Source organism: Nocardia callitridis, from assembly GCF_039543305.1.
GTDB classification, from domain to species: Bacteria; Actinomycetota; Actinomycetes; order Mycobacteriales; family Mycobacteriaceae; genus Nocardia; species Nocardia callitridis.
Map to the genome: position 1 here is coordinate 897,779 of NZ_BAABJM010000001.1, position 56,586 is coordinate 954,364.

A 56,586-nucleotide genomic window follows, 5' to 3' on the forward strand; every position below is an offset into this window, starting at 1 on the left:
CCGACGCGGGTGGCGACGCCGCACCCCGCGCCTGGGACGCCTCCGCGTGCAAGGTCTACGGCACCGAACTGGCCACCGAGGCCTACCGACTGCTGATGGAAGTACTCGGACCGCAGGCCTACCTGCGGCAGGACTCCCCCGGCGCGCAACTGCGCGGACGACTCGAACGCATGCACCGCGCCGCGCTGATTCTCACCTTCGGCGGCGGCACCAATGAGGTGCAGCGCGACATCATCGCCATGACCGCGCTCAAACAACCCGCCTCGGCGCGCTGAGCAGCGCCAGCTATCGGGCACCGAAATCTTCGAAAGCAGGTAGACCACCATGGATTTCACTCCCACCGAGGCACAGCAGGACCTGGCCCGGCTGACCGGCGAGGTGTGCGGCAAGCTCGTCACCGCCGAGCGACTGCGCGAACTCGACGCGGGCGACGAACGATTCGACGAACCGCTGTGGCGGTCGCTCGCCGAGACCGGTGTGCTTTCCGCGGCGCTGCCGGAATCGGTGGGTGGCAACGACTTCGGCGTGCAGGAGCAGACCGCGATCCTGCGTGAGCTCGGCAAATCGCTGGCGGCGGTGCCCTATCTGTCCTCGATCGCGCTCGGCGCTGGCGCGCTGGCGCGCTTCGGCGATGCGAACCAGCAGAAGCTGGCCGAGCGCGCGGGTGCGGGTGAGCTGATACTCACCGCCGCGCTGTCGGAGCCGCAGAACTGGGAGCCGACCGCGCCGAGCAGCACCGCGGTCGCCGCCGACGGGGCCTGGCGGATCACCGGCGCCAAGATCACCGTGCCGTTCGCCGACCGCGCCGAACGCATTCTGATCCCGGCGACCGTGTCCGGGGTGGCCGCGGTGTTCCTGCTCGACCCGGCGAACGCCACCGTTACCGGTCAACAGGTGGTGGACCGCAGCGCCGAGTACAGCGTCGAATTCACCGACGCGCCCGCCGAATTGGTCGGAACCTTGGAGACCGGGGCGCAGATCCTCGACTTCCTGCTCACCCGAGGCTGGCTCGGCCTCGCCGCCACGCAACTCGGCACGCTCGAGCGCGCGCTCGAACTGACCGCCGACTACGCGCGCGAGCGCGAACAGTTCGGCAAGGCCATCGGCAGCTTCCAAGCCGTCGCCCAGCGCTTGTCCGACGCCTACATCGACGTCCAAGGCCTGCGCCTTGCCGTCACCCAGGCGGCATGGACCCTCTCGGAAGAGCTCCCCGCCGAGGCGGAAGTACACACCGCCAAGTTCTGGGCCGCCGACGCGGGCCACCGCGTCGCCCACACCCTCGTCCACGTGCACGGCGGCGTCGGCATCGACCGAGACCACGTGGTGCACAACTACTTCACCGCCGCCAAGCACCACGAGTTCGCCCTCGGCACCGCCACCGACCACCTCACGGCATTGGGCAGCCTCTTGGCACAATCCCCCGCTTGAGCCATCGGACTCACGCTTCGGCCTGTCGCTCCCCTCATGGATCGACAGGCCGAACTCATTTGAAACAGCCGCTATGTCATACGATTTCGCTGTGCGGCAACCGCCGTCCGGCAACGAGCACCGACACCTTCAGGACACGGCGCGAGAAGGGCCCCGAGGACGCAACTGTCGAGGGAACAGGCGAATCGTGTGACATTCGCGTACGGACACTCACCGTCCGGTTTGTTCAGCCGCACAGTGATCTACTCGACCGTTTGGCCAGATGACCTCCACCTCGGCAACTCCACTGGCGGTCATGCCCCGCTCGGATCTCTACAAATCCGGTAGTATTACGTGCTACGTGTGGTAGGTAATACCTTGGCAGCGATAAGGAGGTAATCATGCTGCTCAACAGCAAGGGGCAAGTCACGATCCCGTCGGAGTTGCGAGCCAAACACAACCTGCGGGAGGGCGATCAGGTCGAAGTTGTCGAAGATCATGGCACGCTTCGGATCGTCCGTGCGGAGGGCGCCACGACCAGGGGGGAACGTCTCGTCCGACGACTGCGCGGGACCGCCGACAGCCCGGACGTCGAGGGCATGAGCACCGACGAGATTATGGACCTGCTCCGTGGCGAGTAGCCCGACGCCCATCAATGGGCTCGCAACGCTGCTCGACGCCTGCGTGCTACTGGACGTGATGACGCAGGACAAGAAATGGGCCAAGTCGTCCGGCGAGAAAATTTCCGAGGCGCTCGACCGCGGCCGGGTGGTCATCAACCCGATCGTCTATGCGGAAGTCTCCGTCGGTTACAGCTCTATCGAACAACTGAACGATCTCTTGCCCGCCGACGCCTACGAACGCGAACCGTTGCCGTTCCACGCTGGTTTCCTGGCAGGCAAGGCGTTTCAACGCTACCGCCGCAACAGCGGAGAGAAGCGTTCACCGATGCCTGATTTCTACATCGGCGCCCACGCCGCAGTAACCGGGTACCGATTGCTCACCCGAGACGTGGCACGTTATCGCGGCTACTTCCCTACCGTCGAGCTGGTCATTCCCGGCCAGTAGCCCTTCGATCACACGTCACGGCGAGTAAGCGTTGTTCGCCTGTCGTCAAGCGAGTCGTTTGCCGCAGCTCGGCACTGACACGCATGACGGGATAGGTTGCCTCACCGGAGAGCTTTACGCGCTCATCTGTGCTCGCCGCTATTCGGCATGGCTGCGAACTTCACCAACTGCTCAGCGATCGTCGGCACGTCGAGCCTTCCTTGGCTTGCGTCCAAGACGAACCGTTCGGCAGCGTCGATATCGAACCGCACCTCGAGCGGGTGCCCATTCAAATGAAGGAACACCCAGCTCGCATACCAAGCCAGTCGCTTGTTGCCGTAGCACCAGGAGGTACCGGCCACGTTCTTCGTCCTATCCGGTCAGCGGTACGGAGGTGAGGTATCGCTGCAGGGTGGGAGCGAGGTCGGCGACGATCTGGTCGGGGGTCAGGTCGACTACCGGGGGCAGCCGCAGGACGTAGCGGCACAGGGCCAGGCCCAAGAGCTGGGTGACGATCAGGCCACCGCGACGGGGGGCGTCGGCGGGGTCGCCGACGCGCAGGACGGCCGGAAGGACTTGACCGGTGAAGATCTCACGGATGCGGACGGAAACGGTCTCGTCGGAGATCGCCGAGCGCAGCAGGGTGAGCAGGACTTCGCTGTCGCTACCGCCCTCCCAGATCTCCAGGAATCGGCGGATCACCGTGGCACCCAATTCATCCGGTTCGACGGCGGCGAGGTCAGGTAGCGCCAGGTCGATCTCGATCGCGGCGGCGAAGAGACCGTCTTTGCTGCCGAAATAGCGCATCACCATGGCGGGATCGATCGCGGCGTCGGCGGCGATCGCGCGGATGGTGGCCTTGTACCTGCCCTCGGCGGCGAAGCGGGTGCGGGCCGCCTCGAGGATCGCGGCACGGGTCGCGTCGGAGCGGCGAGCGGGCGGGGGATCGAGCTCGTCAGTCATGTCAACAAGCGTAGGCCAACAACTGTTGACTTGCCAGCGCGCGGCAGCCTACCGTTAATGCCAACAAGCGTTGACCAAACGTCTCGGTACCGAGGAGCCACCCATGAACGCCACCGCGCGAGCGCTGCCAGCCACCACTTCAGTCGTGATCGTCGGCGCGGGACCGGTCGGCCTCACCGCCGCCGTCCGACTGGCCGACGCCGGTGTGGACTTCGTCCTGATCGATCGCATCGCCGAGGGCGCCAACACCTCGCGCGCCGCCGTCGTGCACGCGAAGACACTGGAGGTGCTCAGCGAGCTCGGCATCGCCGACGAACTGATCGAGACGGGCCTGCGGGTACCGACCTTCACCCTGCACGACGGCCGAAAAAAGCTGGCCGCCATCAAGTTCGACAGGCTCCCGACACGATTTCCCTACGCGCTGCTCACACCACAGGACGTCACCGAATCGGTGCTGTTGCAGCGGTTACGCAAGGCAGGGGGCGAACCGTATCGCCCCTACACCGTCACCGGAGTAGTGAATGAGAACGACGGCGTCACAGTCGAATACACCGACACCGATGGTGCCGAGGGCACGCTGCGTGCCGACTACGTGATCGCCGCCGACGGCAGCCACAGCCCGATCCGGGAACAGCTCGCCGTCGGCTTCGACGGCGGTACCTACCCCGCCTCGTTCGTCCTCGCCGATGTGCGAATGGACTGGCCGATCGGCCGCGACGAGGTCGCGCTGCACCTGTCCCCCGCCGGATTCCTGCTCGTCGCACCACTTCCCGACGAGCGAGCCGACCGCTACCGCGTGGTCGCCACGATGGACAACGCCCCCGAACATCCCACCGTCGCGCATGTCCAGTCCCTCGTCGACGAGCGCGGACCCGGCGCGGGCACCGTCACCGAGGTCCTGTGGGGTTCGCGCTTCCGCGTCCACCACCGCCTCGCCGCGCACTACCGCGCGGGCAGGGTCTTCCTCGCGGGCGACGCCGCACACGTCCACAGCCCCGCGGGCGGCCAAGGGATGAACACCGGCGTTCAGGATGCCGCCACCCTCGGCGCCCTCCTCGCGAGGGTCATCGCCAACGGCGAATCCCCCACGATCCTGGACGAATACGAACGCACCCGCCGCCCGGTCGCCCGAGGCGTGGTCCGCTTCACCGACTTCATGACCAAGGCGGCGACAACCCGCTCACCCTTGTTCCGCCACCTGCGCAACAGAGCCCTCCCCCTACTCGCCTCGATCCCAGCCTTCCGCAACCGACTAGCCCACCGCCTCGCCGAACTCGACTAACCCCCACACCCCAAGCTCTCCAGCCAATCCCCTGCCAACCGAGCAACCCACCCCTAGGCGCCCAGTGAAACCGTCACCGCCCGAACCTAACTCAGCCCTCCCACGAGCCGCCCAAACACGTGTTCCGAGCGTCAGCGAGACCGGTACGGCAAGTTCGCGGCCGTCTCGCTGCCCGAGTGCCCGTTTCGTAGGCGACGAAGGAGCAAGAAACGGGTACTCAACAGCGAGACTCAGGGCCGCGAACCACGCGGCGCCAGCCGCCAAAAACACAGCGAGGAAGCACTCGCCCCCGCGTATCACCCCGCCGCCTACCCCCCTGGGCCGACCAAGAAATGCCACCGCCTTACTTCACCGCAGCAGCAGCCTCCACGTCAGCCGCACGCCCCTCCGTCTGCTCCTTGGCCCACCGATAATCCGGCTTACCCGCGGGCGAGCGCTTGATCTCCTCCACGAACCACACACTGCGCGGCTGCTTGTACGAGGCGATCTCCTTGCTCAGTATCGGCCGCAGTTCCTCGAATGTCGGCCGGTTCGCGCCACGACACTGCACCACGGCGGCCACGCGCTGACCCCAGCGTTCGTCGTCGACGCCGACGACGATGGCGTCGAAGATCTCCGGGTGGATCTTGAGTGCGGCCTCGACCTCTTCGGGGTAGATCTTCTCGCCGCCGCTGTTGATGCTCACCGAACCGCGCCCGAGCATGGTGACGGTGCCGTCGGCCTCGACCCTGGCGTAGTCGCCGGGGATGGCGTAGCGAATTCCGTTGTACTCCCGGAAGGTCGCCGCGGTTTTCGCCTCGTCGTTGTAATAGCCGATCGGGATGTTGCCGCGCCTGGCCAGGATGCCGACCACGCCTGAGCCCGGCTCGACCGGGTTGCCGTCGTCGTCGAGCACCTCGGTGGATGCGTCGATCTTCACGCGGGGCCCGCCCGTATGCGTCTGCCCCTTGGTGACCAGCGACAATCCGCCGAAGCCGGTTTCCGAGGAGCCGATGGAGTCGGAGATCATCCGGTTCGGGAGCAGTTCGAGGAACTGATCCTTGAGTGCGGGCGAGAAGAGCGCGGCGCTGCTGGCGACCACGTACAGACTCGAGAGGTCATAGGGCGCACCGGTTTCCGGGTTTCCCTCGACCAGCGCGTCCATCATCGGGCGCGCCATCGCGTCGCCGGTGATGAAGATCAGGTTGATCTTGTGCCTGTCGATGGACTGCCAGACGCCGTGCCCACTGAAGTCCGGGATCATCACGGCTTTGCCGCCGCCGAACAGACATTGGAAGGTGGCCCACTGCGCACCGCCGTGGATCATCGGCGGGATCGGCAGGCGCACCATCGCCGGGTTGTCGGCGCCCATCTTCGCGAGATCCCATTCATCGGCGACGTGTTCGCCGGTGACGAAGTTGATTCCGCCGCCGAGCACCCGCCACACATCCTCGTGGCGCCACATCACGCCCTTGGGCTTTCCGGTGGTTCCGCCGGTGTAGAGCAGGTACAGGTCGTCGGGTGAGCGCTCGCCGAAGTCTCGTTCACCGGACGAGCTGGCAAGCACCGCTTCGTATTCCACCGAATCCGCGGCGGTGGGCACGGTGGCGGTCGTATCGTCGTCGACGACGATCACCGTGTGCAGCGCCGGGGTCTTCGGGCGCACCGCGGCCACCTTGTCGCTGTAGCGGCGCTCGTGAATCAGCGCGACCATGTCCGAGTTTTCGAAGATGTACTGCAACTCGTTCTCGACGTAGCGGTAGTTCACGTTGATCATCACGGCGCGCGCCTTGAAGATCGCGACCATCGCCTCGACGGCCTCGACCGTGTTGCGCGAGTAGATGCCGACCTTGTCTCCGGGTCGAACACCTTGTTCTTGCAGGTAATGCGCGAGTTTATTGGCCCTGTCCTCCAACTGGGCGAAGGTGACCTCGCGGCCGTCGTCCGCGAGTGCGACGCGGTCGGGCATCAGGTCGATGGCGTGTTCGACAAGGTCGGCTATGTTGTAACTCACAAGCCTAAAAATAGAACGTGTTACTGTTCCTGGCAAGGCCTTGCGACGCCTTCGGAAAGTCAGGAGAACCCCCCAATGGCAGATTGTCTGGTCGAGAAGCGCGGCCACATCCTGATCGTCACGATGAATCGTCCCGAGGCGCGCAACGCGTTGTCGGGCGAGATGATGGCGATCATGCGCGAGGCCTGGGATCAGGTGGACAACGATCCCGAGATCCGCGTGGCGATCCTGACCGGCGCGGGCGGAGCGTTCTGCGCGGGCGCCGACCTCAAGGCGATGACCACCCAGCATCCCGGCGACTCCTTCTCCGGCGGCGGCTGGGACCTCTCGCGCATCGACGCACTGCTCAAGGGCCGCAGGTTGAGCAAGCCGCTGATCGCCGCGGTCGAGGGCCCCGCCATCGCGGGCGGCACCGAAATCCTGCAGGCCACCGACATCCGGGTCGCCGGGGAGAGCGCGAAATTCGGTGTGTCCGAGGCACGCTGGGCGCTGTACCCACTCGGCGGCTCGGCGGTGCGCCTGGTCCGCCAGATCCCCTACACCCTCGCCGCCGATATCTTGCTCACCGGCCGCCATCTGCGTGCGGCCGAAGCGAAGGACATCGGCCTGATCGGCCACGTCGTGCCCGACGGTGGCGCACTGGACAAGGCGATCGAGTTGGCCGAGCAGATCGCGGCGAACGGGCCGTTGGCCGTGCAGGCGATCTTGCGCGCGATCCGCGACACCGAGGGGATGCCCGAGGACGAGGCCTTCCAGATCGACGCGAAATTGGGCACCGCCGTATTCCAGTCGGCGGATGCCAAGGAGGGCCCGAAGGCCTTCGCCGAGAAGCGCAAACCCACCTTCACCGGTCACTGATTCGCACGCGAGATCGGCCGCGCCCCCGGTACTTTCACATACCGGGGGCGACCCCGCGCCCCGGGCAGCTCACCGCCAGGGGTTGCCCATGCAGAACGGTTCCCACTGGTGACCGTCCGGGTCGAGGAAGGTTCGGCTGTGCATGCCGACGCGACGCTCCTGCGCGCGCTTGGCCTCGTCCACCTCTTCGGTAGCGCCCGCGGCGAGGGCTGCGGTGGTGAGCGCGTCGACCTCCCGCGCGCTCGCGAGTGCCAGTCCGTAGACGGCGTTGACCGTGTCGCGGGTATCGGTCACCGGTCGCGCGCCGTAGGTCGCGAAGTACTCCCTGGTGAGCAGCATCGCGCAGATGTTCTCGTCGATGACGATGCAGGCGGCTTCGTCATCGCTGAATTCCTGGCTCACCTGCCAGCCGAGCGCTTCGTAGAAGATCCTCGATCGACTCACGTCGCGCACGGGAAGGTTCAGGAAGATCATTCGGCTACTCATCCGGTGGCGTCCTTCTCCTCGACCGTGGCGGCAGGTGCACAGGTTCAGACGGGACAGGACGCCGAAATTCATCGGATGACACCGCGTTGGTCCGAGAACATCGCCCGATGATCTTGATAACCGCAGGTACAAAGCTTTTGGGGGTATTTTCTGTCGGCGCCTTGTGCAATGGTGGTGCCATGACCGACTCCCCCGGCTCGACCCGTCCGGCTCGCTCGGAACGCCAGGCCGGCACCACGACCACCCTCGACCCTGATGTGCTCGCGTCCTTCGAGCGACACCGCAGGGAGCTGTGCGCCTACGCCTACCGCATGCTCGGCTCCTCCTTCGAGGCCGAGGACGCGGTGCAGGAGACCTTCACTCGCGCATGGAAGTCCTACGCCGCGTTCGAGGGCAGGGCGAGCCTGCGGTCCTGGTTGTACAAGATCACCACGAATGTCTGCCTGGACATGATCGACGGTCCGCAACGGCGAGCACGCCCGATGGACCTGTCCGGCCCGTCACGGCCCGACGCGCCCATCCCCGCCGCGCAACCGGACTACGTGTGGATCGAGCCGATCCCCGACGGCCTCGCCTTCGGCGCCGATCCTGCCGACCATGCCAGCGCGAAAGATACACTGCGCCTTGCCTTCGTCGCGGCGTGCCAGCATCTGCCCGCCAGCCAGCGCGCGATCCTGATCATGCGCGAAGTGCTGCGCTTCTCGGCCAACGAGACCGCCGAGGCGCTCACCATGTCGCCCGCGTCGGTGAACAGCGCACTGCAACGCGCACGCGCCACCATGTCGAAGGTCCGCCCGGCCAGCACCGATCGCTACGACGAATCCGATGAGCACCAGCGCAGGCTGATCGACGAGTTCGTCGCCGCGTTCGAGTCCTACGACATGGATTCGCTCACCGCGTTGTTGAAAGCCGATGTGGCACTGTCGATGCCGCCACTGGAGCTATGGGTCAGCGGACCGGAGAACGTGGCGGCGTTCATGCTCGGCCACGGCCACGAGTGCCGCGATTCCAGGTTGATCCCACTGGTCGGCGCAAACGGACTGCCCGCCTTCGGCCATTACAAGCCCAGCGGCGAACCCGGTCGATGGGTGCCGTGGTCGATCACGGTGTTGGAACTGGAAGACAACGTCATCGCCGGGCTGAACTTCTTCCTCGACACCGACCGACTGTTCCCGCTGTTCGGCCTTGCCCCCGAGCTACGCGAACCCGCCCCCGCCTGAGCTCCGGCCGTCAGGGCACCGGTTCCGCCGCGGCGTCGTACACCGCGCGGGCATTCGCGATGTCGGTTCTGTGGCGTTCGGCCCAGCCCACGAGCCCGGCCAGCGTCGCGTGGAGCTCTTCGGCCATGGGGGTGAGACGGTATTCGACCTTTGGCGGAACCGTGGGGTAGACGGTCCGGATGAGTAGGCCGTCACGTTCAAGCTTGCGCAGGTTCAGCGTGAGCATGCGACGACTGATACCGGTGATGGCGCGTTCCAACTCGGTGAAGCGCACCGGTCCGTGCGCGGCGGCAACCAGGATTCCGATGCTCCACTTGCCCGCAACGTGATCGAGCACCTCCGTCAGCGGACACGCCTCGTTGACGACCTGGTCTGACACATCCGTGTTACTGCGTGACAAGAAAGTGCCTCCTTCCGCTCCTCGCGATGGTTACAGAAGATTACTGCTGTAACAAGTCGTGCCCTATGGGAGGAAACGTGCGCACAAGCACCTCGTCAAGACAGCGATCGCGTTGGTCGGCGCTGGCCGTGCTCTGCTCGGGACAGCTGATGGTGATCCTGGACGGAACCATCGTCAACGTGGCACTGCCCGCGATCCAGACCGACCTGGGCTTCTCCGCGTCGACACTGGCTTGGGTCGTCAACGCCTACCTGGTCCCCTTCGGCGGGCTGCTGTTGTTGGCGGGACGTTTCGGCGACCTGATCGGCCGCAAGCGCGTCTTCGTCACGGGCCTGATCGTCTTCACCGCCGCCTCACTGCTGTGCGGCGTGGCCACCACCCCGGCGATGCTGCTCGTCGCGCGGTTCGTTCAGGGCGCGGGTGGCGCGGTGACCTCCGCGGTCACCCTCGGTATGGTGGCGACCTTGTTTCCGCAGCCGAGGGAACGCGCGAAGGCCATCGGCGTCTACAGCTTCGTCCAATCCGCCGGCGGTTCGCTCGGCCTGCTCGCGGGTGGCGTTCTGACGCAGACCATCAGCTGGCATTGGGTCTTCTTCGTCAACGTGCCGATCGGCATCGCCGCCGCGGCGCTGGCCGGACGCATCCTCCGCGAAGACAACGGCGCGGGCCTCGGCAAAGAGGGCAAAGGGATGGATGTCGTTGGCGCGCTTCTGGTGACGTCCGCACTGATGCTCGGCGTCTACACCATCGTCGAGACCACAGGATACGACTGGATTTCCGCGCACACCCTCGGACTCGGCGCCACGGCACTGGTCTTGCTCTTCGCCTTCTGCCTGCGTCAGGCGAAGGCGGCGAACCCGTTGCTGCGGCTGGGAATTTTCCGTTCGCGCAATGTCTCCGGCGCCCTTGGTGTCCAGGCTCTCCTGGTGGCCGGAATGTTCAGCTTTCAATTTCTGTGCGTGTTGTACCTACAGAAGGTGCTCGGTTTCGACGAGATACGCACCGGGCTGGGCATTTTCCCTGTCTCGGTGGCGATCGGCGCACTGTCGCTCGGTCTTTCGCCCAGGCTCATCGCTCGCTTCGGGCCGCGCGCTGTCCTGCTTCCGGGACTCGTGCTGATCGCGGCGGGTCTCGCCGCGCTCGGACGCATTCCGGTGGGCGGGAGCTATGTGGTGGACGTCCTGCCCGTGCTGATGCCGCTCGGCATCGGCTTCGGCCTGGCCATGCCGTCGCTGGCCACACTCGCCATGTCCTCGGCTACGTCCGAGGACTCCGGGACCGCCTCCGGCATGTTCAACACCATGCAGCAGGTCGGTAGCGCGTTCGGCCTTGCGGTGCTCAGCACACTCGCCGCCGCGCACACCGAAACGTTGCTGCGGAACGGCGCGGATGCGACCTCGGCGCTCACCGACGGCTACCAACTCGCTTTCCGGTGGGGCTCGGGACTGGTGGTCGCCGCCGCGATCCTCGCCGCTGTCGTGCTCAAACGTCCGACCACGACGCAGGATCTACCGTCCACGCCCGAGTTGGTCGACGAAGGCACCGACCGCTGACCTCGCCACGTTCGGCGCGAGGCACGCCGCCCGGGAGCGCTGCGCGCGAATACCGAGCACGGGCGCGCTTCGAGCCCGTGCTCGGTCCATCGATCCAACCCTGCCCATCGCCGCGATATCAACCAGCACAACGGGTTACGCGGCAAGCACCGACCGGAGAGCGGATCGGTCGACGCCGACTGATTCGAATCGGCTCAGGTGTATTGCTCGCGCAGCTTGCGCTTGTAGAGCTTGCCGTTGGGGTCGCGGGGCAGCTCGGGGAGGTAGTCGATCGACTTCGGGATCTTGTATTTCGCCAGTTGGGTGGCCGCGAAGGCCAGTAGCTCGGCGGTGAGTTCGTCGTCGCCCGCGAGTGCGTTGCCCTCGGCGTCGGCGGCCGGTTGCACGACCGCCTTCACCTCCTGGCCCCAATCCGGGTGCGGGATACCGAAAACCGCGACGTCGGTGACCTTCGGATGGGTGATGAGCACCGTCTCGACTTCGGCGGGATAGATGTTCACGCCGCCGGAGAGGATGAGGTCCGAGCGCCGATCGTGCAGGTAGAGGTAGCCGTCCTCGTCGAGGTGGCCGATGTCGCCGACGGTGAACAGATCACCGACTCGTGAATCCTCGGTCTTGGTCTTGTCGTGGTGGTATTCGAAGCTGGAGGTGCCCATCTTCATGTAGACCAGGCCGGGCTCACCGGTGGCGACCTCGGTGCCGTCTTCCTCACTGAGCACCTTGATCGTCGACCACGGCCACGCCGTACCCACCGAACCGGGCTTGCGCAGCCAGTCGGTCCCGTTGATCACCGTGCCGCCGCCCTCGGTGGCCGCGTAGTACTCGGTGACCGTCGGCCCCCACCATTCGAGCATCTTGCGCTTGGTCTCCTGTGGGCACGGCGCGGCGCCGTGCACCATGCTGCGCAACGAGGACACGTCGTACTTCGCGCGCACGTCGTCGGGCAACGCCAGCAGCCGGTGGAACTGGGTCGGCACCATATGGCTGTGGGTAACCCGATGTTGCTGGATCAACCGCAGCATGTCCTCGGCGTCCCAGCGGTCCATCAGAACCAGCTTGTGCCCCAACTGAATCGAGATGGTCGCGAAGTTCAGTACGGCCGTGTGATAGAGCGGCGAACCGCAGATGTGCACGTGGTCGTCGTAGGGCGCGAGTTCGAACAGGCCGAAGAAGGCGCTGCTGTAGGGCGGGACCACGTCGGGGTCGTTGCCGGTGAGCGGGCGTCGAACTCCCTTGGGCCGACCCGTCGTTCCCGAGGTGTAGAGCATCGGCGCACCGGTGCTTCGGTCGCTCGGTCGCCCGGTTTCGGCGGCACCCAACCAGGCCAGCGACTTGAAGCCCTCGATCTCGCCGACCGAGAAGCGTGCCGTGGCAGGCAATCCGGCTTCGTCGGCCGCGGCGCGCGCGGCAGCCGCGAAGCGGTCGCTGGCGATGAACGCCTTGGCCTCGCTGTCGGCGAGGATGTAGGCGACCTCCGGTCCGGTGAGATGCCAGTTCACCGCGACGATGTACAGCCCGGCCTGGTACGCGGCGAAGTAGGCGGCGATCGCCTCCACGCTGTTGTGCACCATGCTCACCAACACGTCACCGGTGTGCAGGCCGAGCCCGCGCAACCCGGTGGCGTATCTGTTGGCCAAGCTGGCCAACTCGCGATAGGTCACCTCCTTGCCGTTCGGATCGACCATGGCGATCCGGTCGGGTTCGGCCTCGGCGATGTTCCACAGCCCGAGAATTTTTACTGACTCCTGCGTCGTCACCCTTTGAATCTAGAACGTGTTCTACATATCGACAAGGGGTGCGAGCCGATGCAATTGCTCGACATCTGGAGCCGACACCAACATCATCGTGACACCGGCCGCCTCCCACACCTTCAATCGATCGCGAACGTGCGCCTCATCGCCGATGATCGCGGTATCGAGGATCATCTCGTCCGGCACCAACGCCGCCGCCCGCTCCTTCTCGCCCGCCTGGAACAGCCTGCCGATCTCGTCGACCTCACGCTCGTAGCCCATCCGCCGGTACACCTGGGCATGGAAGTTCAGCTCGGGCGCGCCCATGCCGCCCAGGTAGAGCGCCATTATCCAGCGCATGCGTTCCAGTTCACCGGACGCGTCGTCGGTGATCACCACCTGACAACTCGCGGCGATCTCGAAGTCCTCCCTGCGGCGCCGCGCACCCGACCTGGCGAAACCCTCGTCCAGCCAGTCGTTGTACATTCCGGCCAGCCGAGGCGCGTAATAGATGGCCAGCCAGCCGTCGGCGATCTCGGCGGTGAGCGCGACGTTTTTCGGGCCCTCGGCGCCGAGCCAAATCGGCAGGTCAGCGCGCAGCGGATGCACGATCGGCTTGAGCGGCTTGCCGAGTCCGAGCGCGCCGGGTCCGGTGTAGGGCAGACGATAGTGCGGCCCCTCGTTGGTCACCGGCGCCTGTCGGGCCAGCACCTTGCGCACGATGTCGACGTACTCCCTGGTGCGCGCCAACGGCTTGGCGAACGGCTGCCCGTACCAGCCCTCGACCACCTGCGGGCCGGAGACGCCGAGTCCGAGAATCATGCGTCCACCACTGAGGTGGTCGAGGGTGAGCGCGTGCATCGCGGTCGCGGCGGGTGTGCGCGCCGACATCTGCACCACCGAGGTCCCCAGGCGCACGCGGTGCGTCGACGAGCCCCACCAGGCCAGTGGATCGAAGGCATCCGAACCCCAGGATTCGGCGGCGAATACCGCGTCGAATCCGGCATTCTCCGCCGCGACGACCAATTCACCCGCATGCGGAGGCGGCTGGGCCATCCAGTACCCGAGTTGCAGTCCGAACTTCATGCTCGACCCCTTTCGCTGCCAACTGCTTGCCAGCAGAATAAGAACCTGTTCTACTCGATATCGTGACCCAAGGGAATACCGCATCCACGGCAATAGCGAGTGGACAGGCTACGGGACAGGACGCGCCCGACGTGCTCAGCGCGCCCCTCCGGGTGCAATTCGACTACACCCGCTCGACCGGACCGACCATCGGCCGATTTCTGACGAATCTGCGCGATCGACACATTGTCGGCGTTCGCGGTTCCGACGGTCGCGTGATCGTGCCTCCGCAAGAATTCGACGCGACTACCACCGAGCCATTGACCGAATTCGTCGATGTCGGCGATACCGGCACCGTCCAATCGTGGTCCTGGGTCGCCGATCCATTGCCCGGCCAGCCGTTCGACCGCCCCTTCGCCTGGGCGCTGATCCGGCTCGACGGCGCCGATACCGCGCTACTGCACGCCGTCGACGTCACCGCGCCCGACCAGATCCACACCGGCCAGCGGGTAGCGGCACGGTGGGCCGCGCAGACCACCGGCACCATCCACGACATCGAGTGCTTCGAGCCGGGCGAAAAGTCCAACGCACCAAGCGAATCCAACCCCGAGGCCGCCGAGCCGGTCACGATGGTCACCACGCCGGTCGATCTGTCGTATCAGCACAGCGCCTCACCCCAGGAGACCGTGTACCTGCGCGGACTGGCCGAAGGCAAGCTGTTCGGCGGCCGCACCGACGCCGCGGGCAAGGTCTACTTCCCGCCGCGCGGAGCGAACCCGACCGACGGCAGGCCGACCGACGAGATGGTGGAGCTGTCCGATCGCGGCATCGTCACCACCTTCTGCATCGTGAACGTGCCGTTCCTCGGCCAGCGGATCAAGCCGCCGTACGTCGGTGCCTACATCCTGCTCGACGGCGCCGACATTCCGGTGCTGCACCTGGTGCTGGGGTGCGATGCGAGCGAGGTGCGCATGGGCATGCGGGTCGAGGCGGTGTGGAAACCGCGCGAGGAGTGGGGCTTCGGCCTCGCGAACGTCGACCATTTCCGACCGACCGGTGAGCCGGACGCCGAGTACGACTCCTTCAAGCATCACCTGTGAGAGGCACGCACGTTGACTGACAACGCCACCGACATCGCGATCGTGGGTTTCGCCCACGCACCGCACGTGCCGGAAACCTACGGCACCACCAACGGTGTCGAAATGCTGGTGCCGTGTTTCCAGCAGCTCTACGCCCAACTGGACATCACCAAGTCCGATATCGACTTCTGGTGCTCGGGCTCCTCGGATTACCTTGCCGGGCGGGCCTTCTCGTTCATCTCCGCGATCGATGCGATCGGCGCGGTACCGCCGATCAACGAGTCGCACGTGGAGATGGACGCCGCATGGGCACTGTATGAGGCGTGGGTGAAGCTGCGCTCCGGCCAGGCCGACACCGCACTGGTCTACGGCTTCGGTAAGTCGTCGGCCGGCACGCTACGCAAGGTGTTGGCGATGCAGCTCGACCCCTACCTGGTGACCCCGCTGTGGCCGGACTCGGTGTCGATCGCGGGCCTGCAGGCTCGTGCGGGGCTGGACGCGGGACGCTGGAGCGAACGCGACATGGCCTCGGTCGCCGCTGGCGCCCATGGCGACGTCGAAAGCTTGCTCGGCACACCGTATGTCGCCGATCCGTTCCGCGCCCACGACGTCGCGCCGGTCACCGATGGCGCGGCCGCGGTCGTGCTCGCCGTCGGCGACCGCGCCAGGCAGTTGTGCGAACGACCCGCCTGGATCACCGGCATCGAGCATCGCATCGACAGTCCCGCGCTGGGAGCTCGCGACCTGACCGTGTCCCCGTCGACCGCTGCCGCCGCGCGCGCCGCGACCGGCGGCGACGCCGGCGGCTTCGATATCGCCGAACTGCATGCGCCGTTCAGCCACCAGCAGCTCATTCTCGCCGAGGCCATCGGCCTGGCTTCCAGCACCACGATCAATCCGTCGGGCGGTGCGCTGGCAGGAAATCCGATGTTCGCCGCCGGCCTGGAACGCATCGGTTACGCAGCGCAGGCGATCATGACGGGTTCGGCGGGCAAGGCGCTCGCCCACGCGACGAGCGGGCCCGCACTGCAACAGAATTTGGTAGCCGCCTTGGCCGACTCGGCCACCGGTACGACAGGGGAGGCGACTCGATGAGCGTGCCCGCCGCGGTGCTCGGCACCGGACAAACACATCACGTGACGAAACGACACGACGTGTCGATGGCCGGAATGTGCCGCGAGGCAATCGACCGCGCGCTCACCGATTCCGGCCTCACCATGGCCGATATCGATGCGGTGGTCATCGGCAAGGCGCCCGACCTCTTCGAGGGCGTGATGATGCCCGAGCTGTATCTTGCCGACGCGTTGGGCGCCACCGGGAAGCCGCTGCTGCGCGTACACACCGCGGGTTCGGTCGGCGGTTCGACGGCCATCGTCGCCTCCAACCTCGTCCAGGCGGGTGTGCACAAGCGCGTGCTCGCGATCGCCTGGGAGAAGCAATCGGAATCGAACGCCATGTGGGCGTTGTCGATCGGCGTTCCGTTCACCATGCCGGTCGGCGCGGGCGCGGGCGGCTACTTCGCGCCGCATGTGCGCTCCTACATTCGCAGGGCGCACGCACCCGACCACATCGGCGCCGCCGTCGCGGTGAAGGACCGGCGCAACGGCGCGAAGAATCCATACGCGCACCTGAAGCAGCCCGATATCACCATGGAGTCGGTGCTCAGCTCCCAAATGCTCTGGGACCCCATTCGTTTCGACGAAACCTGCCCCTCCTCGGACGGCGCGTGCGCGGTGGTGATCGGCGACGAGCAGGCCGCGACGACGGTCGAAGCCACCGGAAAGCAGGTGGCCTGGATTCACGCGACAGCGATGCGCACCGAACCCACGACCTTCGCCGGGCGCGACCAGGTGAGCCCACAGGCCGGTAAGGACGCGGCCGCCGCACTGTGGAAGACCGCGGGGATCACCAGCCCGATCGATGAGATCGACGTCGCCGAGATCTACGTGCCGTTCTCCTGGTTCGAACCGATGTGGCTGGAGAATCTCGGTTTCGCTCCCGAGGGTGGCGGCTGGAAACTCACCGACGCGGGCGAAACCGCGATCGGCGGGAAACTGCCGGTCAACCCGTCCGGCGGGGTGCTCTCGTCCAATCCGATCGGCGCCTCCGGCATGATCCGGTTCGCCGAGGCCGCCAAACAGGTGATGCAGCGCGCCGGTGACTACCAGGTCGAGGGCGCGCGCACAGCGCTCGGCCACGCCTACGGCGGCGGATCACAGTATTTCTCCATGTGGGTTGTCGGCTCGGAACGCCGATGAACACCCACCACTATTCGACAGCGTCCTTCGCCGCTATCCGCGCCGAAGGTCTCGTGCGGGAGGCAGCACAGTGAGTGCACTGAAATTCACCCTCGGTATCGCGCTCAGCCCGTTGGACCAGCTACCGGAACTGGCGAAAACCGCAGAGGAATGCGGGTTTTCGTCGATCGCGTTGCCGGACTCGCTGTTCTATATGCAGAGTGCGGCCGCCGACTACCCCTACACCCCCGACGGCGCCCGATTCTGGGGACCCGACACCCCGTGGGTCGACCCACTGATCGCCACGGCGACGATGGCCGCGGTGACCAGTCGCCTGCGCTTCTACACCAATGTGCTCAAACTCGGCTCGCGCAACCCGTTACTGCTGGCCCGCCAGGTCGGCTCGGTCGCCAACCTTTCCGGTAATCGCTTCGGCTTCGGCGTCGGAATCGGCTGGGCCCCCGAGGAATTCGAATGGTGCGGAGTACCGTTCGCGCGCAGGGGCGCGCGGGTTGATGAGATGATCGAGGTCATCAAGTTGACCCTCGCCGGCGGCATGGTCGAATTCCACGGCGAGTTCTTCGATTTCGATCCCTTGCAGATCAGCCCGGCCCCCACCGAGCCGGTGCCGTTCTACATCGGCGGGCACACCAACGTCGCGCTGCGCCGCGCCGCACGCGTCGGTGACGGCTGGACTTCAGCCATGATGACCTACGACCAACTGTGCACCACCATCGGCAAGCTCGACGCACTGCGCGCCGAATTCGGCCGCGCCGAAGAACCTTTCGAAATCCAGGCCGTCTGCATCGACCGTTTCGGCCGGTCCGGCTACCAGGATTTGGTCGACGCGGGCATCACCGACGCGATCGTGATTCCGTGGATGGCCGACGGCATCGGCTTCGACGGTGACCTCGCGGCCAAGCAGGATTCGATGCGCCGCTTCGCCGCCGAACACATCGCGCAACCGGTTCTCGCGCGATGAACTCCCCCGGACCGCAGGAGCAGTGATATGACTACCGGCAACGACAGTCCCGCCCGCACCGCGGGTCTCGCCTCACAGGCCGCGGTGATCGCCAGGGACAAGCAGGCGTGGGTGGCGCTGTTCGCCGAGGACGGCATCGTCGAAGATCCCATCGGCCCTTCGGGTTTCGATCCCGAGGGCGCGGGCCACCGTGGTCGCGACGCTATCGCGTCGTTCTGGGACAAGTCGATCGGCCAGACCGAGAAGATCGAATTCCTGTTCGGCGACTCGTTCGCCTGCGGCGACGAGATCGCCTTCACCGGCACCATCCGCAGCACCATGGGTGGACATCTGATCGACGCGGACGGCGTGTTCACCTACCGCGTGGACGACACCGGCAAGATCGCCGCGCTGCGTGCCTTCTGGGAGGTCGACCGCGCCATGGCGACGGCACGCAAGGCCGAGTAGTCGACCACGAACCGAAAGCATAAGCCCTCGACCGGAATTCCGGTCGAGGGCTTATTCGTAGGCGCGCCAGGCGCCGGTCAGTGCTTGACCGGGCAGGTCTTGTAATCCACCGAGAATTCCTTGATGCCGTTGAGCCAGCCCGAGCGCAGCCGCTTCGGGTCGCCGACCTTGGTGATGTCGGGCAGATGGTCGGCGATCGCGTTGAAGATCAGGTCGATCTCCAGTCGCGCCAGGTTCGCGCCGACGCAGTAGTGCTCGCCGGTGCCACCGAAGGCCAGGTGGTCGTTGTTCTTTCGGGTGATGTCGAACCTGTCCGGTTCGTCGAAGACACTCTCGTCGCGGTTGGCCGAGCCGTACACCATGACCACCCGCTGGCCCTTCTTGATCTGTTCACCGCCCAGTTCGGTGTCCACCAGCGCGGTGCGCTGGAACGAATTGACCGGGGTGGCCCAGCGGATGATCTCGTCCACCGCGGTGGCCGGGCGTTCCTTCTTGAACAGCTCCCACTGGTCGGGGTTGTCCAGGAAGGCGACCATGCCGTGGCTGATCGCGTTGCGTGTGGTTTCGTTGCCCGCGACCGCCAGCAGGATCACGAAGAACCCGAACTCTGCCTCGGTGAGCTTGTCACCGTCGATATCGGCCTCGAGCAGGGTGGTGACAATGTCGTCGGCCGGGCATTTCTTGCGCTGTTCGGCCATCTGGTACGCGTAGCCGAGCACCTCGGCCGAGGAGGTGACGGGGTCGACGTCGATATCGGGGTCGTCGTAGCCGGTCATCTCGTTCGACCAGGCGAACACCTTCATCCGGTCTTCCTGCGGAATACCGATCAGCTCGGCGATCGCCTGCAACGGCAGCTCGCACGCGATCTGGGTGACGAAGTCGCCGTCGCCGGAGGCCGCGGCACGGTCGACGATCTCCTTGGCGCGCGCCGAAAGCTCCGCGCGCAGGCCGTTGATCGCGCGCGGGGTGAAGCCGCGGGAGATGATCTTGCGCAGCTTGGTGTGCTCGGGTGCGTCCATATTGAGCAGCACCACGCGCTGCATCTCGATGTTCTCGCGCTGGATGTCGTCGTTGAAGCGCGGGATGGCGGTGTTCTCGAACGCGGAGAACACGTCGTTGCGCCGGGATACCTCCTTGACCAGCGCATGGGTACTGACCACCCAGAAGCCGTCGTCGTGGAATCCGCTCACCTCGGGTGACTGCGGATTCCACCAGATCGGCGCGCTCCTGCGCAGCTCGGCGAATTCCTCGCCGGGAACCCGCTGCGCGAAGATCTCCGGGTCGGTGACGTCGAACCCGTCCGGCAGGTTCGGTCGGGCGCTGCGAGGGTCAACCACCAGATGTCTCCTTCGACAAACTGAAACACGTTCTATAATCATTGAAGCACAGGCGGAAGTTTGTGGAAAGCAACCGGACAGAATCACCAGTGTTCACCCCGGTGAACTCGTTACAGTTTTCTGTCCTGAACGAAAGGTTGGACATGGGAAATCCCGTTATCGTCGAGGCTGCGCGCACTCCGATCGGCAAGCGCGGCGGATGGTTGTCCGGCCTACACGCGGCCGAGCTCCTCGGACTAGCGCAACGCGGACTCCTCGAACGTGCCCACCTCGACCCGGCTCAGGTCGAGCAGGTGATCGGCGGCTGTGTCACCCAGGCGGGCGAACAGTCCAACAACATCACCCGTGTCGCCTGGCTACACGCGGGACTGCCGTGGCAGGTCGGCGCGAGCACCGTCGACGCACAGTGCGGCTCGGCACAACAGGCCAACCATCTGATCGCCGGACTCATCGCGAGCGACGCGATCGACGTCGGCGTCGCCTGCGGCATCGAGGCGATGAGCAGGGTGCCCCTCGGCGCCAACGTCGGCACCAACGCTGGGCCGCGTCGACCGGAGTCCTGGGACATCGACCTGCCCGACCAGTTCACCGCCGCGGAGCGAATCGCCAAGCGGCGCGGTATCTCTCGCACCGATGTGGATGAATTCGGCGCTCGCTCACAGCGTTTGGCCGCACAAGCCTGGGCAGAGGGACGCTTCGATCGCGAGGTACTGAGCGTCACCGCGCCCGCGGTCGACAAGGAGGGCAACCGCACCGGCGAGAAGCTCACCGTCAGCAAGGACCAGGGCTTGCGCGAGACCACGGCGGAGGGTCTGGCCAAGCTGAAGCCGGTGATCGAGGGTGGCGTACACACCGCCGGTACCTCGTCACAGATCTCCGACGGCGCCGCAGCCGTTCTCTTGATGGACGAGAAGGCCGCACGGGCAGCGGGTTTGCGACCGAGGGCGCGGATCGTCACCCAGGCACTGGTGGGCGCGGAAACGGAATTCCACCTCGACGGGCCGGTACAGGCGTGCAGCCGACTACTGGAGCGCTCCGGGATGAGCATCAACGATATCGACCTGTTCGAGATCAATGAGGCCTTCGCCTCGGTGCCGCTGTCCTGGATATCGGTGCACAAGCCCGACCTCGACAGGGTGAATGTGAATGGCGGTGCCATCGCGATCGGGCACCCGGTAGGCTCGACCGGATCCCGGTTGATCACAACGGCTTTGCACGAACTGGAGCGGACCGACCGCAGCACAGCGATGGTGTTGATGTGTGCCGGTGGCGCACTGGCGACAGGAACGATCATCGAGCGGTTGTAGGACGACAAACTAATCTAGACCGATTGGTTGAACGTTCATGTTAAATGCCGCAAAACGTGTCGTACACCACAGAAGCCGAAACCCATCCAACTGAATGAGACGTCAGCTAACTTGTGGTTACCGTTAGCTCTGCGAAGAAGACCTTCGCGACGGGCCAGAACCTCGCCGTATCAGCGCTTCTCGAAGGCCGTTGGCGTGACCCGCAAACGCCACGGTCGAGCGGTGTCCAGAGCAGTTCTACCTACAAGGTTCAAGGAAATCCTGAATCAGGCGTAGGTTTTCAGTTACTGAGCCGCTAATATCAATGATACGTATCCGAGATAACGACTGTTAGTACAGCGAAGGGAATTGGGCGGCTCACAATGGCTGATTTCGCGGCGCGGCTGAACAAGCTGTTCGAAACCGTGCATCCCCCGGGGCGCAAGCCGCATACAAACGCGGAGGTTGCGGCTGCGCTGACAGCCTCCGGGCATCCGATCTCGAAACCGTACCTCTCGCAGTTACGGTCGGGACAGCGGACGAATCCGTCCGACGAGACGGTCGCCGCCCTGGCGAAGTTCTTCAAGGTCAAGCCGGACTACTTCTTCAACGACATCTACGCCGCCAAGATCGATCATGATCTCGAGCTGTTGTCCCAGCTGCAAGGCTACGGACTGCGCAGATTGTCGAGTAGGGCGTTCGACCTGTCCGAGGAATCTCAGAACCTGCTCACCTCCATGGCGGAGAAGCTGCGGGCGAGCGAAGGCTTACCCGAGGTACCGCCGGACGGCACCGAATAGGTTCTCCCGCACGAGAAAAGCGCAGTGCGACCCCACGGGTCGCACTGCGCTTCGTCGATGAGCGCCGCGTGGGTCGCGAGCGCCATCCGAGCCTGCCCGAGTGGAATCGCTCGGATACGTAGCGGCTCCTACCGGTAAGCCAGCACAGCGTGTCGCGCGGTAGCCGATTTCATGACACGCCACCTAATTTTGTTCGCACATTCGTGTTACATCACATACCGCCGGAATCGAAAACAACATTCGGCACGGTATCCCGCAACTTCGAGGCACCATCACAGCAGCCGGGATTGCGATCGAAACCGTACAGTCCTGCGGCGAATTAGAACTTTCCCGCAGCAAGATCTCAATTACGCACGGGAACCGACGCGTTCGCCGCCAACACCTGAGCGATCGCCTGTACCCAGCCGCGCGTGCTGATCCCCTGGGGCGCGGCCACCCATCGCGCGTCGAGCACCAGCTCACCCAGCGGGTGCCGCACCCACTGCGCCACCAGCTCCGCGCGTTCGGTCACCGACGACGGCGGTTCCGGGATGGCGGCAACCACCACACTTCCGGACTGCAGATACAGCGCGTCCATGATCTGGGCAACCTGATCCGATGCCTTCAGCTGGGTGGAGGAACTGGTTTGGTCGTGCGCGACCACCTCCGGGAACCGAGCGACCAACAGCCGGTGCAGCGGTCGAATCCTGCGCAGTGCCACCCGCGCCCGCCACCACAACTCCACCACGATCCACACCGCACCGAGTGCGACCAGCAGTGCGGCCACCTCCCACACCGGCCACGCCCAGGTCGGATTGCCCGGCGCCACCCGCACCGCGTGACTGAACGCGCGCTCGATCTTCAGCACCGCCAATACGCCGATCACCGTCGTGCCCAGGGTATAGAGGGCGATGCCGCGACCGAGCGTTGTCCAATCGAGGCTGCGCAGGCCCGTAGTCACGATGAAGACGCAACCCGCGACTACGATCACCCACCCGAAGGTGAACGACCACACCAGGCTGACCACCACCGCCAAAAACCCTGCGGTGTAAATCATTACGGCGATTTGACGCAAATTACGCCGCGATACGACCGGCCACGCGGCAGCGGCGACCACCGAGGTCGCGCTCGCGAACACGATCCACGCGGACACCACCACACCATCGGACAACCAACCCGCGTGCACCCCACCCGGCAGCAGATTATCCAGCGCCACCGCGATCTCGGGCACCGCGACCGTGGCGGCCAACGCCACGGCGGCCACCGCGAGCACGATCGCCGCGCGCGCCGTCGTCGCGGGCTTGACCAGCACACGCCCGACGCGAGCGCCCGCGGCCATCCACACCAGCAGAGCCGTCAACCACAGGGTCATCCGAGCGCCTCATCGAATCGAAGGACCGAGACACCGGTGCCTCGGTTGTTGAACACGCGCAACCGGATCATCAACATCGCGGCGAAAGTCTCTGCCTCCCATTCGGCCAACTCGTCCTCGCCGTCGTCGACGATCTGTTGATGCGCCCGCTGACTGAGCATGTACGCGATCAGGTCATCGCTGGCCGCGAGCGCCACCTCGGGTGCGGGCGCCCCCTCGTGGTCGAACACGATGTGGCCCAGTTCGTGTGCCAAGGTGTGGTCGCGGCTCGGCAGCGACTCCGCGAGCACGATCACGTCGCGTTCGGGGTAATAGCGGCGCTGTCCACACACACCGGGACCCAATTGCGCACTGGCGATTTCGATTTCGCGGCCGCGTTCGCTGGCGATCGCGTCGACCACCTGATCGAGGGTGGTCGCGTCGGAATCGGCGGCCACCGCGCACACCGCGTCGACCGCGGCGGCGACCCTGCGATAGGACATGGCGCGGCTCAGCGCGTTCTCGCTGGACTTGTTCTCGCTCAACTGCCTGCCCCTCACGGCCTCGGGAAGAACTGGGCACGGGCGGCGTCGACTCTGGCCTGCGCGGCCGAAGCACCTTGGAAACTCACCGCACCCGAACCCGCACCGACCAGACCGAGCGCGAGTAGACCGCCGATGACCGACAGCAACTTCGGTGCTGGCAAGGGACTCTGCGCACTGGTGGGGCGCACCTCGGGACTCGGTTTCGCCGGCGCGGCCACGGGCGGTGAGGCCACCGGTGGCGCGGGCGGGGCCGGGGCCGCAGGTGCTGGCGCGACCGCGGGGACCGGTGCCAGCGCGGGAATGGCGGGCGCCGCAGGCACCGGGGCCGGGGGAAATGCCAAGGGCGGCAACGCGGGTACCGGTGGCGGCGGCGGGATCAGCAACAACAACAGCAGCGGCGATGCCGAACCGACAGCGGCCGAACCCACCGCGGCCGAGCCTGTCGCGGCCGAACCCGTCGCGGCGGAACCGACACCAGCAGAACCCACCCCTGCCGAACCGACAGCAGCCGAACCCGTTCCCGCCGCTCCGAGACCGGCCGAACCGACCGCCGCCGAACCGGTGGCCAGCGCGGCCGAGCCCGTACCGAGCGCCGCCGAACCTGTGCCCGCCGCAGCCGAACCCGTCCCCGCCGCAGCGGAACCCACGGCGGCGGAGCCGGCACCAAGTGTGGCGCCGAGACCCGCCGAACCGGAGCCGAGCAAGACTCCCAAACCCGCAGAGCCGGAACCCAATACCGCGCCGAGACCAGCGGAACCAGTACCGAGTGCCGCGCCGAGACCGGCTGACCCAGCGGCAGCGGAACCGGCTGCGGCAGACCCGCCAGCAGCAGACCCGGCTGCGGCAGACCCGGCTGCGGCAGACCCGGCTGCGGCAGACCCGGCTGCGGCAGACCCGGCTGCGGCAGACCCGGCACCGGTGGCCGCCGAGCCGGAAGCATCGATGGACTCCGCGGGCGCCTGACTCACCTCGGCGCGACCGGGCACGCTCAAGGGCGACCAGGATTCGTCGGTGTCATAGGAAGGCGCGGACGGGTCGGGCACGCAACTCGGGCACTGCCCCGGCTGTGCCTGCGCCGCCATCGGGGCGCCGAATAGCACGAAGCCGGAAACGATTCCGGCCACTACCAACCCACCGAATGTGCGACCTGCGGCCATGCGCCGAGCCTTCCCCTTCATCACCTCACGCTGTACTGCGCAAACATTGCCCGGTCACGGCGCTCACACGGGACTTTCCTCAGGAACAGGTGCCCATGATAAACCCCGGCGGGATCGGCGCGGACGTTCGGGGCAAAACGGGTCAGGCTCCGTATACCGGTTCCTGCGCGACGGATCCGGCGATCAGGTCCGCGACCACCGGTCCGAGTTCGGCGGGGTCCCATCGCGCACCGCGATCGACCGGGGTGCCGTGGCGCCACCCGTCACCCAGTGCGACCTTGCCCGCCTCGACCTCGAACATCCGTCCGGTGACCCGTGCCGATTGCGTGCTGCCCAACCAGACGACCAGGGGCGAGACGTTCTCCGGAGCCATCGCGTCGAAACCGTCTTCCGGTGCGGCCATGGTCTCAGCGAAGACGGTCTCGGTCATCCTGGTGCGCGCCGAGGGCGCGATCGCGTTCACCGTGACGCCGTAGCGGCCGAATTCGGCGGACGCGGTGAGGGTGAGTCCGGCGATGCCCGCCTTGGCCGCACCGTAATTGCCCTGTCCGACACTGCCTTGCAGCCCGGCGCCGGAACTGGTGTTGATGATTCGCGCGTCCACGTGCCGTCCCGCCTTGGACTCGCCGCGCCAGTACTCGGCCGCGTGCCGCATGGTGCAGAAATGCCCCTTGAGGTGCACGCGGATCACCGCGTCCCATTCGTCCTCGCCGAGATTCACCAGCATCCGATCGCGGACGAACCCGGCGTTGTTGACCAGCACGTCGAGGCCACCGAAGGTGTCGATCGCCTGCCTGATCAGCCGCCGAGATCCTGCCCAGTCCGCGACATCGTCACCATTGGCCACCGCCTCACCGCCGAGCGCCTTGATCTCCGCGACCACCTGCTCACCCGGTGTCTCGCCAGTCGAAGCGCCGTCGAGCGCGGTGCCGATGTCGTTGACCACCACGCGCGCACCCTCGGCCGCGAAGGCCAGCGCGTGCGCACGGCCGATGCCTCGGCCGGCGCCGGTGACGATCACGGTGCGCCCGGCGCAGATCTGCTCGGTTCCCATACCTGTGTCCTGTTCGTCTTCTCGGGTGTGCGGCGGGGTGCCGCTGGCGGATCGCTACTGGCTCACGTCGGCGGTCGAGGCCGCGAGAAACGCCGGACGTTCACCGCCGCCGTGCACCAAGAGTGTTGCGCCGCTGACATATTCGGCCAACGGGGAGGCGAGGAACGCGGCGCAGTTGCCGATGTCGTCGGGAGTGGCCAGGCGGCCGAGCGGAATGGTCTTGCCCACCGCGTCGACCCCCGATTGGTCACCGAAGTGCAGTCGGCTCAGCTCGGTGTCGACGGAGCCGCCGACCAGCGAATTGACCCGCACCTTCGGCGCCCACTCCACGGCCAGCGTGGAGGTGAGGCTGTCCAGCCCGGCCTTGGCAGCACCGTAGGCGGCGGTCCCCGGCGAGGGACGCTGCCCGCTGACGCTGGAGATATTGACGATCGACCCGCCCTCCGCCTGCCGCTGCATCACGGCATTGACCGCCTGCGCGACCAGCAGTGGCGCGAGCAAGTTCAGCTCGACGATCTTGGCGTGGAAGTTCTTGCTCGCCTCGGCGGCGAGCGCGAAGGGCGCACCACCGGCGTTGTTGACCAGGTGATCGATGCGACCGTGCCGCGCGAGCACCTTCTCGACGAGCACGCCGACCGCGTCCGCGTCACGCACATCGCAGGATTCGAATTCGATGGCGCGGCCCGCCTTCTCGACGGCGACCTCGGCCGGCCGGCGCGCACAGGCGATGACCGTCGCGCCCGCCGCGAGAAAAGCCCTACTGATTCCGGCGCCCACCCCGCGCACACCGCCGGTCACCAGGACGACGCGATCGGTGAAGTCGATTTCGAGTGCCACCGTGCTAACCTACCAAGCAACTGCTTGCTTCGCCAACAAGCTCCGAGAACACGAGCTCCGAGAACAGACGCGATGGGACATGCGATGGGCATCAACCGGCACTCCGAGACGGCAGGCATCACCGTGGTCACGGTCGACTACCCGCCCGTGAACGCCATTCCGACCGACGGCTGGTTCGCCATCGCCGACGCGGTCACCGAGGCAGGTCGCGACCCGGAAACCAAGGTCGTGGTGCTGCGTGCCGAAAACCGCGGCTTCAACGCGGGCGTCGACATCAAAGAGATCCAGAGCAAACCGGGTCATCAGGCACTCATCGACGCCAATCACGGTTGCTTCGCCGCCTTCGGAGCCGTCTACGACTGCCAGGTCCCGGTGATCGCCACCGTCCAGGGCTACTGCCTCGGCGGCGGCATCGGCCTGGTCGGCAACGCCGACATCGTGATCGCCTCCGACGACGCGACCTTCGGCCTGCCCGAGGTCGACCGTGGCGCGCTCGGTGCCGCAACCCACCTGGCTCGCCTGGTCCCGCAACACCTGATGCGCGCGCTTTTCTACACCGCGAGCACCATCACCGCACAGCAACTGCACCACCACGGCTCGGTGTATCAGGTGGTGGCGCGCGCCGAACTCGACGCGGCCGCACTGAAAGTCGCGGAGAACATCGCCGCCAAGGACGGCCGTGTGATCCGGGCGGCCAAGCGCGCACTCAACGGCATCGACCCGCAGGACGTGCACCGCAGCTACCGCTACGAGCAGGGCTTCACCTTCGAACTCAACCTCGCCGGGGTCGCCGACGAGATCCGCGCGCGCTTCGACGATGACCTCGCGGCACGCAAGACCGAGCATTAGACAGCAACAGCAGTTGGACGGGAGCGGAAAAACTCATGCGAGACAAGCGAATGTCGCTGGACGAGGTCGTCGGCGAGCTGCGCAGCGGAATGACCATCGGCATCGGTGGATGGGGTTCGCGGCGTAAGCCGATGGCACTGGTGCGCGCCATCCTGCGCTCGGACATCACCGATCTGACGGTAGTCAGCTACGGCGGTCCCGATCTCGGACTGCTGTGCTCGGCGGGCAAGGTACGCAAGGCCTACTACGGTTTCGTCTCGCTGGACTCCGCGCCGTTCTACGACCCGTGGTTCGCCAAGGCACGCACCTCGGGCGCCCTGACAGCGCGCGAGATGGACGAGGGCATGCTCAAATGCGGACTGGAGGCCGCCGCCGCGCGCCTGCCGTTCCTACCGATCCGCGCCGGTCTCGGCTCCGATGTGCCGAACTTCTGGGAAGGCGAGCTGCGCACAGTCGCCTCGCCGTACCAGGACGCCGACGGCCGCACCGAAACGCTCACCGCGATGCCCGCGCTGAACCTCGATGCGGCACTCGTCCATCTGAACATCGGTGATCAACACGGCAATGCCGCCTACACCGGCGTCGACCCCTACTTCGACGACCTCTACTGCCTGGCCGCCGAGCGCCGCTACCTCTCGGTGGAACGGGTGGTGCCCACCGAGGAATTGGTGAAATCCGTTCCGCTGCAATCGTTGCTGCTCAACCGCATGTTGGTCGACGGCGTCGTGGAAGCGCCCGGCGGCGCCCACTTCACCCCCGCCGGTACGGATTACGGCCGCGATGAGAAATTCCAGAAGCACTACGCGCAGGCGGCCAAGGACCCCGAAACCTGGCAGGCATTCGTCGACACCTACCTGTCGGTCTCCGAGGAGCAGTACCAGGCCGCGGTGCGCGAGTTCGCGGCAGAACAGGCGTGAGCACGATGACACGCACCCCGCAGCGCGGCACAGCACCGCACAACCCCACGGCGAGCACGTCCCAGGAGGCATGGCGATGACCAGCACCGAAACCATTACCCGCGCCGAGGTGTGCGCGGTCGCCTGTGCCGAAATCTTCAGCGGCGCAGGCGAGATCATGGCGAGCCCGATGTCGCCGATGTCGATCATCGGCGCACGGCTGGCCAAGCTCACCACCGAACCGGACCTGCTGCTGTCCGACGGTGAGGCGCTGCTGTTCGCCGACACACCCCCGCTCGGCGCGAAAGCGCCCACCGAGGGCTGGATTCCGTTCCGCCGCGTCTTCGACGTCGTCGCCTCCGGTCGCCGCCACGTGGTGATGGGCGCCAACCAGATCGACCGGTTCGGCAACCAGAACCTGTCCGCGTTCGGGCCGCTGCAACAGCCGACCCGGCAGATGTTCGGCGTGCGCGGTGCGCCTGGCAACACCATCAACCACCCCACCAGCTACTGGGTCGCGCGCCACACCACGCGGGTGTTCACCGAACGCGTCGACGTGGTCTCCGGCATCGGCTACGACAAGCTCGATCCCGCCGACCCCGCCTACCGGTTCCACCACCTGCACCGCGTGGTGACCAACCTCGGCGTCTTCGATTTCGAGACCCCCGACCACGGCATGCGCGCGCGCAGCCTGCACCCCGGCGTCACCGCCGACGAGGTCGCGCGGAACACCTCCTTCACCATCGCGGGACTGGCCGAGGCCGACGTGACTCGGCTGCCGACCGACGAGGAACTGCGCCTGATCCGAGAGGTGCTCGACCCCAAGAAGGTTCGCGAATCGGAGGTCCCGGCATGACGCGGCTGCGTACGCCGCTCACCGAACTGGTTGGCATCGAGCATCCCGTCGTCCAGACCGGAATGGGGTGGGTCGCCGGGCCCGGCCTCGTGTCGGCCACGGCGGAGGCAGGTGGACTAGGCATCCTCGCCTCGGCGACCATGACCTTCGCCGAACTGGAAGCCGCGGTCGCGAAAACCAAGGCGAACACCGCGAAACCGTTCGGGGTGAACATCAGGGCCGACGCCTCGGACGCGAACGAGCGCATCGATCTGCTGATCCGGGAGAAAGTGGCCGTCGCCTCGTTCGCGCTCGCGCCGAAGCAGGAGCTGATCGCCAAGCTGAAAGATGCCGGGGTGGTGGTCATCCCGTCGATCGGCGCGGCCAAGCACGCGGTGAAGGTCGCCTCATGGGGTGCCGACGCCGTGATCGTGCAGGGTGGCGAAGGCGGCGGACACACCGGCCCGGTCGCCACCACCCTGTTGCTGCCCTCCGTACTGGACGCCGTGGACATCCCGGTGGTGGCAGCCGGTGGATTCTTCGACGGCCGTGGCCTCGCCGCGGCCCTGTCCTACGGTGCGGCGGGTGTCGCCATGGGCACCCGGTTCCTGCTCACCGCCGACAGCAGCGTCCCCGACGCGGTGAAGCGGGAATACCTGAGCCGCCGGTTACAAGACACCGTGGTTTCGCTCAAGGTCGACGGCATGCCGCACCGGGTGCTGAACACCGAACTCGTGCAGCGCCTGGAACATTCGGGACGCTGGCGCGGCCTGGCCGCCGCGGTGTCGAACGCCGCCAAGTTCAAGAGCATGACCGGAATGAAGTGGTCGACGCTCGTGCGCGACGGTCTCGCCATGCGAAAGACCAAGGATCTCAGCTGGTCTCAGGTGGTCATGGCGGCCAACACCCCGATGCTGTTGCGCGCGGGACTGGTCGAGGGCGACACCGGTGCCGGCGTGCTCGCGGCCGGACAGGTCACCGGGATCATCGATGATTTGCCGACCTGCGCCCAACTGATCGACGACATCGTCACCGACGCCGCCGCGCGGATCGACGCGCTCACCGCGCTCGAGGGGGAGTGATCGCCTTGGACGCCGAGTAGACCCGCGGCCGCACGCCGCAGGGTCCACCGTTTCGGCCTATGGCGTGCTCGCGCGCGACAACGAAAACGCGCACCGGACGCCGGTCCACCAACACTGAGCCGCACCAGCTGTACGCGCGCAAGCACACCCGCTGACAGCCGCTGCGACTTTCGCCGATACGCCTACAGTCGGTCGGCCTCGACATGTCCACCGTTGCCAAAGACGGCAACTCGCGCACGCGACAACGCAAACACGCACCGGACGCCTGGCCACGAACACTGAGCCCCACCAGCACGACGCGCGCGGGTGCACCGGCCGACAAGCCGCTGCGACTTTCGCCGATAGGCCCACAGCCGTTCGGCCTCGACATGTCCACCGTTGCCAAAGACGGCAACTCGCGCACGCGACAACGCAAACACGCACCGGACGCCTGGCCACGAACACTGAGCCCCACCAGCACGACGCGCGCGGGTACACCGGCCGACAAGCCGCTGCGACTTTCGCCGATAGGCCCACAGCCGTTCGGCCTCGACATGTCCACCGTTGCCAAAGACGGCAACTCGCGCACGCGACAACGCAAACACGCACCGGACGCCTGTCCACGAACGCTGAGCCGCACCAGCAAGACGCGTGCGGGTGCAGCGGCTGACAAGCCGTTGCGGTTCTCGCCGATACGACCAGCAGTCGGTCGGTGCCGACGGGTCGTCGTTGCCGTAGGGGGCAATTCGCGCGCGACAACGCAAGCGACCGCCGGAGCGTGGGCACAAATGCCGAGGTACACCGAATTCGAACACGGTCAGGGTGCGCCGCACCCCGCGGCGGTCCGCACTACGGGTGCAAGTCGGGTCGGTCGGTGTTCGCGCCGATTCACCAGCTGTCCGCACCGGCATGAGAACCGTTGCGGGGGTGGCATTCCGCGTGCCGCGTGCCAAGCACTCCCCTTTCGACATTACCGACCGGTAGAGTTCGACCGGTGCCGCGGCAGGTACCGCGGTACGAGTGATCCGAGCGGAAGGGGGGACCCGGATGTCGGTACCGGACACCGGGCAGGGGGCGGCGCGGCGACTGTACGCGGCGGCGATGAGTACCGGCCCCACACCGTTTCGACTGGACGGCGAGGTCGCCGAAAACCTCGCTGCCGCATGCGACAAGCTGGTCGACGACCTCGGCGCCGTAATCGCGCGCGGGCATCTCGTCACCGACGTCACCGGGTTTCCCGACCTGCCGACCGGCCACGCGCTCACCGCCGGATTCGGCGGCAAGGGCATGGAATACCTGGATCTCCTGCGCAGCTTCCAGGAGACCGCACTGCTGTTCAAGGCCGCGTACCTGGCGGCGGGCAAACGCTTCGCCGACGCCGACGCCGCGAACCAGGCCGCACTGAATCTGATCGCGCAACACCTGGAGACGCCATGAGTCACGCGGTGCCACCCGATCCCCTCACCCGAGCCAAGGCCGCCGCCGACGGCATACGGCAGGAACTCGCCGGATTCACCGACCACACCGTCGATCCCGCGTACGCACCGGACCGTGAACTCTTCGGCGGCTACGGCCATCAGGAGATCTGGGACCGCGTGCACGACGCACTCGACCCCACCGCGCTCGGCCAGACCGCCGACGCGTGGCAGGCCAACGCCGACACGGTCGCCGAAGCGTTCCAACAGTTCTCCGACGCCGCCAACCGGGAATTCGCCCGCTGGTCAGGACACACCGCCGACGCGGCCGTGCTGGCCACTCGTGAATTCGTGCGCGCCGGCGCCGCGACGCACGACGTGTGTCGTGCGGTGGGGCGACTGATGGAGTTGAATGGCGATGCCGCACAAACTGTTCGGGATGCTATCGCGCCACCCGAGCAGTATCGGCCCCTGGCCGACCCCGCGGCCGAGGCGGTATACGGCGGCCAGCGCAGGATGGCGCACGACAGCGCGGCGGCCGATCGGGAAGCGGATGTCAGGGACACGATGACCTACGTCTACTCCCCGACCATGCCCGCCTCCGGCGACCGAGTCCCCAGGTTCCCCACCCCACCAGCCGCGACGGGGGCCACCGAGCCGACACCGATTCGACCCAGCCCCGACGGCAGGGGCGCCGCGCAGTGAAATGGGTGCTGACCCCCGACGAGTTCACACATGTCTGGGAAAACGAAACGTGCCTCGACCGCAGGCCCTATCCACTCAACCTGGCGCCCTCTGCCACCGTCCGCACCGAATCCGAGTACCGCGCACTGCGTTTGCCGCAACGCTTCGCCCGGCAAGCCGACCCCGACCTCGCCGCCGCGTTGATGCTGTGCGCGCGCACCGACGCCACCACCTTCACCGTCTCCGGTGAACGCAGCGCGAACGCACCGACGAAGTGCGGCGGTTCCGGATGCGTACCGGCCGGCGATCCGAACGAGCGCATCCTGGCCTACGCCGCGGTCGTGCACAATCACGCGGGGATCCTGGTCGCCACCCCCGAGAAGATCACCGTGCTGATGTGCCATGCCAAACAGGTCGGCGAACGGCTGGTCCAGGTCATCGGATTGGCCAGGCCGGGAAAACTCGCGCCGATGCGCGAGCCACAGGACGCGGTCCTCGGCACCGAACCGGAGGCCGCGCCCGCGAGCAACGGGCAACGCGGCGCAGCACGGTTTCGCAAGACGCTCAGAAAACCCGTCGACAGTCGCGGATTCATCACGGTCACGGTCGCGCCGGACAACCCGATGTCGCCGCCCACCCGGCACCGCACCTGGCTCGATTTCACCGGCGACGGCCGATATCTCTTGGCCACCTCGCACGATCTCGTGCTCACCCCGGTGTCCGACGAAGAGTTCGCCACACATCTGCTACGCCTGGCACAGATCAGCTGAGTCCGCCCAACGCCGCCCACCGACCGGTTCGCTCGTGGTTAGCTGTATCGCATGGCAAAGCACTGGTCAGTCGATCCCACCGAGGCACTGCGCGCCGACGGTATCCAGATCGCCGAGCTGGATACCTCCGCCACCCCCGGGTTCAAGGGCAAGAAGAAGGCGGGCCAGAGCCTGCTGGCCGAACGCACCCAGGTGCTGTCGGATCTCCAGGAGAAGCTCTACGCCAGCGGACGTTCCGGCGACTCGCGCAGCGTGCTTCTCGTGCTGCAGGGCATGGACACCGCGGGCAAGGGCGGCATCGTCCGCCACGTCATCGGGTCGGTCGACCCGCAGGGCGTCGACCACGCCGCCTTCGGCGTGCCCACCCGCGCCGAAAAGCGCCACGACTTCCTCTGGCGCATCCGCAAACGCCTGCCCGAAGGCGGCCAGATCGGCGTATTCGACCGCTCGCACTACGAGGACGTGCTGGTGGCACGGGTGCACGAACTGGTGCCCGAGTCGGTGTGGCGCCCGCGCTACACCGAGATCAACGCCTTCGAACGCGAACTCGTCGACAGTGGGATCACGCTGGTGAAGGTAGCGCTGTTCGTCTCGTTGGACGAACAGCGCAGACGACTACTCGAACGGCTGAACCGACCGGACAAATACTGGAAGTTCAAGCCTGCTGATATCGATGAGCGCGCCTACTGGCCCGACTACACCGAGGCCTACCAGGCGGTGGTCGACCGCACCTCCACCAAGGGCGCACCGTGGTACGTGGTCCCCGCCGATCACAAATGGTATGCCAGGCTCGCGGTCACCGAACTGCTCATCGACGCCTTGGAGCAGCTCCAACTCGATTGGCCCCCTGCCGATTTCGACATCAAGGAGCAGAAGCGGCGACTGCGCGACGAGTAGCTTTCCCGCTCACCCGACCAGCGGTCGAACCTCGTCGGCGACGAACCGGATGAACTGCTCCGGGTCCGCGTCGGCCGTGGGTGCGAGCACCACCGAGTCCGCACCGGCCTCGGCCAATGCCAGTACCGCGTCCGCCACCGCGTGCGCGTCACCGGCGACCCCCGCGCCCGCCGCGTGCTCGGGTGTGCGCTCGGCCGCCACCCGCGCGGCCGCGTCCGGTCCCGTCGCCGCGAGCAAGGCCGCGACGACGTGGTGCTCATCGCTACGGCCCGCCGCCGCGCGCCCTGCCTCGATGAGCGCACGCGCCGCGCGCACACCGGCCGGATCGACGATCGAGTCCAGAAGCGTGCCGTCGGCGTGCGCGCCACACAGTTCGATCGAACGCGGCCCGCGCGCACCGGCGAAAATCTTGGGCGCCTCGGCCGGAGGTTGGTCGAGCGCCACGTCGTCGAGCTGCACATAGCGGCCCCGCGCGCTTACCCGCTCCCCGGCCAGCAGCGCGCGCAACGCGTCCAAGTATTCGCCGAGCAGCCCTACCGGCGACGCCACCCGCGCGCCGACCTGCCCCATCCAGCTCTGCACACCGTGCCCGACCCCGATCACCGGTCGATCGGGGAAAAGCCGGTGCAGCGTCGCCACTTCCATCGCGGTCAGCGCCACATTGCGCAACGGCACCGGCAGCAGGCCGATACCGACCCGCACCCGCTCGGTGCACGCCAATGCCGTGGCCGCGGTGGACAACCCTCCGGTCAGGAAGCAGTCCTCCACAGCCACAGCTGCTCCAGTTCCGTCGCCTCGGCCAGTAACGCCGACGCACGGAGTCGTTCCGGCGGATTATGCGGACGAAAAACGGCCCCGATAGCAGTCATGTCACCAGTACTACCCTGGGCATCTCGTCCATCGCGACCGATATTTCGCAATCTCTCAGGTTCACCCGCGATGATGTCGGCGGTGGCACGACGGGGTATGCGATCTACCATCGTGACGCACGAACCTGCAGGCAAGCGAAAGGCGTGGTGAACGCACGGTGAGCACAAACCGGGGTGCGAAGAACAATCCGCTGCTGGCGGCCAGTCGCGCCGACCGCAACCGCACGATCCTCATTCAGGTGGCGGTAGCCGTCGTCCTGATCGCACTGATCGCCGCCATCGGTATCGGTATCGCGGTGAAGAAATCGGAGAAGGACGCTCCCGGCGCGACGCCACAGATCCCCGCGGGCACGGCCGATGTCCCGGCGAGCCTCACCGACAACGGCTCGATCCGGCTCGGCAAGCCCGACGCCAAGGCCACCGTCCGCGTTGTCGCCGACCTGCAATGCCCGGCCTGCCAGGGCTTCGAGGGCGCCAACGCCAAGGTCATCGAGGACGCCGTGCACAACGGCACCGCGGCGGTCGAATACAACCTGATCGCGTTCCTGGACAAGAGCTCCTCCACGCAGTACTCCTCGCGCGCGGCGAACGCCTCCTACTGCGTCGCCGAGTCCGACCCCGCCAAGTACCTGACCTGGCTGACCTCGATGTACACCCAGCAGCCCCCCGAGGGCGGCGCCGGTCTCACCGACGAGCAGCTGATCCAGATCGCCGAGCAGAACGGCTACACCGATCCCGGTGTCGCGCAATGCATCACCGACCGCAAGTTCGACAAGTACGTGCAGGCGCGCACCCAGGAGGCGCTCGGAAGCGGCATCAAGTCGACACCGTCGGTGTTCATCAACGGTAAGCAGCTGGAAAACAGCCAGGACCTCTTCACCCCCGGCGGCATCGCGCCGGCGATTGCCGCCGCCGCGAAATGAGTACGGTTTCCCCCAGGGCCGCGTGGGTCCTCCTGATCGGCGGACTCGCGGGCTGGATCGCGGCGATGGCGTTGACCATCGAACGGTTCAAGCTGTTCATGGATCCCAACTACACGCCCTCGTGCAGTATCAACCCGATCCTGTCCTGCGGCTCGGTGATGGTGACCGATCAGGCCGCCGTCTTCGGGTTTCCGAATCCACTGATCGGCATCGTCGGCTTCTCGGTGGTGGTCACCCTCGCGGTGCTCGCGCTGGCCGGTGTGGTGTTCCCGCGCTGGATCTGGGGTGGGCTCTGGCTGGGCAATCTGCTCGGTGTCGTGTTCATCGGCTGGCTGATCTTCCAGAGCCTGTACCGGATCAACGCGCTGTGCCCCTACTGCATGGTGGTGTGGGCGATCATCACGCCGCTGCTCGCGGTGACAACCCAGCAGCTGTGGGGCCGCTCGACGGGACCGCTCGGCATCCTCGCACAGTGGCGTTGGACGATCGTCGCGGTGTTCTACGCGGTCGTGCTGCTGCTGATCTTCCTGCGGTTCCAGGACTACTGGCTGTCATTGGTCTAGTCGGTCGGCTCAGTTCGGGCTGCCGAGCACGAGGACGACCGGCACGGTGCGCACGCCCCCCTCGGCCTCGGTGATCTCCAACGTCACGACGTCGTCGGGCTTGCGCACATTGATCGCCTCCCGCAACGCACGCGCCGAGGCGATCGCCCGACCGTCCAACGCGGTGATCACCTCACCCTCGGCCAGTCCGGCGCGCTGGGCGGGTTGGCCGTAGATCGTCAGATCGATCCGCGCACCTCCGGATTCCGCATCGGAGATCAGCACGCCGAGCGTCGCGGTGGGGCCGACGTGCACCCGTTCGGTGGGTGTGCCGGAGCGGATCTGCTCGACGATGTTCATGGCCGCGTCGATCGGCACGGCGTAACCGCTCGGTGCGCGATCGGCACCGCCCTCGTGCTCACCGGAGGCCGCCGCGATCACACCGATCACCGAGCCGGCACGGTCCACCACCGCACCGCCGGACTGCCCAGGGCTCACCGCGGCGGAAACCTCCAGTACGCCGGTCAGCGCCTTGCGGGAAAGATCTGCGGCGTTCAACGCCACGATGGTGCTGTCGAGATCGGTGATCAGACCGGCGACCGCGGTGGGTGTGCCGCCGACGCCACCGGCATTGCCGAGGGCGAGCACCTGCTGACGCAGCCGCAGCTGCGCCGAGGAGCCGAGTTTCGCTGCCGGTAGTCCCGACGCGCCGGCCAGCGCGAGCAACGCGATGTCTGCGGTCGAGTCGTAACCGAGCACCGAGGCCGTATAGAGCTTGCCGTTGCCGACATCGGTGACGGTCACCCTGTCCGCGCCCTTGACGACATGGTGGCTGGTCAACACCTGTCCGTCGGCGGTGAGCACGATGCCCGACCCGGCCGAAGACAGGCCGAACGTGCCGGTGGAGGCTTTGATATCGACCAGGACCGGATCCACCGCCGCCGCGACGGCTGCCTGGTCGAGTGGGGGCTCCGGCGCGGTCAGTGTCGCCACGTCGGTGGTGTCCGCGGTGCCGCTGGCCCGGAAGCCGGGCAGTTCACCGCGATATGCGAGAAAGGCCGCGATCGCCAACATGGCGACGATGACCGTCGTGAGTGCGCGTCCCCCGTGCGGTTGGTGTCTCATGTCGCCTCCGCCCGGTCGGCTTCCCGCATTCCATTGTCACCGGAATTCCGCGGACCACCATGTTTTTTGTCATGTTGGCAACGGCACCCATGCGACGGTAGGCATGTACATATGAGTACAGCTGCTGCTTACGGTGTGTCCGCCGCCGATGGTTCCTTCGAGAAGGTGACGATCGAACGCCGAGACCTCGGTCCGCATGATGTGTTGATCGATATCAAGTACGCGGGCATCTGCCACTCCGATATCCATACCGCCCGCAACGAATGGGGCGGCGGCACGAAGTACCCGTGCGTTCCCGGCCACGAGATCGCGGGCATCGTCGCCGCGGTCGGATCCGAGGTCAGCGGCCACCGCGTCGGCGACCGAGTCGGCGTCGGCTGCATGGTGGACTCGTGCGGTGAGTGTGAGCCGTGCCGGGCCGGGGAGCAGCAATACTGCCAGCGCGGCGCGACGATGACCTACAACACCCCCGTTGGCGAAGCCGTGCAACCCGGCGGCCACACCCTGGGTGGTTACTCGACACAGGTGGTGGTGACCGACAACTTCGTCGTCACGATCCCCGAGGGCATCGGCCTGGACGCGGCCGCACCGCTGCTGTGCGCGGGCGTGACGCTGTTCTCGCCGCTGCGGCACTGGGGTGCCGGGCCGGGCAAGCGGGTCGCGATCATCGGCATGGGCGGTCTCGGCCACGTCGGTGTGAAGATCGCCGCGGCGCTCGGTGCCGAGGTCACGGTGCTGAGTCAGTCCCTGAGCAAGCAGGACGACGGCAAGCTGTTCGGCGCGCAGCACTACTACGCGACCGCCGACAAGCAGACGTTCAAGGATCTGCGCGGCCATTTCGACCTGATCATCAATACCGTGTCGGCGAATCTGCCGCTGGACGACTACCTGCGCCTGCTACGCGTCGACGGCACCCTGGTCCTGCTCGGACTTCCCGAAAAGCCGCTGAGCGTGCAGACTTTCAATCTCGCCAACGGTCGACGCTCGCTGGCGGGTTCGATGATCGGCGGCATCCCGCAAACCCAGGAGATGCTGAACTTCTGCGCCGAGCACGGCATCGGCGCGGAGATCGAGGTGATCTCCGCCGACCAGATCGACCAGGCTTACGACCGCGTGGTCGCCAGCGACGTGCGCTACCGCTTCGTCATCGACACCGCGACGATGTAGCGCTTATATAACCGAAAAGCCTGCGCCGCACCATTTTTGGTGCGGCGCAATGCGTTTCAGGTCCGAATCAGAACACTGTGCGCGGCATCAGTACCACTCGCCAACCGTCGGGGTCCTCGAAGGTCAGCCCGCCGTGTTCGATCCAGTAGGGGTTCTCCGGCTCGACCGGTTCGACACCGAATTCACCGAGCCGCGTGGCCACAGCACCCATCGCCGACTCGTCGCGAAAGTACAGCACGAGAAGGTTTTCCGCGCTCGGCGCGGCGCCGGGGCTGCCGTCGACATGGCTGGTGAATTCGAGGTGATATCCGGCGCCGGGCAGGCCGAGCATGACGCCGTGGTAGTCCGCGTGGTTCTCGAAACGATAGAGCTCACGCAGGCCGAGGCCCTCGACGTAGAAGTGCACGATCTCCGCGAGCCGGTCGGTCGGACGCGCGATACGGACCTGCGCGACCTGGAGTGTGTCCGGCCACGTGTCGTTCCCGTTTTCCATACCATCCATGATGCGACACATACCCGACACGATCGGGGTAGCGGCGTCAGGCCGCCGCCATGTCGATGGAACATGGCGGCGGCCTGACGAATTCGCCGGGAGTCAGTCCTCGGACTCGGCGAGAACGCGGCGGCGCACTCGCCGGGCTGCTGCCACCAAGTTGCGCAGCGACGGTTCCAGTTGCCAGTAGTGCCTGGTCTTCAAACCGCCGTCGGGGTTGGCCCACAGCCGATCCGGGCTTACCGCCTCGGCGGCGGCGGTCAGCGATTCGTCCAACTCATCGATGTCGGGGATGCGCGCGGACCTGCTCTCGTATACCCCGGGGCCGACGCCATGGCTCAGGCCGTGGCCCCCCTCGCGATCCTCCTTCAGCGCGCGCAGCACCCACTCGATCGACCTGGTCGCGACGATCGCGGTGACGTCGGCATCCAGTTCCTCCAGCGCGTCCACGACCTCGGAACGACCGGAATAGCTGATGTGGGTATGGATCTGGGTTCGCGGCTTTACCCCCGAGGTGGCCAGCCGGAACGCGCCGACCGCCCACCGCAGGAACTCGTGCCTGCCCACATCACGCAGCGGCAGCATCTCGCGAATCGCGGGCTCGTCGACCTGGATGATCGAGATCCCGGCACGCTCCAGATCCACCACCTCGTCCCGAATGGCGAGCGCCACCTGGTCGGCGGTCTCGTGCAACGGCAGGTCCTGGCGGACGAACGAGCGCGCGAGCATGGTGACCGGTCCGGTGACGATCGCCTTGACCGGCTTGTCGGTCAAGGACTGCGCGTAACCGATCCACTCCACCGACATCGGCGCCGGTCGCGACACGTCGCCGTAGAGAATCGGCGGACGCACCGCCCGCGACCCGTACACCTGCACCCAGCCGAAGTGCGTGGTGGCGAAGCCGTCCAGTAATTCCGCGAAGTACTGGATCATGTCGTTGCGCTCGTGTTCACCGTGCACGAGCACATCGAGGCCGATGTCTTCCTGTAGTCGAATCGTCGCCTCGATCTCGGCTTCGATCCGCTTGCGGTACTCGTCGTAGGACAGTCGCCCCTGCCCGAGTTCGTGACGAGCCTGGCGGATGCGGTCGGTCTGTGGGAATGAGCCGAGCGTGGTGGCTGGCACCGGCGGCAGATTCAACGCCTCCTGCTGCGCCTTGCGCCGCACCTCGTAGGGCTCGCGGGTGCGCATGTCCGGCGTGACGGCGTAAACCCGTTGGCGCACCGCGTGTTTCTGCTTGAAGTGCACCTCGGTCGGCCGCTTGCGCCACCGATCCGACGGACCTTCGGTGAGCGCCTTGGCGAGCGAAACCACCTCGCCCACTTTTTGTTTCGCGAAAGCGAGGCGGTCGGCGACATTGCCTTCGATGTCGTACTCGGTGAGCACGTCGTATGGCACGTGCAGCAGCGTTGTCCCGGTGGAGACGACCAGGTCGGGACACACCTTGGCCAGTCCGTTGAGGTATTCGAGCGTCACGTGGCGGTCGGCGCGCCACACATTGCGACCGTTGATCACGCCCGCGTACAGGCGCTTGCGCCGAATACCCGGCACCTCGGCCAGATCGTCGGGGCTGATGCGGTGGCTGGCCAGATCCAGTCCGATGGCCTCCACATTGGAGGCGGCGAGGATGCGCAGCGCGGGGCCGAAATCACCGTACTGCCCGGTGACCAGGATGCGCGGGCGCAGCGGCGCGGTCGAAAGTTGTTGGTAGGCACGCTCGAACGCGGCGAGTTCGGCGGGTGTGCGCTCACTGGTGAACGCGGGCTCGTCGAGCTGCACGCAGGTCGCGCCGCGCTTGGCCAGTATCTCGAACAGCTGCTCGTAGACCGGCAGCAGCTTGTCCAGCAGGCTCAGCGTGTCGAATTCGGTCGCGCCGGGAACCTGCCCCGCCTTCGAGAGCAGCAGCAACGACACCGGGCCGAGCAGCACCGGCCGCTGTTCGATGTTCTGCTCGAAGGCCCGATCCCATTCCGCGAGCAGGGCTTCGGGGTGCAGCGAGAATTCGGTGTCGGCGTCGAGTTCCGGCTGACGGTAGTGGTAGTTGGTGCCGAAGAACCGCACCAGCTCCAGCGGCGGCACATCGGGCCGTCCGCGCGCCATCAGGAAGTAGAAGTCGAGCTCGTCCAATTCCGCACGGTAGGGCTCGAACCGCCGCGGGACCGCGCCGAACAGCAGCGCGTTGTCGAGCACATGGTCGTAGAAGGAGAAGGTATTGCCGGGGACCTGCGTCAAGCCGGTGGCCGCCAGCTCACTGAACTGTCGGTCCTGGATGTCGCGGCCGACGGCAAGCAGTTCGGCCTTGGGCAGGGTGCCGTGCCAGTACGCCTCGAGCGCCCGTTTGAGTTCCCGGTGCGGTCCGATCCTCGGGTAGCCGAGAACGCTCGATCCGTAGCCGTCGGTCACGTTCACCATGAGCGCGATGCTCCCTTCGATGGCTGTGCGGCGTCCGTTCCGCCCCTCGAGCGGAATGGACGCCGCACGCGCTGACTACTGGGTTGCTCTTTGTCGGTCGCTCGGGGGCGAAGTCACGCCCGGTTGTACTGGTAGAAACCGGCTCCGGCCTTCTTCCCGAGCAATCCCGCCTCGACCATACGCATGAGCAGCGGCGGCGCGGAGTAGAGCGGTTCCTTGAACTCGTGGTACATCGAGTCGGCGATCGAGCGCACGGTGTCGAGGCCGACGAGGTCGGTCAATGCCAGCGGACCCATCGGGTGCGCACAGCCGAGCACCATGGCCTTGTCGACGTCTTCCTTGGTGGCGAATCCGGATTCGACCATGCGGATGGCCGAGAGCAGGTACGGCACCAGCAGCGCGTTGACCACGAACCCGGAACGGTCGGCCGAGCGCACGACCTGCTTGCCGAGCACCTCACCGGCGAACAATTCGGCGCGCTTGGACACCTCGTCGCTGGTCTTGAGCGTGGTGACCAGCTCGACAAGCGGCAGCACCGGCACGGGGTTGAAGAAGTGCATGCCGAGCACCCGCTCGGGGGTCTGGGTGGCGACGGCGACCTTCATGATCGGGATCGAGGAGGTGTTGGAGGCCAGCACCGCCGAAGGGTCGGTGACCACCTTGTCGAGCTCGGCGAAGATGGCGGTCTTCACCGCCTCGTCCTCGAGCACGGCCTCGACGACCAGCTGACGATCGGCGAAATCACCGAGGTCAGAGGTGAAACGCAACCGCCACGCGGCCTGTTCGCGTTCGCGCTCGGTGATCTTGCCGCTGCTGACGCCACGGTCGAGTGAACGCAGAATGCGGGCGCGGCCCGCGGCGGCCAGTTCCCTGGTCTGTTCGTAGACGAGCACATCGACGTGCGCGCGAGCGCACACCTCTGCGATTCCGGCACCCATCTGTCCGGCGCCGATTACTCCGACGCGCTGAATCTTCTCGCTGCTCACGTCCCGCTCCTGCTGGTTGTCTGGCTGTCGGGTGGTGGTGGGAAGGTGAGCTCAGGTGTGAGCGCCTTCACTTGACCAAAATATAGGGATGCCCTCCCCGCTGAGGGCTGTTCCAACGGGGAGGGCGGTACACCCCTACCTGCGTAGAGGAATCAAAATATTCGGCTGTGCCACGCGGCGCGGCGAATTCACCGCGCCGCGAAGACAACTCAGTGGAACTGGCCCTCTTCGGTGGAGCCCTTCAGCGCCGCCGTCGAGGTGTTCGGGTCAACGGTGGTGGCGATCAGGTCGAAGTAGCCCGCGCCGACCTCACGCTGGTGCTTGGTGGCGGTGTAGCCGCGCTCCTCGGCCGCGAACTCGCGCTCCTGCAGGTCGACGTAGGCGGTCATGCCCTCGCGGGCGTAGCCGTAGGCCAGGTCGAACATGCCGTAGTTGAGCGAGTGGAAGCCGGCCAGGGTGATGAACTGGAACTTGAAGCCCATCGCGCCGAGTTCCTTCTGGAACTTCGCGATGGTGGCGTCGTCCAGGTGCGCCTTCCAGTTGAACGACGGCGAGCAGTTGTAGGCCAGCAGCTGGTCGGGGAACTCGCTGCGCACGGATTCGGCGAACTTCTTGGCGATCTCGAGGTCCGGCTTGCCGGTCTCCATCCAGATCAGGTCCGCGTACGGCGCGTAGGCCTTGGCGCGGGCGATGCAGGGCTCGATACCGTTCTTCACGCCGTAGAAGCCTTCGGCGGTGCGGGTGCCGTCCAGGAACTGCTTGTCGCGGTCGTCCACGTCGCTGGTGATCAGCGTGGCGGCCTCGGCGTCGGTGCGCGCGATGATGACCGAGGGCACGTCGGCGACGTCGGAGGCCAAGCGCGCGGAGGTCAGGGTGCGGATGTGCTGCTGGGTCGGGATGAGCACCTTGCCACCGAGGTGGCCACACTTCTTCTCCGAGGCGAGCTGGTCTTCCCAGTGCACACCGGCGGCACCGGCGGCGATCATGGCCTTCTGTAGCTCGTAGGCGTTGAGCGCGCCGCCGAAACCGGCTTCGGCGTCGGCGACGATCGGGGCCAGCCAGTTCTTGACCGAGGTGTCGCCCTCGACGGCGGCGATCTCGTCGGCGCGCAGCAGCGCGTTGTTGATCCTGCGGACCACGGCGGGCACCGAGTTGGCCGGGTAGAGGCTCTGGTCGGGGTAGGTGTGGCCGGAGAGGTTCGCGTCACCGGCGACCTGCCAGCCCGACAGGTAGATGGCCTGCAGGCCCGCGCGCACCTGCTGGACGGCCATGTTGCCGGTCAGCGCGCCGAGCGAGTTGATGTAGTCGGTGTTGTTGACGAGGTCCCAGAGGACCTCCGCGCCGCGCCGAGCCAGCGTGGATTCCTCGACCACGTTGCCCTGGAGCTTGGCGACCTGCTCCGCGGTGTAGTTACGGGTGACGCCCTTCCAGCGGGGGTTGGTGTCCCAGTCCTGCTGGATTTCCGCGGCGGTCTTCGGGGTGCCGGTGGTCGACATCTCTGACTCCACTTCCTCGTTCGGTCAATTGGCTCCATGCGGTGGTCGGCTCGATGTAGTCAGGCTTTACCCGACTACGGGTCAATCGAACTGCTGGAGCGTTAATTTGCAGGCTTGCTAGGCCAACGGGGTGTACTTCCATACGATGGCACACGACAAATACGTCGTCTACCTGTCGTTAATGTAAATCTCAGCTAGGTTCGCAGTCCCTGTTGCTAACTTTGCAAAATTTGCGAGTTAATTGCGGACGCAAGACCTACCGGCCGGTAGCGCTGACGTGGGACTTTAGCGTAACGCCCGTACTGTTTACGCTCGGAGACCGAGGCGACTCCCAGTGCGCCACCGCCGCTCGACTGTGACCACACTCACAACTAGGGGCGGGCGCCCAGTATTGCGCGCGCCACACCCGTGCGCATCCTCGCCGCAAACCGGACGGTGCCGGCGAGACCCGCGAACCGCCGACCGCCCCGAAGGACGTTCGCCGGGGCGCACACGCGGACCCGGTCCCGCTCGCGCCCACCCTCGACCGACCGACCCGCACCACAGCACGCGCCGCCCCGTCGACGATCCACCAGCATGCAATCCGCCGTTTGCCCAGATGAATAACGGTTTCTCCGCCTGCGCGGGGATCGGCACGGGATTACCGTTACGCGCATGCCGCCGCCGCACACCCCGGCCATCCAGCACGAGGACCCCGGCCGCCGGCGCGAATCACGCACGCCGATTCGGGACTCCCCGATGTGCGCAGCACGGAAACCGATGTCCCACAACACCGATCGGCGCGGTGTTGTGGCTATTCACAAGCGCACCCCGGGTATTACGTGGTGACTGAAGGAGATCGGTGAGCTCGCACATATTCCCCAACCAACGAAGATATGGTGTGCGTCACGTGCGCAGAGGTGGTGACGGGCGTCGATCGCGAGTTCCCGGCCAGCTCCGCACGGTGATCGGAGCGAACTGATGCGCGACATCGTCGACGACCTTTTGCGGACATGGCATTCGGGCCGGACCGGTGGGCTCGGCACGGTGGTGCGCACACTCGGCGCCGCACCACTTCCGGTCGGCGCGAACATGTTGATCGACCCCGAAGGCAATGTGCACGGCGCCATGGCCGCGGGCGGCCTCGACGAAATCGCCTACGAGGCGGTCTTGCAGGCGGCGCGGACAGGTCGGCGCGCGACCCACCGCTACAGCGTGTCCGCCCCCACCGATTCCGGCGTGGGCGACGGCATGATGGACGTGTTCACCGAGCCGTTCTCCCGCCAGCACTTTCCCGAATTCCCCGATGTCGCCGCGGAACTCAGAGCCAATCGGCGGGTTACGGTGTTCACCGTGGTGTGGAATTCCGAGCCGGGTCTCATCGGCCAACATCTGATTACCGACAAACGGCATGCGACCGAGTTGGTGGCGCTGCCGGATTCGGATGTGTTCGTCGCCTCACACGCGCCCGCGCCTCGGCTGCTGATCTTCGGCGCCAATTCCTTTGCCGCCGCGTTGGCCGTGCAGGCCAGGCTGATCGGTTACCGGGTCACCATCTGCGATTCGCGCGCGAGTGCCGCGCGCCCCGAGGCGTTCCCCGGCGCGGAGGTCGTGGTGGACTGGCCGCACCGCTACCTCAACACCATGACCGCCGCGGGCGAGGTCGGCGCCGACACGGCCATCGTGCTCACCGCACACGATCCGATGTTCGAGATTCCCCTGCTCACCGTCGCGCTGCGGTTACAGGAACTCGGCTATCTCGGCGCGATGGGATCGCGCACCGCGCACGCGCAACGCATGGACGACCTGCGGGCCGGCGGTTTCGGCGAGGCGCTCCTGGCCCGGTTGCACTCACCGGCCGGGCTCGAACTCGGCGCGCGTTCGGCGGCGGAGGTAGCGGTGGCGATCGCCGCGGAACTACTCGCCGCACGCGGCGGACGCCAGGGACTGCCCACCGCCAATGCCGATCCGACCACGAAAGCCGCTGTCTGACACACTGATTCCGGGTCGGGACGACTCGACCGGCTGGTCACCGAGGCGCGCTCGATTTCCCGAACTCGGCCGGTCGACCCCGATCAGGATGAGATAGGCACGCTCGCTGGTTGCACAACAGGTGAACCCGATCATCGCGCTGCTCGACGCCAAGCTGCACATCGCCGGGTCGGAGATTCTCTGGCGCGAAGTGATCGGCAACGGCTTCGGCCTCGGCTCGGCCATCGGTGGCATGCGGCGGCGAGTATGGGCGTGGCCGGTCGGCATCGCGGGGAACGCGCTGCTGTTCACCGTGTTCGTCGGCGGGATCTTCCATACCCCGCAACAGCTGAACATGGCTGGCCAGGCCGGCCGGCAGCTGCTGTTCGTGCTGGTCAGTGTCTACGGCTGGTGGAGCTGGCGTCGGCACGCCCACGCCGAGACCGAACAGCGCGGTGTGCGACCACGGTGGGCGAGTCGGCGCGAGCGGATCGTGATGGTCCTCGCCATGCTCGTCGGCACCGTCGCGTTCGCCCAGTTGTTCTCCGCCCTCGGCTCCTACGGCCCCTTGGCCGAGGCATGGATCTTCACCGGCTCGATTCTGGCGACCTACGGCATGGCCGTGGGGCTGGCCGAATTCTGGTTGATCTGGATCGCCGTCGACCTCGTCGGGATACCGCTGCTGGTCAAGGCTGGCTACTACCCCTCGGCCGCGCTGTACCTGATCTACGCGGGTTTCGTAGCCTGGGGCTTCCTGGTCTGGCGACGCACCTTGCGTGACCCCTCGGGATCGAGCGAGCGAGAACCGATCAAAACCGTTGCCTGACACCGGGTCGTAGGATCCGCCGGCGAACCAACCGATGCCACCGCAGCCACCGCCTTATGGGCAGTTTCCCGGCTACCAGCAACAACCGCCCGCACCGCAGCGGCCACAGGGCCCGCCGCCATCGGCATATCCGATCCTGGTCTCCACCATGAACGATGTGCCGGGCAGCGAGATCGTCCGAAATTCGGCGAGGTCGCGGGGCTCACCGTGCGCAGCCGAAGCCTCGGGTCGAATATCAGCGCGGGTTTCGGCTCCCTCGGCGGCGGCGAAGTCACCGAGTGCACCCAGTTGCTCTACCACTCGTGCCACGAAGCGATCATGCGAATGTGTCAGCACGCCATGGCATTCGGCGCCAATGCCGTGATCGCGATGCGCTTCGACCGCAACGAGATCGCCAACACCATGAGCGAGGTCGCCGCCTACGGCACCGCCGGAGGCGATCGGCCCGAAGCAGTGAGCGGCGGCGCCTAGAGTCGCTCGATGATCGTGACGTTGGCCGTTCCGCCGCCCTCGCAGATGACGAGCAGACCGTAGCGGCCTTCCACGCGCTCCAACTCGTTGAGCAGGGTGGCGAAGAGCTTCGCTCCGGTGGCACCCAGGGGGTGACCGAGCGCGATCGCGCCACCGTTGACATTGACCTTGGCTGGGTCGGCGCCGGTCTCCTGCAACCATGCGAGCACGACCGAGGCGAAGGCCTCGTTGATCTCGACGACGTCGATGTCCTCGATGCCGAGCCCGGTCTGTCGCAGCGCCCATTTGGTCGCGGGGATGGGGGCGGTGAGCATGAAGATCGGGTCGGCGCCGCGTGCGCTGACGTGGTGGACGCGCGCCCGCGGTCGCAGGCCGAATTCCTCGACCGCCCAGTCCGAGGCGAGCAGGGTGGCGCTCGCGCCGTCGGAGATCTGGCTGGCCACGGCCGCGGTGAGCGGGCTGCCCTCGGTCAGCGGCGAGAGGGTCGCCATCTTCTCCAGGCTGGTCTCGCGCGGCCCCTGGTCGATCCAGAAGTCGCCGACCGGGACGATCTCGTTGTCGAAGCGGCCGTTCTTGATCGCGTCGCGAGCACGCTCGTGCGAGCGTAATGCCCAGCGCTCCATATCTTCTCGGGTCACACCCCACTTTTCGGCGATGAGCTGCGCTCCGCGAAACTGGGATACCTCATCGGTGCCGTAGCGGTGGTCCCACCCCTGCGAGCCGACGAACGGCGACTCGAAGCCGTACTCGCGGCCCGCGAGCATCGCCGACGAGATCGGCAACGCGCTCATGTTCTGCACACCGCCCGCGACGATCACCTCGGCGGTACCACTCATGATGGCCTGCGCGCCGAAATTGATGGCCTGTTGGCTGGAGCCGCACTGCCGGTCGACGGTCACGCCGGGCACCTCTTCGGGATAACCGGCGGCCAACCATGCGGTGCGACCGATATTGCCCGCCTGCGGACCGATGTTGTCGACGCAGCCGACGATCACGTCGTCGACGCGTGCCGGGTCTACGGAGTTGCGGTCGAGCAGGCCGCGCAGCGCGGCAGCCCCGAGGTCGGCAGGGTGTACCTCGGCCAGTGCGCCGCCGCGTTTGCCGATGGGGGTGCGCACGGCGTCGATGACGTAGGCATCGCGTAACGGGGTGTACGGGCGACGGGACGGTGCTGACATGGGAACTCCTACGCGGTGTGGTCGGCGACCCGGTGGTTCGGGCGCGCGGTGGTCGTCGGCTGGTTCATTCGCCGGGCGCCCGAGAAGCGGTGAGCCCGTCGAGCACGATGGTCAGGTACTGCTTGGCGAGGTTGTCGACGGTGATGGTGCCGCCGCCCGGCTGGTACCAGCGCACGGCGACCCATACCGTGTCCCGCAGGAATCGGTAGGCCAGTTCGACATCGAGTTCGGCACGGAAGCTGCCGTCCGCGACGCCGTTGGCGAGCACCTGATGCCACAGCGCGCGGAATTCGCGGTTGTATTCGGCGATGTAGGTGAAGCGTTCGGACTCGCTGAGCCGCTTGGCTTCGGCCTGGTAGATCGCGACGGCGGCGTGCCAGCGGTCGAACGACTCGTAGGAGGCGATCACCAAGGCTTCCAACGTGTCTCGCGAGCTGAGTCCCTCGGCGACGATTTCGCGGTAACGCCCGAACAGGTCGTCGAGGAAGCCGCGCAGAATCTCGTCGACCATCGATTCCTTGGAGTCGAAGTGGTGGTAGAGACTGCCGGAGAGGATGCCCGCGGCGTCGGCGATGTCGCGCACGGTGGTGGCGCGCAGGCCGCGCTCGGCGAACAGTTGCGCCGCGAGGCCGAGCAGCTCGCCGCGCCGGGTGGATTTGGGGGCCTCGGGTGCGGTCACCCCGTCATGATACAACCAAGCATTTGCTTGGTAAAGCCGCGCGATCGGCGGCGACGGCCGCGAACGCTCGAAACCGCCCTGGAAAATCGCTCGCGCAACCGCTACGAAAACGCTCAGCGCAGGGAGTACCTCAGCGGCGAGGCTATCGACAGGTCGGTGAGCAGACGATCACAGATCGCGACCGGGGAGATCCCCGCGCGCGCCATCCGTGAAACCAACGCGAGTCGCCGTTCGCAACTGTCCCATTCAATGATCAACGGCGCCCGACCCTGCCCGGCGTCCAGCACCGCGAACGCGCACGGCCGACCGTGCGGCGTGGGTTCCTCGAACAGCCGCAGCAGCATGCCCCGCTGCCAGACCCGAAAGACCTCCGAATCCGACCCCGCCCCCAATTTGTCTGTGGCGGCACATAATCCGCGCGCGATTTCCTCGGTAAAGGCCGCATTGTCGAATCGGTACCTGCGGCACCGCGCCAAGACCGCGAGCAGATCGAACCGCACCGCACGCAAGCGTTCCTGCTGGCGCCGCCGACCGGGATCGGGTTCGACCACGCCGCGTCCACGCAAGCCGGACCACGAATCGGATTCTCCGCGCGCACGATAGGGATCCAATTCGGGCGAATCGACCGAAGCGGGCACGTATTCGGTAGAACCCCGGCGGTGCTGATCGACCACGCGCCGCTCGACCATCCGTTGTTCGAGAATTTGCGCGGCACGGGTGGCCGTCGCGCGTTCGGAACCGTGCTCGATGAGTTCCGCACCGAGGGTGAGCGCGGCCAACTCGAGATTATGTAGTCGACGCCTGGCGGAGGTCAGATCGCGAAACACCACCTCTAGTCCCCGGCCAGCTGGGCGATCAGGATCCATAGCCATCGCCCCTTCGTACGAATGCGGATTCGATCCCATTCAGCATGGCACATCCTCGACCAGGATTGCGCGGCATTTTTACTGATCAACGGACTATTCGCGAGTGTGGGCGCGCAATGGCCGAAAACGCCGCGTGTAACACGCACGGACGTGATACCGAAATTCCACACAACACGTCAAACGCAGACTTGCGCTTGGAGTTTCGGTCGGTACCATAACCCGGCGAAATCGTAGGATATTTCGTTTCGCCGCGGGAATTCACGCGTGCGCCATTACGCGAACCGCACCGGAATCACGGCCGTAGAATCCGCTCGAATCCTGAAGGGGTTTCATGAGTATCCGCACCACCGCGACCCGACTGATCACCGCCACGGCCCTCGTCGCCGCACCACTGGCCCTCGCGGCGGCACCCGCCGCCGCCGAGAGCGATCAGCAATCCTGGGACACCATTTTCACGCTCGCGAACTCCGGCCTGTGCGGCGCGCGCATCGACCCGAGCGTCGGCCACGGCGGTCTCGCCGACGGTGGCGCGATCATCAACTTCCAGACCACCATGTGGGGCGTCGGCGACTGCCGGGTGACCGTCACCGGCCACTGGAGCAACCTCGACAACGGCAGGACCGGCACCGTCGTCCAGGAGATGACCGGCACCGGCTACCGGCACTACGGCGCGGAGCCGCACGCGGTCACCGGGCCGGGTCACGTGGTCGTGTCGTTCGAGGTCGACGGCGCGCACCTGCCGCAGAACCCGAGGGGCGAATGGGTCATGCCCGACTACGAAAACGGCGGAAACTGACCCTGGTCAGGCACGTTGGCTGCTGACCGAGACCACCTCTCCGGTCAGATACGAGGTGTAATCGCTGGCCAGCATGGCGATGGTGGCGGCGACCTCCCACGGCTCGGCGGCGCGGCCGAACGCCTCTCGCTCGGACAACCGGTCGAGCAGTTCGGTCGAACTCACCTTGTCGAGGAACGCGTGCCTGGCGATACTCGGCGCCACGGCATTGATCCGCACCCCGAGTTCGGCGGCCTCCACGGCACTGCACCTGGTCAGCGCCATCACGCCCGCCTTGGCCGCGGCGTAGTGCGCTTGTCCGTGCTGCGCGCGCCACCCCAGCACGCTGGCGTTGTTGACGATCACGCCGCCGTGGCCCGCGTCGCGGAAGTAGCCGAGCGCGGCGCGGGTGCAGCGGAAGGTGCCGTTGAGGGTGATGTCGAGGACGCGGTCCCACTGCTCGTCGGTCATGTCGACCACGGGGGTCTCGCCGCCCAGACCGGCATTGTTGACCATGATGTCGACCCGGCCGAGCGCGTCGGCCGCGCCGCGCACCAGTGCGTCGACCTGCGCGGTGCTCTGCACGTCACAGACGATCGCGGCGACCCGACGATCCGGGAATTCGGCCGACAATTCCTCGGCGGTCGCACCGAGGCGCCGCTCGTGCCAATCGGAGACCACCACGTCGGCCCCCTCGGACAGGAGCCTGCGTGCCGTCGAGGAACCGATGCCGGTGCCCGCCGCCGCGGTGATGACGGCCGTGCGGCCGGTCAGCAATCCGTGGCCGGGAATCGGCTCGGGGGCCACCGAGAGTGGGCGCGCGTTCTCGGTCATGGGCGGGCCTCGCGGGGCAGGCCGAGCACGCGCTCGGAGATGATGTTGCGCTGCACTTCGTTCGAACCTCCGTAGATGGTGTCGGCGCGGGTGAACAGATACATCCGCTGCCATTCGTCCAGGTCGTCGTCGGTACCGGCCACCAGGCCCGCGGGCCCGCGGATCGCCATGGCGAGTTCGCCGAGTCCGCGATGCCAGTTGGCCCATAGCAGCTTCGCCACCGAGGCCTGGCCGCCTTCGTCGGTGCCGGAGCCGGTGTCCTGCATGGTGCGGATGGCGTGCGCGCGCAGCACGCGCAGGCCCACCCACGCGTGGTCGATTCGGTCGGCGATCAGCGGGTCGTCGGCGGCGCCGGTGCGCTGTGCCATTGCCTCGATATCGCCGAGTTCTCTGGCGAATCGGATCTGCTGGCCCAGGGTGGAGATGCCGCGTTCGAAGGTGAGTGTTCCCATCGCGATCCGCCAGCCCGCACCGGGTTCGCCGATGACGAGGTCGGCGTCGGTGCGCGCGTTGTCGAAGAACACCTCGTTGAATTCCGAGGTTCCGGTCAGCTGCACGATCGGACGCACCTCGATGCCCGGCTGCTTCATCGGAACCAGCAGGTAGGACAGGCCCTTGTGGCGCTGGGAGCCGCGCTCGGTGCGCGCGACGACGAAGCACCAGTCGGCCACGTGCGCCAGCGAGGTCCAGATCTTCTGGCCGTTGATCGACCAGCCTTCGTCGTCCAGGTGCGCGGAGGTGGTGATCGCGGCGAGGTCGGACCCCGCGCCCGGTTCGGAATAGCCCTGGCACCACAGTTCGCCGACGCTGCGAATGCCGGGCAGGAAACGATCCTTCTGCGCCTGAGTCCCGAAGGCGAGCACGGTGGGACCGAGCAGTTCCTCCCCCACATGCGACACGCGGGCCGGGGCGTTCGCCTTGGCGTACTCCTCGTGGAAGATCACCTGTTGACGCACGGTGGCTTCGCGGCCGCCGTACTGCTTCGGCCAGCCGAGGCAGGTCCACCCCGCCGCGGCCAGATGACGGTCCCATGCCAAGCGCTCGTCGAAGGCCTCGTGTTCGCGGCCGGGGCCGCCGAGGCCGCGCAACGCGCTGAACTCGCCGCTCAGGCTGTCTTCGAGCCACTCGCGCACGTCGGCGGCGAATTGCCGGTCGGCGGTATCGGATTCTGAGGTCTGGATCGCACCCACGTCGGTAGGATAACCTACCAAGCACTTGCTTTGTAGAGCGCTGGCCGGAAGTCCCCGGCCGATCGCGCACCACGGACGGTAAGGACACCCGTGACCACCCCTGCACAGACCACACCCGCCGCACTGCACGAGGCCGCGCGCGCCTTCGGCACCGCCACCGCGGTCGCCGACGGCACGGTCCGGCTGGACTGGACCCAACTCCTCGACGAGGTGCGCGTGGTCGCCCGCGCCCTACTCGCGCGCGGCGTGCGCAGAGGCGACCGGGTGGCCATGTGGGCGCCCAACACGTATCACTGGGTGATCGCCGCGTTGGCCGCGCACTATGTCGGCGCGGCGCTGGTGCCGCTGAACACCCGCTACGTCGCCGCCGAGGCCGCCGACATGCTGGCACGGGTGGACGCGAAAGCCCTGTTCATCGCGGGTACCTTTCTGCGCCGCGACCGGATCGCGGAATTACGCGCGGCCGCACCGGAACTCGCCATCGCGACGGTGATCGTCATTCCGGTCGAGCCGGGCACGACCAGCTCCGATCCGGAGGCGCTGGACTGGGCCGACCTCGCCGCGATCGCCGAGCAGACCAGCGCGAGCGCGGCGATCGAGCGCGCCGCGAGCGTCGAACCCGACGACATCGCCGACATCCTGTTCACCTCCGGCACCACCGGCCGCAGCAAAGGCACCCTGGTCGCGCATCGGCAGGCGCTGTCGGTGGTGCGCGCGTGGGCGGACTGCGCGACGCTCGGCCGCGACGACCGCTACCTGGTGGTCAACCCGTTCTTCCACAACTTCGGCTACAAAGCCGGGATCCTCGCGTGCCTGGTCACCGGCGCGACCATCGTGCCGCAGGCGGTGTTCGACGTGCCGGAGACCATGCGGCTGATCGACACCGAGCGCATCACCGTGCTGCCGGGACCGCCGACGATCTACCAGACCATCCTCGATTTCCCCGACCGCGGCGAGGTCGACCTCAGTAGCCTGCGCGTCGCGGTGACGGGTGCGGCGACGGTGCCGGTGGTGCTGATCGAGAGAATGCGCGCGGAACTGGATTTCGACGTGGTGATCACCGCGTACGGATTATCGGAGTCCTCCGGATTCGGCACCATGTGCCGCGTCGACGACGACGCCGAGACCATCGCCAACACCTGCGGTCGTCCGATCGCCGAGTTCGAACTGCGCCTCGGCAAGGCGGACGAGGTGCTGCTGCGCGGCCCGAACGTGATGCTCGGCTACCTCGACGACCCGGAAAGCACCGCCGAGACCATCGATGCCGACGGCTGGCTGCACACCGGCGACATCGGCAGGGTCGACGAACGCGGGTACCTGACGATCACCGATCGACTCAAGGACATGTACATCTGCGGTGGCTTCAATGTGTATCCCGCCGAGATCGAGCAGGCGCTGGCACGGCTGGCGGGTGTCGCGGAATCCGCGGTGATCGGCGTGCCCGACACCAGGATGGGTGAGGTGGGCAAGGCGTTCATCGTGCGCAAGGCTGGCGCGCGGCTGGATGCCGACAAGGTGCTCGCGCACGCCACCGGCCTGCTCGCCAATTTCAAGGTGCCCCGGTTTGTCGAGTTCCGCGATTCGCTGCCCTACAGTGCCGCCGGAAAAGTACTCAAACGTCAACTACGCGAGGAGAATTCGTAATGTCGCAACCCGCAGTCCCTGACGAGGGTGACGTGGTCACCTACGCGGTGCGCGACCGTGTCGCGACCATCACGCTCAACCGTCCCGATTACCGCAACGCACAGAACTCGGTGATGACCTACGCGCTGGACGCGGCGTTCGAGCGGGCGGTGGAAGACCCCGAGGTGGGGGTGATCGTGTTGGCGGGCAACGGAAAACACTTCAGCGCCGGGCACGACATCGGCACGCCCGGCCGCGATCACCACATCCGCTACCCGAACAAGGCGGCGCTGTGGTGGGACCACGTCGACAAGGTCGGCGGCGACCAGCGCTTCGCCCGCGAGCTCGAGGTGTATCTGGGCATGTGTCGGCGCTGGCGGGAGATCCCGAAGCCGACCATCGCGATGGTGCAGGGCGCGTGCATCGCCGGTGGGCTCATGCTCGCCTGGGTGTGCGATCTGATCATCGCCTCCGACGACGCGTTCTTCTCCGATCCCGTGGTGCGCATGGGCATTCCGGGCGTCGAGTACTTCGCACACCCCTGGGTGATGGGGCCAAGGGCAGCCAAGGAATTCCTGTTCACCGGCGACCGCTTCGACGCGGCACAGGCCAAGGAGTGGGGCATGGTCAATCGGGTGGTGGCGCGCGAGGAACTGGAGTCCGAAACCAGGGCGCTGGCCGAGAAGATCGCCGCCATGCCGCAGTTCGGGCTCGCGCTCACCAAGAAGGCGGTGAATCAGGCCGAAGACCAGATGGGCATGCGGACCGGCATGGACTCGGTGTTCGGGCTGCACCACTTCGCGCACGCGCACAATGCGGAGGTCGGCGCCGATTCGCTCGGCGGGATGAACGCCAAGTCGATGAAGGCGACCTCGACCACGGACGGGGCGAAGTAGTGGATCTGGATCTCGACGCGGCGACCACGGAGTTTCAGCACGAAGTCCGCGATTTCCTCGCCGCCAACAAGCCCGAACGCACGCTGCCCTCGATGGACACCAAGGCCGGGTTCGAGGCGCACCGCGACTGGGAGCGCACCCTCGCCGACGCGCGGCTTTCGGTGGTGGCGTGGCCGGAGGAGTACGGCGGGCGCGACGTCGGACTGCTGCAGTGGGTGCTGTTCGAGCAGGAATACTATGCGGCGAACGCGCCAGGGCGGGTCAGCCAGAACGGCATATTCCTCTTGGCGCCCACCCTTTTCGAGCACGGCACCCCGGAGCAGCTCGCGCGCATCATGCCGAGAATGGCGCGCGGCGACGACATCTGGGCCCAGGCGTGGTCGGAACCCGAGGCGGGCAGCGACCTGGCGGGCATCCGGTCGAGCGCGCGCCGCACCACGGGTGGCTGGCTGCTGAGCGGCCAGAAGACCTGGAGTTCGCGGGCCGCGTTCGCCGACTGGGCCTTCGGGTTGTTCCGCAGCGATCCCGAGGCCGAACGGCACAGGGGTCTGACCTACGTGATGTTTCCGCTGTCGGCCGACGGTGTGTCGGTGCGACCGATCCCGCAGTTGGACGGCGAACCCGGCTTCGCGGAGATCTTCCTCGAGGACGTATTCGTGCCCGACCGCGACGTCATCGGGACGCCGGGCGAGGGCTGGCGGGTAGCGATGAGCACCTCGAGCAATGAGCGCGGCCTTTCGCTACGCAGCCCCGGTCGCTTCAGCGCCACCGCCGCACGCCTGA

The 56,586-nt window shown here is 66.7% G+C and carries 56 protein-coding genes and 1 pseudogene (2 of these 57 only partly in view); 33 read left to right on the forward strand and 24 right to left on the reverse strand.

The genetic code is table 11. The features are described from left to right. The 4 genes from ABEA50_RS03820 to ABEA50_RS03835 all read left to right on the forward strand — a co-directional run. On the forward strand, positions 1–275 hold the final stretch of the coding sequence (locus ABEA50_RS03820) for an acyl-CoA dehydrogenase family protein (RefSeq protein WP_345493595.1). Its footprint begins 919 nt before the window's first position; 275 of the gene's 1,194 nt are visible here — the last part of the coding sequence; its start codon lies off the left edge, out of view; the stop codon is at positions 273–275. Between the two features lie 49 nt (positions 276–324). Then, positions 325–1,428, forward strand: coding sequence for an acyl-CoA dehydrogenase family protein (locus tag ABEA50_RS03825; RefSeq protein ID WP_345493596.1), 1,104 nt, complete (start codon positions 325–327; stop codon positions 1,426–1,428). Between the two features lie 380 nt (positions 1,429–1,808). Next, a complete protein-coding gene (locus ABEA50_RS03830; protein ID WP_345493598.1) occupies positions 1,809–2,048 on the forward strand; it encodes an AbrB/MazE/SpoVT family DNA-binding domain-containing protein in 240 nt (79 codons plus the stop codon). Then, positions 2,038–2,475 (forward strand): type II toxin-antitoxin system VapC family toxin, encoded by a 438-nt coding sequence (locus tag ABEA50_RS03835; protein WP_345493599.1) that lies wholly within the window; start codon positions 2,038–2,040, stop codon positions 2,473–2,475. The genes ABEA50_RS03830 and ABEA50_RS03835 overlap by 11 nt, the downstream gene beginning before the upstream one ends. 122 nt (positions 2,476–2,597) lie before the next feature. On the opposite strand, the gene ABEA50_RS03840 is transcribed toward ABEA50_RS03835, so the two are convergent. Together ABEA50_RS03840 and ABEA50_RS03845 are read right to left on the reverse strand one after the other, a co-directional pair. Further along, positions 2,598–2,816, reverse strand: a complete 219-nt coding sequence (locus ABEA50_RS03840; protein WP_345493601.1) for a hypothetical protein — start codon at positions 2,814–2,816, stop codon at positions 2,598–2,600. Between the two features lie 10 nt (positions 2,817–2,826). Next, positions 2,827–3,417, reverse strand: a complete 591-nt coding sequence (locus ABEA50_RS03845) for a TetR/AcrR family transcriptional regulator (RefSeq protein WP_345493602.1) — start codon at positions 3,415–3,417, stop codon at positions 2,827–2,829. Between the two features lie 103 nt (positions 3,418–3,520). Between ABEA50_RS03845 and ABEA50_RS03850 the strand changes: the two genes are divergently transcribed. Further along, the gene (locus ABEA50_RS03850) at positions 3,521–4,699 is read left to right on the forward strand and encodes an FAD-dependent oxidoreductase (RefSeq protein ID WP_345493603.1); all 1,179 of its coding nucleotides are present in this window, start codon (positions 3,521–3,523) and stop codon (positions 4,697–4,699) included. Positions 4,700–5,042: 343 nt separating this feature from the next. Here the strand turns inward: ABEA50_RS03850 and ABEA50_RS03855 are convergent, their stop codons facing one another. Next, positions 5,043–6,692, reverse strand: a complete 1,650-nt coding sequence (locus ABEA50_RS03855) for an acyl-CoA synthetase (RefSeq protein ID WP_345493605.1) — start codon at positions 6,690–6,692, stop codon at positions 5,043–5,045. 75 nt (positions 6,693–6,767) lie between these two features. Between ABEA50_RS03855 and ABEA50_RS03860 the strand changes: the two genes are divergently transcribed. Next, a complete protein-coding gene (locus tag ABEA50_RS03860) occupies positions 6,768–7,550 on the forward strand; it encodes a crotonase/enoyl-CoA hydratase family protein (RefSeq protein ID WP_345493606.1) in 783 nt (260 codons plus the stop codon). A 69-nt stretch (positions 7,551–7,619) separates the two neighbouring features. Here the strand turns inward: ABEA50_RS03860 and ABEA50_RS03865 are convergent, their stop codons facing one another. Then, positions 7,620–8,036 carry a VOC family protein gene (locus tag ABEA50_RS03865; RefSeq protein ID WP_345493607.1) on the reverse strand — a complete coding sequence of 139 codons (417 nt, stop codon included), beginning with the start codon at positions 8,034–8,036 and terminating at the stop codon, positions 7,620–7,622. Between the two features lie 179 nt (positions 8,037–8,215). On the opposite strand from ABEA50_RS03865, the gene ABEA50_RS03870 reads away from it, so the two are divergent. After that, positions 8,216–9,256, forward strand: a complete 1,041-nt coding sequence (locus ABEA50_RS03870; protein ID WP_345493608.1) for a sigma-70 family RNA polymerase sigma factor — start codon at positions 8,216–8,218, stop codon at positions 9,254–9,256. A 10-nt stretch (positions 9,257–9,266) separates the two neighbouring features. Here the strand turns inward: ABEA50_RS03870 and ABEA50_RS03875 are convergent, their stop codons facing one another. After that, a complete protein-coding gene (locus ABEA50_RS03875; protein ID WP_345493610.1) occupies positions 9,267–9,656 on the reverse strand; it encodes a winged helix-turn-helix transcriptional regulator in 390 nt (129 codons plus the stop codon). A gap of 77 nt (positions 9,657–9,733) precedes the next feature. Here ABEA50_RS03875 and ABEA50_RS03880 point away from each other — a divergent pair, with 77 nt between their 5' ends. Beyond that, positions 9,734–11,209 (forward strand): MFS transporter, encoded by a 1,476-nt coding sequence (locus tag ABEA50_RS03880; protein ID WP_345493612.1) that lies wholly within the window; start codon positions 9,734–9,736, stop codon positions 11,207–11,209. 194 nt (positions 11,210–11,403) lie between these two features. On the opposite strand, the gene ABEA50_RS03885 is transcribed toward ABEA50_RS03880, so the two are convergent. Together ABEA50_RS03885 and ABEA50_RS03890 are read right to left on the reverse strand one after the other, a co-directional pair. Further along, complete coding sequence (locus ABEA50_RS03885) at positions 11,404–12,966, reverse strand: acyl-CoA synthetase (protein ID WP_345493613.1); 1,563 nt, start codon at positions 12,964–12,966, stop codon at positions 11,404–11,406. Between the two features lie 21 nt (positions 12,967–12,987). After that, positions 12,988–14,025: an LLM class F420-dependent oxidoreductase gene (locus ABEA50_RS03890; protein ID WP_345493614.1), complete on the reverse strand. Its 1,038-nt coding sequence runs from the start codon at positions 14,023–14,025 to the stop codon at positions 12,988–12,990. Between the two features lie 92 nt (positions 14,026–14,117). On the opposite strand from ABEA50_RS03890, the gene ABEA50_RS03895 reads away from it, so the two are divergent. The 5 genes from ABEA50_RS03895 (at position 14,118) to ABEA50_RS03915 (ending at position 18,749) form a co-directional block, all read left to right on the forward strand. Then, the gene (locus ABEA50_RS03895; RefSeq protein WP_345494641.1) at positions 14,118–15,104 is read left to right on the forward strand and encodes a Zn-ribbon domain-containing OB-fold protein; all 987 of its coding nucleotides are present in this window, start codon (positions 14,118–14,120) and stop codon (positions 15,102–15,104) included. 12 nt (positions 15,105–15,116) lie between these two features. Continuing rightward, complete coding sequence (locus tag ABEA50_RS03900) at positions 15,117–16,178, forward strand: thiolase domain-containing protein (protein WP_345493615.1); 1,062 nt, start codon at positions 15,117–15,119, stop codon at positions 16,176–16,178. Next, a complete protein-coding gene (locus ABEA50_RS03905) occupies positions 16,175–17,341 on the forward strand; it encodes a thiolase domain-containing protein (RefSeq protein ID WP_345493616.1) in 1,167 nt (388 codons plus the stop codon). The genes ABEA50_RS03900 and ABEA50_RS03905 overlap by 4 nt, the downstream gene beginning before the upstream one ends. 79 nt (positions 17,342–17,420) lie before the next feature. Continuing rightward, a complete protein-coding gene (locus ABEA50_RS03910) occupies positions 17,421–18,302 on the forward strand; it encodes a TIGR03619 family F420-dependent LLM class oxidoreductase (RefSeq protein WP_345494642.1) in 882 nt (293 codons plus the stop codon). 27 nt (positions 18,303–18,329) lie between these two features. Next, positions 18,330–18,749 (forward strand): nuclear transport factor 2 family protein, encoded by a 420-nt coding sequence (locus tag ABEA50_RS03915; RefSeq protein ID WP_345493617.1) that lies wholly within the window; start codon positions 18,330–18,332, stop codon positions 18,747–18,749. Positions 18,750–18,826: 77 nt separating this feature from the next. Here ABEA50_RS03915 and ABEA50_RS03920 read toward each other — a convergent pair whose 3' ends face one another. Then, a complete protein-coding gene (locus tag ABEA50_RS03920) occupies positions 18,827–20,128 on the reverse strand; it encodes a cytochrome P450 (RefSeq protein WP_425577521.1) in 1,302 nt (433 codons plus the stop codon). Between the two features lie 101 nt (positions 20,129–20,229). Here ABEA50_RS03920 and ABEA50_RS03925 point away from each other — a divergent pair, with 101 nt between their 5' ends. Then, a complete protein-coding gene (locus ABEA50_RS03925; protein WP_345493619.1) occupies positions 20,230–21,393 on the forward strand; it encodes a steroid 3-ketoacyl-CoA thiolase in 1,164 nt (387 codons plus the stop codon). A gap of 362 nt (positions 21,394–21,755) precedes the next feature. After that, positions 21,756–22,172: a helix-turn-helix domain-containing protein gene (locus tag ABEA50_RS03930; RefSeq protein ID WP_014348820.1), complete on the forward strand. Its 417-nt coding sequence runs from the start codon at positions 21,756–21,758 to the stop codon at positions 22,170–22,172. Positions 22,173–22,515: 343 nt separating this feature from the next. On the opposite strand, the gene ABEA50_RS03935 is transcribed toward ABEA50_RS03930, so the two are convergent. The 5 genes from ABEA50_RS03935 to ABEA50_RS03955 form a co-directional block, all read right to left on the reverse strand. After that, positions 22,516–23,523: a hypothetical protein gene (locus ABEA50_RS03935; RefSeq protein ID WP_345493620.1), complete on the reverse strand. Its 1,008-nt coding sequence runs from the start codon at positions 23,521–23,523 to the stop codon at positions 22,516–22,518. After that, on the reverse strand, positions 23,520–24,005 hold the full coding sequence (locus tag ABEA50_RS03940) for an ImmA/IrrE family metallo-endopeptidase (RefSeq protein ID WP_345494643.1): 486 nt from the start codon (positions 24,003–24,005) through the stop codon (positions 23,520–23,522). The genes ABEA50_RS03935 and ABEA50_RS03940 overlap by 4 nt, the downstream gene beginning before the upstream one ends. A 53-nt stretch (positions 24,006–24,058) precedes the next feature. Further along, on the reverse strand, positions 24,059–25,225 hold the full coding sequence (locus ABEA50_RS03945) for a hypothetical protein (RefSeq protein WP_345493621.1): 1,167 nt from the start codon (positions 25,223–25,225) through the stop codon (positions 24,059–24,061). Between the two features lie 121 nt (positions 25,226–25,346). After that, entirely contained in the window at positions 25,347–26,258 is a 912-nt protein-coding gene (locus ABEA50_RS03950) for an SDR family oxidoreductase (protein ID WP_345493622.1), read from the reverse strand. Positions 26,259–26,312: 54 nt separating this feature from the next. Next, complete coding sequence (locus ABEA50_RS03955) at positions 26,313–27,095, reverse strand: SDR family oxidoreductase (RefSeq protein WP_345493623.1); 783 nt, start codon at positions 27,093–27,095, stop codon at positions 26,313–26,315. A gap of 84 nt (positions 27,096–27,179) precedes the next feature. On the opposite strand from ABEA50_RS03955, the gene ABEA50_RS03960 reads away from it, so the two are divergent. The 8 genes from ABEA50_RS03960 to ABEA50_RS03995 all read left to right on the forward strand — a co-directional run bounded on the left by ABEA50_RS03960 (position 27,180) and on the right by ABEA50_RS03995 (position 34,502). Continuing rightward, positions 27,180–27,944, forward strand: a complete 765-nt coding sequence (locus ABEA50_RS03960) for an enoyl-CoA hydratase family protein (RefSeq protein ID WP_345494644.1) — start codon at positions 27,180–27,182, stop codon at positions 27,942–27,944. A 35-nt stretch (positions 27,945–27,979) separates the two neighbouring features. Next, positions 27,980–28,861, forward strand: coding sequence for a CoA transferase subunit A (locus ABEA50_RS03965; RefSeq protein ID WP_345493624.1), 882 nt, complete (start codon positions 27,980–27,982; stop codon positions 28,859–28,861). A gap of 70 nt (positions 28,862–28,931) precedes the next feature. Further along, positions 28,932–29,696 (forward strand): CoA-transferase subunit beta, encoded by a 765-nt coding sequence (locus ABEA50_RS03970; protein WP_345493625.1) that lies wholly within the window; start codon positions 28,932–28,934, stop codon positions 29,694–29,696. Then, entirely contained in the window at positions 29,693–30,757 is a 1,065-nt protein-coding gene (locus ABEA50_RS03975; RefSeq protein ID WP_345493626.1) for an NAD(P)H-dependent flavin oxidoreductase, read from the forward strand. Before ABEA50_RS03970 ends, ABEA50_RS03975 begins: the two co-directional genes overlap by 4 nt. 1,026 nt (positions 30,758–31,783) lie before the next feature. Then, a complete protein-coding gene (locus ABEA50_RS03980) occupies positions 31,784–32,173 on the forward strand; it encodes a hypothetical protein (protein ID WP_345493627.1) in 390 nt (129 codons plus the stop codon). Continuing rightward, a complete protein-coding gene (locus ABEA50_RS03985; protein ID WP_345493628.1) occupies positions 32,170–32,856 on the forward strand; it encodes a hypothetical protein in 687 nt (228 codons plus the stop codon). The genes ABEA50_RS03980 and ABEA50_RS03985 overlap by 4 nt, the downstream gene beginning before the upstream one ends. After that, entirely contained in the window at positions 32,853–33,605 is a 753-nt protein-coding gene (locus ABEA50_RS03990; protein ID WP_345493629.1) for an ESX secretion-associated protein EspG, read from the forward strand. Before ABEA50_RS03985 ends, ABEA50_RS03990 begins: the two co-directional genes overlap by 4 nt. Positions 33,606–33,656: 51 nt before the next feature. Beyond that, on the forward strand, positions 33,657–34,502 hold the full coding sequence (locus ABEA50_RS03995; RefSeq protein ID WP_345493630.1) for a polyphosphate kinase 2 family protein: 846 nt from the start codon (positions 33,657–33,659) through the stop codon (positions 34,500–34,502). Between the two features lie 9 nt (positions 34,503–34,511). Here the strand turns inward: ABEA50_RS03995 and ABEA50_RS04000 are convergent, their stop codons facing one another. Continuing rightward, entirely contained in the window at positions 34,512–35,276 is a 765-nt protein-coding gene (locus ABEA50_RS04000) for an LLM class flavin-dependent oxidoreductase (RefSeq protein ID WP_345493631.1), read from the reverse strand. Between the two features lie 253 nt (positions 35,277–35,529). On the opposite strand from ABEA50_RS04000, the gene ABEA50_RS04005 reads away from it, so the two are divergent. Together ABEA50_RS04005 and ABEA50_RS04010 are read left to right on the forward strand one after the other, a co-directional pair. After that, positions 35,530–36,294 carry a DsbA family protein gene (locus ABEA50_RS04005; protein WP_345493632.1) on the forward strand — a complete coding sequence of 255 codons (765 nt, stop codon included), beginning with the start codon at positions 35,530–35,532 and terminating at the stop codon, positions 36,292–36,294. Continuing rightward, a complete protein-coding gene (locus tag ABEA50_RS04010; protein ID WP_345493633.1) occupies positions 36,291–36,857 on the forward strand; it encodes a vitamin K epoxide reductase family protein in 567 nt (188 codons plus the stop codon). Before ABEA50_RS04005 ends, ABEA50_RS04010 begins: the two co-directional genes overlap by 4 nt. A 9-nt stretch (positions 36,858–36,866) precedes the next feature. Here the strand turns inward: ABEA50_RS04010 and ABEA50_RS04015 are convergent, their stop codons facing one another. Further along, positions 36,867–37,961 carry a S1C family serine protease gene (locus ABEA50_RS04015; protein WP_345493634.1) on the reverse strand — a complete coding sequence of 365 codons (1,095 nt, stop codon included), beginning with the start codon at positions 37,959–37,961 and terminating at the stop codon, positions 36,867–36,869. A gap of 111 nt (positions 37,962–38,072) precedes the next feature. On the opposite strand from ABEA50_RS04015, the gene ABEA50_RS04020 reads away from it, so the two are divergent. Then, entirely contained in the window at positions 38,073–39,128 is a 1,056-nt protein-coding gene (locus tag ABEA50_RS04020) for an NAD(P)-dependent alcohol dehydrogenase (protein ID WP_345493635.1), read from the forward strand. A 67-nt stretch (positions 39,129–39,195) separates the two neighbouring features. On the opposite strand, the gene ABEA50_RS04025 is transcribed toward ABEA50_RS04020, so the two are convergent. From ABEA50_RS04025 to aceA, 4 genes are all read right to left on the reverse strand, one after another. Further along, entirely contained in the window at positions 39,196–39,621 is a 426-nt protein-coding gene (locus ABEA50_RS04025) for a VOC family protein (RefSeq protein WP_345493637.1), read from the reverse strand. Between the two features lie 102 nt (positions 39,622–39,723). Continuing rightward, positions 39,724–42,033, reverse strand: coding sequence for a 5-methyltetrahydropteroyltriglutamate--homocysteine S-methyltransferase (metE, locus tag ABEA50_RS04030; protein WP_345493639.1), 2,310 nt, complete (start codon positions 42,031–42,033; stop codon positions 39,724–39,726). Between the two features lie 113 nt (positions 42,034–42,146). Beyond that, entirely contained in the window at positions 42,147–43,019 is an 873-nt protein-coding gene (locus ABEA50_RS04035; protein WP_345493640.1) for a 3-hydroxybutyryl-CoA dehydrogenase, read from the reverse strand. 209 nt (positions 43,020–43,228) lie between these two features. After that, a complete protein-coding gene (gene aceA, locus ABEA50_RS04040) occupies positions 43,229–44,515 on the reverse strand; it encodes an isocitrate lyase (protein WP_345493641.1) in 1,287 nt (428 codons plus the stop codon). Positions 44,516–45,475: 960 nt separating this feature from the next. On the opposite strand from aceA, the gene ABEA50_RS04045 reads away from it, so the two are divergent. The 3 genes and pseudogenes from ABEA50_RS04045 to ABEA50_RS04055 all read left to right on the forward strand — a co-directional run bounded on the left by ABEA50_RS04045 (position 45,476) and on the right by ABEA50_RS04055 (position 47,762). Continuing rightward, the gene (locus ABEA50_RS04045) at positions 45,476–46,486 is read left to right on the forward strand and encodes an XdhC family protein (protein WP_345493642.1); all 1,011 of its coding nucleotides are present in this window, start codon (positions 45,476–45,478) and stop codon (positions 46,484–46,486) included. Between the two features lie 121 nt (positions 46,487–46,607). Next, a complete protein-coding gene (pnuC, locus tag ABEA50_RS04050) occupies positions 46,608–47,291 on the forward strand; it encodes a nicotinamide riboside transporter PnuC (RefSeq protein ID WP_345493643.1) in 684 nt (227 codons plus the stop codon). Positions 47,292–47,424: 133 nt separating this feature from the next. After that, a pseudogene (locus ABEA50_RS04055) lies at positions 47,425–47,762 on the forward strand (YbjQ family protein). Here the strand turns inward: ABEA50_RS04055 and ABEA50_RS04060 are convergent. The 3 genes from ABEA50_RS04060 to ABEA50_RS04070 all read right to left on the reverse strand — a co-directional run bounded on the left by ABEA50_RS04060 (position 47,759) and on the right by ABEA50_RS04070 (position 50,491). Next, positions 47,759–48,940 (reverse strand): acetyl-CoA C-acetyltransferase, encoded by a 1,182-nt coding sequence (locus ABEA50_RS04060; protein WP_345493644.1) that lies wholly within the window; start codon positions 48,938–48,940, stop codon positions 47,759–47,761. The pseudogene ABEA50_RS04055 and the gene ABEA50_RS04060 sit on opposite strands and share 4 nt — an antisense overlap. Before the next feature lie 64 nt (positions 48,941–49,004). Beyond that, positions 49,005–49,619 carry a TetR/AcrR family transcriptional regulator gene (locus tag ABEA50_RS04065; RefSeq protein WP_345493645.1) on the reverse strand — a complete coding sequence of 205 codons (615 nt, stop codon included), beginning with the start codon at positions 49,617–49,619 and terminating at the stop codon, positions 49,005–49,007. Between the two features lie 113 nt (positions 49,620–49,732). After that, positions 49,733–50,491, reverse strand: coding sequence for a hypothetical protein (locus tag ABEA50_RS04070; protein WP_345493646.1), 759 nt, complete (start codon positions 50,489–50,491; stop codon positions 49,733–49,735). Between the two features lie 325 nt (positions 50,492–50,816). On the opposite strand from ABEA50_RS04070, the gene ABEA50_RS04075 reads away from it, so the two are divergent. Beyond that, positions 50,817–51,281, forward strand: coding sequence for a hypothetical protein (locus tag ABEA50_RS04075; protein WP_345493647.1), 465 nt, complete (start codon positions 50,817–50,819; stop codon positions 51,279–51,281). Positions 51,282–51,287: 6 nt separating this feature from the next. On the opposite strand, the gene ABEA50_RS04080 is transcribed toward ABEA50_RS04075, so the two are convergent. Both ABEA50_RS04080 and ABEA50_RS04085 read right to left on the reverse strand, forming a co-directional pair. Continuing rightward, positions 51,288–52,094 (reverse strand): SDR family oxidoreductase, encoded by an 807-nt coding sequence (locus ABEA50_RS04080; RefSeq protein ID WP_345493648.1) that lies wholly within the window; start codon positions 52,092–52,094, stop codon positions 51,288–51,290. Further along, positions 52,091–53,284 carry an acyl-CoA dehydrogenase family protein gene (locus tag ABEA50_RS04085; protein ID WP_345493649.1) on the reverse strand — a complete coding sequence of 398 codons (1,194 nt, stop codon included), beginning with the start codon at positions 53,282–53,284 and terminating at the stop codon, positions 52,091–52,093. The genes ABEA50_RS04080 and ABEA50_RS04085 overlap by 4 nt, the downstream gene beginning before the upstream one ends. A gap of 90 nt (positions 53,285–53,374) precedes the next feature. Here ABEA50_RS04085 and ABEA50_RS04090 point away from each other — a divergent pair, with 90 nt between their 5' ends. The 3 genes in view from ABEA50_RS04090 to ABEA50_RS04100 are tightly spaced (each overlapping or abutting the next) and all read left to right on the forward strand, a layout consistent with a single transcriptional unit that may run on beyond the window. Further along, on the forward strand, positions 53,375–54,928 hold the full coding sequence (locus tag ABEA50_RS04090; RefSeq protein WP_345493650.1) for a FadD3 family acyl-CoA ligase: 1,554 nt from the start codon (positions 53,375–53,377) through the stop codon (positions 54,926–54,928). Beyond that, positions 54,928–55,803 carry an enoyl-CoA hydratase gene (locus ABEA50_RS04095; RefSeq protein ID WP_345493651.1) on the forward strand — a complete coding sequence of 292 codons (876 nt, stop codon included), beginning with the start codon at positions 54,928–54,930 and terminating at the stop codon, positions 55,801–55,803. The genes ABEA50_RS04090 and ABEA50_RS04095 overlap by 1 nt, the downstream gene beginning before the upstream one ends. Beyond that, positions 55,803–56,586: the 5' portion of an acyl-CoA dehydrogenase family protein gene (locus ABEA50_RS04100; protein WP_345493652.1), read on the forward strand. Its footprint extends 362 nt past the window's final position; the window shows 784 of its 1,146 coding nt (coding positions 1–784); its start codon is at positions 55,803–55,805; its stop codon lies off the right edge, out of view. Before ABEA50_RS04095 ends, ABEA50_RS04100 begins: the two co-directional genes overlap by 1 nt.

What these genes read in the sequence shown, in the direction of transcription:
- ABEA50_RS03825 (WP_345493596.1), top strand. Translation starts at nt 325, where the DNA reads ATGGATTTCACTCCCACCGAGGCACAGCAGGACCTGGCCCGGCTGACC.
- ABEA50_RS03830 (WP_345493598.1), top strand. Translation starts at nt 1,809, where the DNA reads ATGCTGCTCAACAGCAAGGGGCAAGTCACGATCCCGTCGGAGTTGCGA.
- ABEA50_RS03845 (WP_345493602.1), bottom strand. Translation starts at nt 3,417, where the DNA reads ATGACTGACGAGCTCGATCCCCCGCCCGCTCGCCGCTCCGACGCGACC.
- ABEA50_RS03850 (WP_345493603.1), top strand. Translation starts at nt 3,521, where the DNA reads ATGAACGCCACCGCGCGAGCGCTGCCAGCCACCACTTCAGTCGTGATC.
- ABEA50_RS03860 (WP_345493606.1), top strand. Translation starts at nt 6,768, where the DNA reads ATGGCAGATTGTCTGGTCGAGAAGCGCGGCCACATCCTGATCGTCACG.
- ABEA50_RS03865 (WP_345493607.1), bottom strand. Translation starts at nt 8,036, where the DNA reads ATGAGTAGCCGAATGATCTTCCTGAACCTTCCCGTGCGCGACGTGAGT.
- ABEA50_RS03870 (WP_345493608.1), top strand. Translation starts at nt 8,216, where the DNA reads ATGACCGACTCCCCCGGCTCGACCCGTCCGGCTCGCTCGGAACGCCAG.
- ABEA50_RS03890 (WP_345493614.1), bottom strand. Translation starts at nt 14,025, where the DNA reads ATGAAGTTCGGACTGCAACTCGGGTACTGGATGGCCCAGCCGCCTCCG.
- ABEA50_RS03905 (WP_345493616.1), top strand. Translation starts at nt 16,175, where the DNA reads ATGAGCGTGCCCGCCGCGGTGCTCGGCACCGGACAAACACATCACGTG.
- ABEA50_RS03915 (WP_345493617.1), top strand. Translation starts at nt 18,330, where the DNA reads ATGACTACCGGCAACGACAGTCCCGCCCGCACCGCGGGTCTCGCCTCA.
- ABEA50_RS03920 (WP_425577521.1), bottom strand. Translation starts at nt 20,128, where the DNA reads ATGATTATAGAACGTGTTTCAGTTTGTCGAAGGAGACATCTGGTGGTT.
- ABEA50_RS03925 (WP_345493619.1), top strand. Translation starts at nt 20,230, where the DNA reads ATGGGAAATCCCGTTATCGTCGAGGCTGCGCGCACTCCGATCGGCAAG.
- ABEA50_RS03930 (WP_014348820.1), top strand. Translation starts at nt 21,756, where the DNA reads ATGGCTGATTTCGCGGCGCGGCTGAACAAGCTGTTCGAAACCGTGCAT.
- ABEA50_RS03935 (WP_345493620.1), bottom strand. Translation starts at nt 23,523, where the DNA reads ATGACCCTGTGGTTGACGGCTCTGCTGGTGTGGATGGCCGCGGGCGCT.
- ABEA50_RS03940 (WP_345494643.1), bottom strand. Translation starts at nt 24,005, where the DNA reads ATGTCCTATCGCAGGGTCGCCGCCGCGGTCGACGCGGTGTGCGCGGTG.
- ABEA50_RS03945 (WP_345493621.1), bottom strand. Translation starts at nt 25,225, where the DNA reads ATGAAGGGGAAGGCTCGGCGCATGGCCGCAGGTCGCACATTCGGTGGG.
- ABEA50_RS03950 (WP_345493622.1), bottom strand. Translation starts at nt 26,258, where the DNA reads ATGGGAACCGAGCAGATCTGCGCCGGGCGCACCGTGATCGTCACCGGC.
- ABEA50_RS03960 (WP_345494644.1), top strand. Translation starts at nt 27,180, where the DNA reads ATGGGCATCAACCGGCACTCCGAGACGGCAGGCATCACCGTGGTCACG.
- ABEA50_RS03965 (WP_345493624.1), top strand. Translation starts at nt 27,980, where the DNA reads ATGCGAGACAAGCGAATGTCGCTGGACGAGGTCGTCGGCGAGCTGCGC.
- ABEA50_RS03970 (WP_345493625.1), top strand. Translation starts at nt 28,932, where the DNA reads ATGGCGATGACCAGCACCGAAACCATTACCCGCGCCGAGGTGTGCGCG.
- ABEA50_RS03975 (WP_345493626.1), top strand. Translation starts at nt 29,693, where the DNA reads ATGACGCGGCTGCGTACGCCGCTCACCGAACTGGTTGGCATCGAGCAT.
- ABEA50_RS03980 (WP_345493627.1), top strand. Translation starts at nt 31,784, where the DNA reads ATGTCGGTACCGGACACCGGGCAGGGGGCGGCGCGGCGACTGTACGCG.
- ABEA50_RS03985 (WP_345493628.1), top strand. Translation starts at nt 32,170, where the DNA reads ATGAGTCACGCGGTGCCACCCGATCCCCTCACCCGAGCCAAGGCCGCC.
- ABEA50_RS03995 (WP_345493630.1), top strand. Translation starts at nt 33,657, where the DNA reads ATGGCAAAGCACTGGTCAGTCGATCCCACCGAGGCACTGCGCGCCGAC.
- ABEA50_RS04010 (WP_345493633.1), top strand. Translation starts at nt 36,291, where the DNA reads ATGAGTACGGTTTCCCCCAGGGCCGCGTGGGTCCTCCTGATCGGCGGA.
- ABEA50_RS04015 (WP_345493634.1), bottom strand. Translation starts at nt 37,961, where the DNA reads ATGAGACACCAACCGCACGGGGGACGCGCACTCACGACGGTCATCGTC.
- ABEA50_RS04020 (WP_345493635.1), top strand. Translation starts at nt 38,073, where the DNA reads ATGAGTACAGCTGCTGCTTACGGTGTGTCCGCCGCCGATGGTTCCTTC.
- ABEA50_RS04025 (WP_345493637.1), bottom strand. Translation starts at nt 39,621, where the DNA reads ATGGAAAACGGGAACGACACGTGGCCGGACACACTCCAGGTCGCGCAG.
- metE (WP_345493639.1), bottom strand. Translation starts at nt 42,033, where the DNA reads ATGGTGAACGTGACCGACGGCTACGGATCGAGCGTTCTCGGCTACCCG.
- aceA (WP_345493641.1), bottom strand. Translation starts at nt 44,515, where the DNA reads ATGTCGACCACCGGCACCCCGAAGACCGCCGCGGAAATCCAGCAGGAC.
- ABEA50_RS04045 (WP_345493642.1), top strand. Translation starts at nt 45,476, where the DNA reads ATGCGCGACATCGTCGACGACCTTTTGCGGACATGGCATTCGGGCCGG.
- ABEA50_RS04060 (WP_345493644.1), bottom strand. Translation starts at nt 48,940, where the DNA reads ATGTCAGCACCGTCCCGTCGCCCGTACACCCCGTTACGCGATGCCTAC.
- ABEA50_RS04070 (WP_345493646.1), bottom strand. Translation starts at nt 50,491, where the DNA reads ATGGCTATGGATCCTGATCGCCCAGCTGGCCGGGGACTAGAGGTGGTG.
- ABEA50_RS04075 (WP_345493647.1), top strand. Translation starts at nt 50,817, where the DNA reads ATGAGTATCCGCACCACCGCGACCCGACTGATCACCGCCACGGCCCTC.
- ABEA50_RS04080 (WP_345493648.1), bottom strand. Translation starts at nt 52,094, where the DNA reads ATGACCGAGAACGCGCGCCCACTCTCGGTGGCCCCCGAGCCGATTCCC.
- ABEA50_RS04095 (WP_345493651.1), top strand. Translation starts at nt 54,928, where the DNA reads ATGTCGCAACCCGCAGTCCCTGACGAGGGTGACGTGGTCACCTACGCG.